This is a genomic window from Kitasatospora sp. NPDC059648, assembly GCF_042734825.1.
GTDB lineage: Bacteria > Actinomycetota > Actinomycetes > Streptomycetales > Streptomycetaceae > Kitasatospora.
In genome coordinates, this window is the sequence record NZ_JBHWDU010000023.1 from 1 (window position 1) to 56,394 (window position 56,394).

The window sequence follows — 56,394 nt, forward strand, 5'->3', positions numbered from 1 at the left end:
GTGCACGACTGGTGCACCGATCCCCGGCCGCGCCGCTCCGGCGGCGGTCCGGGTCTGCGGAGGGCGGCCCGTCAGGCCGGGTCCGCCACCTCGCGACCGGCGGCGAGGACCACCAGGCCGCCGAGGGCGGCGAGGCCCAGCAGGACGCCGGCGAAGACGGTGGCGCCGCTGGTCAGGCCCACCGCGTCGCTGAGGTATCCGGCCGAGACGGGCAGCAGGCCGGCCGGGACGTAACCGCCCACGTTGAGCGCGGCGTTGGCCTCGGCGAGGCGCTGCGGCGGGATGCCCGCGTTGAGCAGCGACAGCCCGCCGAGCTGGCCCATGCCCTGGCCGGCGCCGGCCAGCAGGGCGGCGAGGATGAGCACCGCCGCCGCCTCGGTGCGCACGGCGGCGGCCAGGGTGGCCATGCTCAGCGCGGTGGCCGCCGCGCCGGCGGTCAGGATGGTGCGGCGGCGCAGCTTCTGGACGGCGAACTGCACCCCGGTCGCGGCGAGGAACATCGCGAACGCCATGGCGCCGGCGACGATCCGGTCGGTGGTGCCGAGCAGGCCGGACAGCAGCGAGGGCCCGAGCGAGAGCACGAACGAGGTGGCGGTGATGCCGGGCGCGAACACCGCGATTCCCAGGGCGAGTTGGCGGCCGTTGCCGCGCGGGACGCCGGGCACCCGGACCCAGGGGCCCCGGCCGCGGCCCTCGGGGCGGCGCACCGGCATCCGCAGGACGACCAGCACCGCGCTGGCCAGGACCGCGGCCTCGACGACGAAGACGGTGGTGGTCGGTGCGGGCGCCAGCTCGGAGAGCACTCCGGCGAGCAGTGGGCCGAGCCCGGCGCCGAAGACCATCGCGCAGGAGGCCAGCAGGGCGGCGGTCCGCTTGCGCTCGGGGCCGGCCACGTCGGTGACCGCGGCCATCCCGGCGGAGACCACGGCGCCGACCGCGATGCCGGTGAACAGCCGCGCCACGATCAGCGCGGTGACGCCGGCGGCCGTCCCGAAGACCAGGCAGGCGGCAAGGCCGAGCGCCAGGGCGGGCAGGAGGACGGGTTTGCGGCCGAGCCGGTCGGAGGCCACGCCGGAAACCAGCAGCGAGCCGATCAGGCCGACGATGTAGAAGGCGAAGACCACGGTCAGGGTGCCCTTGGAGAAGCCGATGTCGTGCTGCCACAGCACGTACAGGGGGGTGGCGGCGTTGGAGAGCACGAAGACGGCGGTGACCGGCCAGGCGGCCAGCCAGATCCACCACAGGGGGGCGCTGGCGGTGGCCGGTGCGGTGGCCGGTGTGGTGGCCGGTGCGGTGGCGCGCTGGTCCGGGGCCGGTGCGGCGGGCTGGACGGGGGCGGTCCGGGTCGCGGGCATGACTGTTCCCTCCCGAGGTGCGCTGCGGGGCCGCAGCAGTACGAGTCGAGTCGAACTTAGCATGCAGTACGATTGGAGTCGTACTGATTGTTGATGCCGAGTCACGGCGCCTGGGCGTTGTGAAAGCCGTGGAAACGTGAGGAGTTGAGGAGATGACCAGGCCTGTGACCACGACCGGTGCGCCCGCCGTGAAGGTGCTCCCCGAGCCGTCCGACCTGCCCGCGCCGCTGCCCGAGCCAGGCGTCGACGAGCTGCGGCTGGAGACCGTCCTCGGTGCGCTCAGCGACCCGCTGCGGCTGACCATCGTCCGCAAACTGCTGCTGGAGTCCGAGGACTTCGACCACTCCTGCGGCTGGTTCGGGCTCAACCGGCCCAAGTCCTCGCTCACCCACCACTTCAAGGCGCTGCGGGAAGCGGGGATCACCCGGCAGCGCCAGTACGGGCTGGAGCGGCGCAGCCACGTGCGGGTCGAGGACCTCGATGCCCGCTTCCCCGGGCTGCTCGGCCTGGTGGCCGCCTGGACCCCGCAGGGCTGACCCGCCCCGCCGCGGGCGTCGCTTCGGGGCGCCGGTGCGGTCGCGGGGTGCCCGCGCGGCTTCGGCTGCCAGCGCGGCGTGCCTCCGGGGCGGGGTGCGGGATCATGGGTGGGTATCCCTGACCTCGTTTGCCGAAGGACCCCGACCGTGGCCCAGATCGTCCTCTTCCACTCCGCGCACGGCCTGAGCCCGGCCGTGCACGGCGCCGCCGACCGGCTGCGCGCCGCCGGGCACACCGTGCACACGCCGGACCTGTTCGAGGGCCGCACCTTCGACGACTCCGAGGCCTCCCGGGCCTACCAGGAGGAGGCCGGCGGCGGGGACGAGCTGCTGCGGCGCGCGGTGGCCGCCTCCGCCCCGCTGTCCGAGGGCGGGCTGGTGTACGCCGGGATCGGGCTCGGCGGCGCGATCGCGCAGAACCTGGCGCTGGCGGACGAGAAGGCGCGCGGACTGCTGCTCCTGCACGGCACCTCGGACCTGCGCGAGGACGCGGTGACCGGCGTCCCGGTGCAGCTGCACATGGCGGAGCCGGACCCGTACGAGCCGGAGGACTGGTTGAACGCGTGGTACCTGCGGATGCGGCGGGCGGGTGCGGAGGTCGAGGTGCACCGCTACCAGGGCGCCGGGCACCTGTTCACCGACCCGGACCTGGACGACTACGACGCGGAGGCGGCGGAGCGGGCCTGGGCGGCGGCGCTGGACTTCCTGGCGGACCTGGAGGAGTAGCGGGGGACGGCTGCGGGTCTGCGCCGGGGCCCGGCCGCCGGGTTCGGCCGGCCTCTTGCGGCCGGGCCCTCACCGCCGGGCCCTCACGGCGGGCTCGTGCGGCCGGGCCGGACCGCGGCGGGGGAGGGTCTGGCTGTAGACGACGCTGGTGGTGGTGGAGCCGAAGCCGGCCAGGGAGTCGACCAGGGTCTCCAGGTGCTCCATGGAGGTCGCGGCGATCTTGAGGGTGTAGCAGTCGTCGCCGGTGGTGCGCAGGCACTCCAGGATCTCGCGGCGCCGGGCGAGCAGCTCGTGCAGCGGCTGGTGGCGGTTGCCCGGGTACTTCAGCCGGACGACGGCGAGCACCGGGTAGCCGACCTTGGCCAGGTCGACGGTGGCGTGGTAGCCGGTGATGACGCCCAGCGACTCCAGGTTCCGCACCCGCTCGGTGGTGGCGGAGGGGCTCAGGTTGACGCGTCGGCCCAGCTCGCTGAGGGAGATCCGGGCCTCCTGCTGGAGCTGCTCGATGATCGCCCAGTCGGTCTCGTCGAGATTCACGGTCATCCGGCGACATTACCGCGAGATCCGTGGCGAACGGCGGCTTCCACCGGGAGGATCGGGTTCCGTGCGCGATGCGCCCGGGAATAGCCTCGTGGCATGCAACTTGGCGTCAACGTACCGAACTTCGGGCCCGGAACCGACCCCGGCCTGCTGCGCGACTGGGCGTGGGTGGTCGAGGGTCTCGGGTTCGACCTGCTGATGGTGTCCGACCACGTCGTCGTGACGGCGGACGTGGCCGAGCGCTACCCGGAACCCTTCTACGACCCCTTCGCGACGCTGTCCTGGCTCGCGGGAGTGAGCGACGGGCGGCTGCGGCTGGGTACGACCGTCCTGGTGCTGCCGTACCGGAACGCGCTGCTGGTGGCGCGGATGGCCAGCAGCCTGCACCGGCTCAGCGGCGGTCAGTTCGTGCTCGGCGTCGGCGTCGGCTGGGCGCGGCAGGAGTTCGAGGCGCTCGGAGTACCGTTCGGTGCGCGGGGGCGGCTGACGGACGAGTACCTGCGGGCCGTACGGGAGGCCTGGGCGAAGCAGGGCGAGGGCGCCGCCGCCCCCGTGTGGGTCGGCGGCCACAGCGCGGCGGCGATCCGACGGGCGGTGGAGTTCGGTGACGCCTGGCACCCGCTGCGGCTGCCCGTGGACCGGATGCGGGCGGTGCTGGAGAACCACGACCTGCCCGGCTTCGCGCCGCGGATCGCGCTGCGGCTGACGGACGAACCGGTGCACGACGCGGACCGGCCCGCCGGGGTCGGTGACCTGGACCAGGTCCTGGCAGACCTGCGGGAACTGCGCGGACTCGGGGCCGAGGCCGTGGTGCTGGACCCGTACCACGCCGACCCGGAGGAGACCCGCCGGCCCGAGACCGCGTGGCGGGCGCTGACGGCGGTGTCCGAGGCCTGGAGGAGGGCATCGTGATCACGCAGGCTGACGAGGCGCTGCTGCGCCGTGCGATCGGGATCGCCGCGCGGGCCGTGGAACTCGGCGACGCACCGTACGGCTCGCTGCTGGCCGGAGCGGACGGGACGGTGCTGGCCGAGGCGCACAACACCGTCCGGCGGGACGACGACATCACGGCGCACCCGGAGCTCAAGCTCGCCCGCTGGGCCGCCCGGGCGCTCGACGGGGAGGCGGCCGCGCGGACCACGCTGTACACCAGCTGCCAGCCGTGCGGCATGTGCGCGGGGGCGCTGGTCCGCTCGGGCATCGGGCGGGTGGTGTACGCGCTGGCGACCGAGCAACTGGTCGAACTCAACCCGGCTTCGGGCGCGTGGCCGGTGGTGGCGCACGACGGGCCGGCGCTGTTCGACGAGGCGAGGGGGCCGATCGAGGCGTACTACCGGGAGGGCTGAGCGCGGTCCGCCGTCACCGGATGACACCGCCGCCGCGCGGGAAGTCGACCACAGGGCCGGCTCGGTGGGCCACTGCTTGCCCTGCGGGGGCGGGAGTTGACCCTCACGTGACGTGAGGTCCTACCGTCTCGGGGCATGGAGATCGTGGTTCATGACACGGCGAGCGCGATGCTCGAACTGCTGCGGCGACCGGTCGGCGAGCGGGCCGACGCGTTGCGGGAGGTGTACCGGCCGCTGGAGGACGTGATGTCCCGGGTGATGGGGCCGGTGGACCTGGTGGCGATGCACCAGGCGATGGGAAGCGGCTTCCGGCTCGACCGGGACGACGAGCGGTACCTGCCCGCGGTGCGGCGGATGCAGGAGGAGGGGGTGTGGAGCAGGGTCGAGGAGTCGGTCCGGGCCGCGTGGCAGCGGATCGACGCCGCGGTGCCGGGCGTGCGGCACGCCGACACGGTGCACGTGGTGCTGGTGCTCGGCAACCCGGACGACGAGCACCTGACCGTCCGCAGCGGCGGCTACTTCGGGATGGGCGGGATCCCCGGGGCGATCCAGCTGGTGATGTGGCCGACCGGCACGAGCCTGGCGAAGATCGGGCACGCCGCGGCGCACGAGGTCCACCACAACGTGCGGTACGCCAACGTGGTGTGGGACCCGGCGACGGTCACCGTCGGGGAGCAGGTCGTGGCGGAGGGCCTGGCCGAGGCCTTCGTGCGGGAGCTGGCGGGGGAGGACGCCCTGGGCCCGTGGTCGACGACGCTCACCGGCCCCGAGCTGGACGGCGCGTACGAGCGGATCACGGCGGCGATCGACGTCGCGGGGATGGGGAAGCTGCCGCCGTACGTCTTCGGGGACGCGACCGCGCTGCGGATGGGGCACGAGCCGGTCGGGCTGCCGGACTTCGCCGGGTACGGGGCCGGGCTGCGGATCGCCGACGCGCACCTGGCGGCCTCGGGGCTGACCGCCGCGCAGAGCGTGGCGCTGCCGGTGGGCGAGGTCCTGGCCAACGCGGGGGTGCCGACCGGGGCGTGAGGGGGAGACGGGTCGGTCGGCGGGGCGCGCGAGGGGACGCCCCGCCGGTCGGCCCGGGCCTGAGCGCCGGAGGCGTGAGCACCGGGGCTGCAGGCCCGGGCCCGGGCGCTTCGCCAGTGCTTCACCCCCGCCGGGCCGGTGCTCGGCGGGGGTGAAGTGCCGTGGGGGTGGGGCCGGTCAGTGCGGGGAGCCGGAGGGGGTGGTGCTCGGGGCGTCGGTGGTGCTTCCGGTGGTGCTCGGGTCGGGCTTGGTGACCGGGTCGGGGATGTCGGCCATCGGCAGGGACTTCTTGGGCGTGCCGCGCAGGGCTCCGTTCATGGCGTCCCGCCAGATCGGGCCGGGGCCGTCGGCGCCGAACACCTCGGTGCGGGTGTGCCCGTTGATGCTGATGTTGCGCATCTCGACGCCGCCGGCCGGGCCGCCGAGCCAGACGGCGGTGGCCAGCTGCGGGGTGTAGCCGTTGAACCAGGCGGCCCGCTTGTGGTCCGAGGTGCCGGTCTTGCCGGCGATCTGCCGGTTGTCCTCCAGGTGGAGCGTCGCGCCGGTGCCGCCGTTCTCGGTCACGCCGTTCAGGACGGTGTTCATCTCCTGTGCCGTCGTCTCGGAGAAGGCCTTCTCGCAGCGGCCGGCCGGGACGGGGACGTCCTTGCCGTCGACGGTGGTGATCCTGTTGATGGCGATCGGGGCGCAGTGGGTGCCCTCGGCGGCGAAGGTGGCGTACACGCTCGCCATGGTCAGCGGGCTCATCTCCTCCACGCCCAGGGCCATCGCGGGGACCTCCTCCAGCGGTTTGCCGCTGGCCTTGGCGGTGATGCCGAGCTTGTTGGCCATCTGCTTGACCGCGCAGAGGCCGATCTCCTGCTCCATCTCGACGAAGTAGGTGTTGACCGACAGGGCCATCGCCTGCTTCAGCTGGTACGGGCCCTTCTCGCTCGCCGACTCGTTGGGCACCATGGTCCTGGGCCTGCCCTCGTTGCGCCAAGTGCCCTCGCAGGTCTTCATGGTCGGGTACTCCATCGTGTTCGGCGCCTTGTACTCCTGGGTCGGCGGCAGGCCCGCCTCCAGCGCCGCGGCCGCGACGACCGGCTTGAAGGTGGAGCCGGGCTGGAAGCCGTTGCCGCCGCCCATCGCGGCGTCGACGTTGAGGTTGACGACGGTCTGGTTCCTGGTCGTGTCCAGGCCGTACGGGCGGGTCTGGGCCATGGCGAGGATCTTGCCGGTGCCCGGTTCGACCATGCTGGCGGCGGCGGAGACGGTGTCGGTGACCAGCACGTTGCTGCTCACCGCGTTCTGGGCGGCGGCCTGCTTGTCCGGGTCCAGCGTGGTGTAGATGTTCAGGCCGCCGGTGTCCCACAGCTTCTTGCGGTCGTCGGCGGACTTGCCGAAGGCCGGGTCCTGCTTGACCACGTGGCGGACGTAGTCGCAGAAGAAGCCCATGCCGGCCTGGGCGGTGATGCAGCCGTTCTGCGGGTCCTTGTACTTCAGACCCAGCGGGGCGGCCTTCGCCTCCTTCGCCTGGTCGGCGGTGATGTGCTTGTTCTCCAGCATCTTGTCGATGACGGTGTCCCGGCGCTTCTGCGCGGCCTGCGGGTGCAGCTTCGGGTCGTACTGCGACGGGTTCTGGACCAGGCCGGCGAGGGTGGCGGCCTCGGCGACGGTCAGGTCCTTGTTGCTCTTGCCGAAGTAGCGCTGGGAGGCGGCCTCCACGCCGTAGGCGCCGTTCCCGTAGTACGTGATGTTGAGGTAGTTGGTGAGGATCTGGTCCTTGGTCAGGTCCTCCTCCAGCTTGATCGCGACCTTGAGCTCCTGGATCTTGCGGCCCAGGGTCTTGCGCTGGGCCTCCAGGACCGCGTCCTTGTTGTCGCCGGCCTTCTCCACGTTGACGTTCTTCACGTACTGCTGGGTGAGGGTGGAGGCGCCCTGGGCGGCGGTGCCACTCTCCGCGTTCTTGCCCAGTGCGCGGAGGACACCCTTGAGGTCGACTGCGCCGTGCTCGTAGAACCGGGCGTCCTCGATGTCGACCTGGGCGTGCCGCATGTACGGAGACATCTGGTCCGGGGCGAGGACGGTGCGGTCGCGTTCGTAGACCTTCGCGATCAGGCCGCCCTTGGCGTCGAAGATCTGGGTCGCCTGGGTGAGGGGCGGGGTCCTGAAATCGTCGGGAATGTCGTCGAAGCCCTCCGCCGTGCTCTTGGCGGTCAGTCCGATGCCACCGGCGACGGGCAGGGCGAGGCCCGCCAGCAGCACGCCGGACACCACACTCACACCCACGAACGTCGCACCGGAGCGGGCCAGCCGGAGCGGCTGCCTGCGGGGCGGGCGGGGCTCGGCGGCGGTGCCGTCGGAGGAATTCCGTATCGGAGAGGGATTCGATTTCATTTCGGAATGCTAACCGTTGGTCCTTGCGGGGCGAACGGTTTTTCGGTCGCGAGTGTCACGGGTTTGCAACAGGTGCGGAAGTGCGATTCGAAGCAGTTGGATGTATGCGAACTGAATGAATTCAGGGGAATCTGGAATTCTGCTGGATCCGCACTCGCCGAGGCCCCCGCGCCGAGTGCGTCGCCCCTCCCCTTCCGTGGCCCGACATCACGTTGATGCGGTGAGCGGGGCGAAACGTTGCACCGGGGCTGACGGCGGGCTGGGGCACGATGGGGGCGTGGCAGAGCGGAGATGCGAGTACGCACCGGCGGGGTCGCTGCCGGGGTTGTTGCAGCGCGGGCGGGGCCTGGGCGCGCTGATGGCGGCGGAGGATCCGGGGGCGGCTGCCGAGCTGGTGTACGGGTGCGTCCGCTGGGAGTGGCGTTGGGATCCGCAGGCTGATGAGCGGGACGTCTATCTCGCCCGGCTGATCCGGGATCTGGAGTTGCCGCTCGGGCCGGTGGTCGAGGTGCTGTCCGGGAGCGAGGCCGCCCGCGGGCGGGCCACCCGGGTGCTGGAGCTGTTGGCGCTCGGCGGTTCGGTGGAAGCCCGGGAGGCGCTGGGGGCGCCCGCCGCGGGAGAGCGCGAAGGGGCTGGGGAGTGTTCGGCGGCGGAGGGCCTCGTTCCGGTGCCGGTCGAGCGCGGCGGGGAGCGGGACGTCGCGGCTCTCGTCGCCGAGCTGGAGCAGGGCTGGGTGGACCGGGCCTGGTGCGGCCCGATGCGCCTGGCGCGCGAGTTGTCGCGGTTCGGTCCCGAGGCGGCGGGCGCGGTCTCGCTGCTGCGCCGGTTCTGGTTGCAGACGCCCCACTCGTCCGAGCGGCCCGCGTACCTGGAGGCGCTGGCGGCGCTGGGGTCGGCCGGAACGGCGGAGGCGTACGTCGAGTCGCTCTGGGACTGCGAGGCGGCCGCCCGTCTCCTGGGCGTCGAGCACGCCCCGGACCGGCCCGAGGTGAGGCGGCGGCTGGCGTCCCTCCGGGACGATCCGATCGAGGAGCCGGAGGTGCGGGAGGCCGCGGGGGTGCGGCTCTCGGGGGGAGAGGCGGGCTAGAGTGGACGGGTGAACGTGTGAGTGATGGTCCGGACCCCGAGAGGTGTTCCGGGCCACATCCATTTCCAGGGGAAACTCCTGTGACCCGCACGTTCGCCGGCCCACCAGAACAGCACCAGAGCCTTCGGAGGCCCCGCCTTGAGCGACCAGCCGTTCGCGCATCTGCACGTCCACACCGAGTACTCGATGCTGGACGGTGCTGCCCGGCTGAAGCAGATGTTCAAGGAGGTCGAGCGGCTGGGCCAGACCCATGTCGCGATGACCGACCACGGGAACATGTACGGCGCCGCCGAGTTCCACAAGCAGGCGACCGCCGCGGGGATCACCCCGGTGATCGGCATCGAGGCGTACGTCGCGCCCGAGTCCCGGTCGAACACCAAGCGCATCCTGTGGGGCCAGCCGCACCAGAAGAAGGACGACGTCTCGGCGTCCGGTGCGTACACCCACAAGACCATCTGGGCCCGGAACAAGGAGGGCCTGCACAACCTCTTCAAGCTGACCTCGCGCTCGTACGCCGAGGGCTGGCTGGTGAAGTGGCCCCGGATGGACAAGGAGCTGATCTCCGAGCTGTCCGGCGGCCTGATGGCCACCACCGGCTGCCCGTCGGGCGAGGTGCAGACCCGGCTGAGGCTGGGACAGTTCGACGAGGCCGTGAAGGCCGCCGCGGACTACCAGGACATCTTCGGCAAGGAGAACTACTTCCTGGAGCTGATGGACCACGGCCTCGACATCGAGAAGCGGGTCCGCGACGGACTGCTGGAGATCAGCAAGAAGCTGAACATCCCCCCGGTGGTCACCAACGACTCGCACTACACCACCGAGGCCGACGCCGCCGCCCACGACCTGCTGCTCTGCGTGCAGACCGGCAAGAACCTCTCGGACCCGGACCGCTTCCGCTTCGACGGCACCGGCTACTACATCAAGTCCGCCGCCGAGATGTACGCGCTGGACTCCTCGGACGCCTGGCAGGAGGGCTGCCGCAACAGCCAGCTGCTGGTCGCCTCCCGGGTCGACACCGAGGGCATGTTCCAGTTCAAGAACCTGATGCCCCGCTTCCCGATCCCGGAGGGCTTCGAGTCCGAGGCGGACTTCTTCAAGTCCAAGGTCTGGGAGGGCATGGACTGGCGCTTCCCGAACGGGTACGACGAGGAGCACAGGAAGCTCGCCGAGTACGAGATGGACACCATCATCCAGATGGGGTTCCCGGCGTACTTCCTCGTGGTCGCCGACTTCATCATGTGGGCCAAGAGCCAGGGCATCGCGGTGGGCCCCGGCCGTGGTTCGGCGGCCGGCTCGCTGGTCGCGTACGCGATGGGCATCACCGACCTCGACCCCATCCCGCACGGCCTGATCTTCGAGCGCTTCCTCAACCCCGAGCGCATCTCCATGCCCGACGTCGACATCGACTTCGACGAGCGCCGGCGCGGTGACGTGATCCGCTACGTGACCGAGAAGTGGGGATCCGACAAGGTCGCCATGATCGTCACGTACGGCACCATCAAGGCGAAGGCCGCCATCAAGGACTCCTCCCGGGTCCTCGGCTACCCGTACGCGATGGGCGACCGGATCACCAAGGCGATGCCGCCGGACGTCATGGGCAAGGGCATCCCGCTGTCCGGCATCACGGATCCGAGCCACCCGCGCTACAGCGAGGCGGGCGAGATCCGCGGGCTGTACGAGAACGACCCGGACGTGCGGAAGGTCATCGACACCGCGCGCGGCATCGAGGGCCTGATCCGCCAGCCCGGCGTGCACGCGGCCGGCGTCATCATGTCCGCGGAGCCGCTGACCGACCACATCCCGGTCTGGACCCGGCACACCGACGGCGTCACCATCACGCAGTTCGACTACCCCACCTGTGAGGGCCTCGGCCTTCTCAAGATGGACTTCCTCGGCCTGCGCAACCTGACGATCATGGACGACGCCGTCAAGGCGATCGAGAAGAACAAGGGCATCAAGATCAACCTTCTTGAGCTGCCCCTGGACGACAAGCCCACGTACGAACTCCTCGCCCGCGGCGACACGCTGGGTGTGTTCCAGCTCGACGGCGGGCCGATGCGCTCGCTGCTGCGGCTGATGAAGCCCGACAACTTCGAGGACATCTCCGCCGTCCTCGCGCTGTACCGACCGGGCCCGATGGGCGTCAACTCCCACACGAACTACGCGCTGCGCAAGAACGGGCAGCAGGAGATCACCCCGATCCACCCGGAGCTGGAGAAGCCCCTGGAGGAGGTGCTCCGGCCCACCTACGGCCTGATCGTCTACCAGGAGCAGGTGCAGAAGGCCGCGCAGATCCTGGCCGGCTACTCGCTCGGCCAGGCGGACCTGCTGCGCCGCGCGATGGGCAAGAAGAAGAAGGAGATCCTGGAGGCGGAGTTCGTCCCCTTCCAGAAGGGCTGCCGCGAGCGCGGCTACTCCGACGCGGCCATCCAGGCGGTGTGGGACGTCCTGGTGCCCTTCTCCGGCTACGCGTTCAACAAGGCGCACACCGCCGGGTACGGGCTGGTCTCGTACTGGACGGCGTACCTCAAGGCCAACTACCCGGCCGAGTACATGTCCGGGCTGCTCACCTCCGTCAAGGACGACAAGGACAAGTCGGCGGTCTACCTCAACGAGTGCCGCAAGATGGGCATCCAGGTGCTGCCGCCGGACGTCAACGAGTCGGACTCCGACTTCACGCCGCACGGCAGCGACACCGTCCGGTTCGGCCTGACCGCCATCCGCAACGTCGGCGGGCCGGTCGTCGAGTCGATGATCCGCACCCGGAAGGCCAAGGGGAAGTTCAGCTCCTTCCCGGACTTCCTGGAGAAGGTGGAGTCCGTGGTCTGCAACAAGCGGACCGTCGAATCGCTGATCAAGGCCGGGGCGTTCGACTCGCTCGGGCACACCCGCAAGGGCCTGAGCGCGCAGTTCGAGCCGATGATCGACAACGTCGTCGGGGTGAAGCGCAAGGAGGCCGAGGGGCAGTTCGACCTCTTCGGCGGCGACGCCACCTCGGACGAGCCCGGCTTCGGGCTGGACGTCGTCTTCTCCGAGGAGGAGTGGGAGAAGTCCTTCCTGCTCACCCAGGAGCGGGAGATGCTCGGCCTGTACGTCTCCTCGCACCCGCTGCACGGCATCGAGCACGTGCTCGCCGACAAGTCGGACTGCGCGGTCGCCGACCTCGCCGACCGGCCGGACGGCACGATCGTCACCATCGGCGGCATCATCTCCGGCCTCCAGCGGAAGATGACCAAGCAGGGCAACGCCTGGGCGATCGCCACCGTCGAGGACCTGGCGGGCTCCATCGACTGCATGTTCTTCCCGGCCAGCTACCAGCTGGTCTCCTCCCAACTGGTCGAGGACGCCGTGGTGTTCGTGCGCGGCAAGCTCGACAAGCGGGAGGACGTGCCGCGGCTGATGGGCATGGAGCTGTCCGTCCCGGACCTGTCGAACGCCCACGCCGAGGCGCCGATCACCATCAACATCCCGAGCGGGAAGGTCACCCCGCCGCTGGTCGCCCGGCTCAGCGAGGTGCTGACCCACCACAAGGGCACCACCGAGGTGCGGGTGCGGCTGGAGGGCCGCACCAAGACGACGGTGCTGCGGCTGGACCGGCACCGGGTGAAGTCGGACCCGGCCCTGTTCGGTGACCTGAAGCAGCTGCTCGGGCCGAGCTGCCTGGCCGGCTAGCGGGTGGGGAAGGGGCCCGGGGGCTGCGCGCGCCCCGGGCCCCTCGGGTGTTCAGGCGCCGCTGCCGAGGCCCGGGGGGACGGCCGTGTGCAGGGCCGAGACGAAGGCGGAGATGGCCGGGTGGGAGCCCGCCCCCGCCCGGAAGGCGGCGCGGGTGCGGCGGTACATCGGCAGGCGGGTGAGGACCACGCCGGGCGGGGGCTGGGCGGTGCCGAGGTGCGGGACCAGGGCGACGCCCTGTCCCGCCGCGACCAGGGCGAGCACGGTGGTGAAGTCGTCGATCTGGTGCCGGATCCGGGGAGCGAAGCCGACGGCCTCGCAGGCCCGTACGGCCATGGTGTGGCAGAGGGTGCCGGGCGGGGACGTGATCCACGGCGCGCCGCGCTGCTCGGCGACCGTCCCCGGGGTGCGGGCGGCCAGGTACATCGGCTCGGTGAAGACCGGGCGGGTCACCGCGAGGCCCGGTTCCGGCTCGGCCGGGACGAGGTCGTACTCGTGGACCAGCGCCACGTCCAGCTCGCCCGCGCGCAGCGCCGCGCCGACGCCCGCCGGGTCGACCTCGGTGACCATCGGCTCCAGCGCCGGGTGCCAGGCGGCCAGGCCGCCGAGCACCGCCGGGATGATCGCGCGGGCCGCCGAGGGGTAGGTGCCGATCCGCAGCGGGCCGGCCAGTCCCCGCCTGGCGTGGGCGAGTTCCGCACCCGCCTGCTCCAGCAGGGCGAGCACGGACTCGGCGTGGCGGACCAGGCCCAGCCCGGCCGGGGTGAGGGCGACCCGCCGCCCGGTGCGCTCCAGCAGCGGGACGCCGGCCTCCTTCTCCAGGACGGACAGCTGCTGGGAGACCGCCGAGGGGCTGAAGGACAGCGCCTCGGCGACGGCCGCGATGGTGCCGAGGTGGGCGAGTTCGCGCAGCAGGCGCAGGCGTCGGACGTCGAGCATCGGCTCAGCTTACGAGAAGCGTCGGAAATGTGAACTGGACCTGGGTGATCAGCGGGCCGCAGGATCAATGGCATGGAACTCAAGGGCATCTACGTCCCCCTGATCACCCCCTTCACCGCCGACGGCGGCGTCGCCCTCGACGCGCTGGAGAAGCTCGCGTACGAGGTCCTGGACGCCGGGGCGGCCGGCCTGGTCGCGCTCGGCACCACCGGCGAGCCCGCCGCACTGACCGCCGAGGAACGGGACGCGGTGGTGGACGTCACCGCGGCCGTCTGCGCGGACCGCGGGGCACAGCTGGTCGTGGGTGCCTCCGGCGGCGACACCCGGGCCGTCGGCGAGGCGCTGGCCGCGCTCGGCGAGCGGGTGCCGGGGGCGGCGGCGCTGGTCACCACGCCGGCCTTCGTCCGGGCGGGGGAGGCCGGGACGGTCGCCCACTTCGGGGCGCTGGCCGCGAGCAGCCCGCTGCCGCTGGTCGTCTACCACATCCCCTACCGCACCGGTCAGCAGCTCTCCACCGCCGCGGTGCGCGAACTGGCCGCGATCGAGGGCGTGGTGGGCGTCAAGTACGCGACCGGCGGACTGGACCAGTCGGCCGCCGAGCTGCTCGCCGACACCCCGGCCGGGTTCGCGGTGCTGACCGGTGAGGACGCGTTCCTGGCACCGATGCTGGCGCTCGGCGCGGCGGGCGGCATCCTGGCCTCCGCGCACCTCGCGACCGGCCGGTTCGTCGAGCTGTACGAGGCCTGGCGGGCCGGGGAGGTCGAGCGGGCCCGGGCGCTGGGGCACCGGCTGACCGCGCTGGCCCTGTCCGCCTTCACGGCGCCCAACCCGGCGGTGACCAAGGGCGTGCTGCACGCCCAGGGCCGGATCCCGACCCCGGACGTGCGGTTGCCGCTGCTGCCGGCCGGGGAAGCAGAGGTCGCGGCCGCGCTGGCCCTCGCAGGCGGTCTGGACCACTAAGACCGGACCCGGGGCCGTCCGGGGGCCCTCTCACAGCGTGGAACAGAAGGCCACCCGGCCCGCATGACAAGGCATGATGGGCAGAGTGCGGCGGTAGTCAGCACTATTCAGAGGAGTAGTCGGAATGAAGATCGGCATTGTCGGGGCCACCGGCCAGGTCGGCGGCGTGGTCCGCGAGATCCTGGCTGAGCGCGCTGGACTTCCTGGTGGAATCGGCCCGGTGGAGCAGCTGCGGCTGTTCGCCTCGGCCCGTTCGGCCGGGCGCACGCTGCCCTGGCAGGGCACCGAGGTCACCGTCGAGGACGCGGCCACGGCCGACTACACCGGCCTGGACATCGTGATCTTCTCGGCAGGCGGCTCCACCTCCAAGGCCCTGGCTCCCAAGGTTGCCGCGGCCGGTGCCGTCGTCATCGACAACTCCTCCGCCTGGCGCCGCGACCCCGAGGTCCCGCTGGTCGTCTCCGAGGTCAACCCGGAGGCCGTCGCCGACCGGCCCAAGGGCATCATCGCCAACCCCAACTGCACCACCATGGCCGCCATGCCCGTGCTGCGCCCGCTGCACGAGGAGGCGGGGCTCGCCGCCCTGGTCGTCTCCACCTACCAGGCCGTCTCCGGCAGCGGCGTGGCCGGGGTGGCCGAGCTGCAGGAGCAGGCCGCCAAGGTCGTGGACGGTGCCTCCGCGCTCGCCCACGACGGCTCCGCGGTCGAGTTCCCCGAGCCCAAGGTCTACCAGCGGCCGATCGCCTTCAACGTGGTGCCGCTGGCCGGCTCCGTCGTCGAGGACGGCTCCAACGAGACCGACGAGGAGCAGAAGCTGCGCCACGAGAGCCGCAAGATCCTCGGGATCCCCGCGCTCAAGGTCGCGGGCACCTGCGTGCGCGTCCCGGTCTTCTCCGGCCACTCGCTGCAGATCAACGCCCGCTTCGAGCGCCCGATCAGCCCCGAGCGGGCCGTCGAGCTGCTCACCGGCGCCCCCGGCGTCGAGCTGTCCGAGATCCCCACCCCGCTCCAGGCGGCCGGTCGGGACCCGAGCTACGTCGGCCGCATCCGGGTCGACGAGACCGTGGAGAACGGCCTGTCGCTGTTCGTCTCCAACGACAACCTGCGCAAGGGCGCCGCGCTCAACGCCGTCCAGCTGGCCGAGCTGGTCGCGAAGGAGCTCAGGGGCTGACCCGGGTCGACCCCGCGTGACGTTTGGCGGGCCCCGTCGTTGAACGGGGCCCGCCTTCGTGTCCCTTTGCGACTCGTTGGGGCGGCTGTTGCGGGACCGGGACATCCCCCGAGGTTCGGCGCTCGAACCGTGGGGAAAAGGTGACCCAACGATCGGGCGGTCACGGGGGCCCCTCACCCCACACGTTCGGACGACGGGCGGACCGCCCACCCAGACCGACCTTCGAGGGCGAGCGAAAAGAGGTGCGCAGATGGACCGCTGTGTCGTCCTGGTGGATGCCGGGTACCTGTTGGGCGCCGCCGCCAGCCTGCTCGCCGGTGACCCCTCCCGCTCCAAGGTCACCGTCAACCACACCGCGCTGATCAGCGCCCTGCGGGAACGCGCCGAGGCCGAGACCGGGTTGCCCCTGCTGCGGATCTACTGGTTCGACGCGGCCCCCGACCGCCGCCCGATGCCCGAGCACCGGCGGCTGCGCGTGCTGCCCCGGGTCACCGTACGGTTGGGCGCCCTCACCCGGGCCGAGGGGCGCTGGGTGCAGAAGGGCGTGGACGCCGCGATGCACGCCGAGCTCTCCGAACTCGCCCGCAACCGGGCCTGCGCCGACGTCGTGCTGATCACCGGCGACGGCGACCTGCTGCCCGGGATGATGACCGCCAAGGAGCACGGCGTGGCCGTGCACCTGTGGGCGCTGCAGGCCGCCGACGGTGACTTCAACCAGTCCGAGGACCTGGTCGGCGAGGCCGACGAACGGCGGGTGCTGGACCGCGAGTGGATCGAGGCGTCCTTCTCGCTGCGCGACCACTCCACCGTGTTCCCCGCCCCCGGCGCGGGCGGCGCCCGGCAGGAGATCGCCAAGATCCTCGCCGCCCCGCCCGCGTCCCTGCCCAGCGTGGTGCCCCCGGTCGTACGGCCGGCCGCCGCGGCGGTGCCCGAGGAGCCCGCCCCCGACGGGCGGCCGCAGCCGGCGGCGGCGCTGCGGGTGGTGCCCACCCCCAAGGACCTCGCCGGGCGGGTCTCGGCCGTCACCCCGATCAGTCCGGCGGCGGCCCTGAGCGGTGGCGGGCACGCCAACGGGCACGCCAACGGCCACGCGGCGGGCGGCCAGTCGGCCAACGGCCACGCCGTGGGCGGCCCGGTGCTGCGCTGGTCCTCCGACCGGGGCTGGGTCGACCGGCCCGCCCCCGAGCCCTCCGTCACCGCCGGGGACGGCCTGCCGACGCTGGCCCAGCTGACCACCGCCGAACAGCGCTGGGCCGACCGGGAGGAGGACATCACCACCATCGGTGGTGACGCCCACGAGGTCGGCCAGGTCTTCGCCCGGCGCTGGAGCGAGCGGCTCGGCGACCCCGAACGGCTCACCGTGCTCTGGCCCGACTACCCCCGCATCCCGCACCGGGTCGACGGTGAGCTGCTGCGCTACGCGGCCCGCTTCGGGCTGCTCGCGCACAAGGACGACCAGATCGACGAACACGACCGCTACGCCATCCGGGCGGGCTTCTGGAAGGAACTCGCGCTCCGGGTGCCGGGCGGCTCGATGGTGGTGGACGACTGACCGCCGGCGGCGCCGCGCCGCTCGGCCAGGGGGCCTGCGACCAGGCCCCCTTGTCCGGTTCGCCCGTGTGAGCGCGTAAAGTCTCCGGTCGTGAACGAGACGGCCGGGCCAGCACCCCAGGACACCCCGCCGTGCGTCGCCGTACGCGACCTGGTCAGGACCTACCGCAGTGGGCGCGGCGCCGCCGCCACCGAGATCCGGGCCAACGACGGGATCAGCCTGACCGTCCGGCAGGGCGAGATCTTCGGGCTGCTCGGACCGAACGGCGCCGGGAAGTCCACCCTGGTCCGCCAGCTCACCGGGTTGCTGCGGCCGGACTCCGGGACGGTCGAACTGCTCGGGCACGACATCGTCCGCCACCCCGAGCGGGCCGCCCGGCTGCTCGGCTACCTCGGGCAGGAGTCCACCGCGCTGGACGAACTGACCGTCGCCCTGGCCGCCGAGACCACCGGGCGGCTGCGCGGGCTCGGCCGCTCCGCGGCGCGTGCCGCGGCGGCTGACGTCCTCACCGAACTCGGACTGGAACCGATCGCGGCCCGGCCGCTCGCCAAGCTGTCCGGCGGCCAGCGGCGGCTCGCCTGCTTCGCGGCCACCCTGGTCGGGGACCGGCCGCTGCTCGTCCTGGACGAGCCCACCACGGGCATGGACCCGGTGGCCCGGCGGGCCGTCTGGTCGGCCGTCGACCGGCGGCGGGCCGAGCACGGCACGACGGTGCTGCTGGTCACCCACAACGTGATCGAGGCCGAGACCGTGCTCGACCGGGTCGCCGTGGTGGACGAGGGCCGGGTCATCGCCTGCGACACGCCAGGCGGGCTCAAGGCACTGGTGGACGGCGACGTCCGGCTGGACCTGGTGTGGCGGGACGAGGCGCCGGTCGGCGTGCCCGCCGTCGCCGAGCTCGCCGAACGGGCCGAGCGCACCGGGCGCCGCTGGACCGTCCGCACCACCCCGGAGCAGGCCCGCGAACTGGTCGCCGCCGTCACCACCGGCCCGGCCTTCGCCGCCCTCGACGACTTCACCCTCGCCACCCCGAGCCTTGAGGACGCCTACCTCAAGCTGGGCGGCCGCCACGGAGGACTGGCCAAGTGACGCTGCTCTCGGTGCCCCCGCAGGCCCGCCGGTCCGCCGTCTCCCCGGCACCGCTCGCCCCCGCGGCGCGGCTGCTGCCCGCGCTCGCCGCGGTGTACCGGGCGCAGCTCGCCCGGGCCAGGGTGGCACGCATCCCGCTGCTGTTCGTGGCGACCTTCCAGTCCGTCGGCATCCTGGTGATGATGCGGGGCGTGGTGGACGCCGGGCAGACCTCGGCGGCGCGGTCCGTGGTCGCCGGGTCCAGCGTGCTGGTGGTGGCGTTCGTCGCGCTGAACCTGCTGGCGCAGTACTTCGGGAAGCTGCGGGCCACCGGGGGCCTCGACCACTACGCGACCCTGCCGGTGCCGGCCGCCTCGGTGGTGCTCGGCGCGGCCGCCGCGTACGCCTCCTTCACCCTGCCCGGGACGCTCGTCACGGCGGGCATCGGCGCGGTCATGTTCGGGCTGCCGCTCGGCCAGCTGTGGGTGCTGCTCGCCGTCGTGCCGCTGGCCGGGGCCGCGCTGTCCGGGCTCGGCGCAGCCTGCGGGCTGCTGGCGCCCCGGCAGGAGATCGCGACCATGCTCGGGCAGCTCGGCATGTCGGCGGCCCTGCTGCTCGGCGTCCTGCCCGTCGACCACCTGCCGCAGCCGGTGCTGTGGCTGCGCGACCTGCTGCCCTCGACGTACGGGGTCGAGGCCTTCGCGCGGACCTTCGTGCCGCGCCCGGACTGGGGCATGGTGCTCGCCGACCTCGGGGTCTGCGCGGCGGTCGGCGTGGTGTCGCTGGCCCTGGCCACCTGGGCGTACCGGCGGGCGGTCGCGCGGTAGCGGACCGTCGGTGCCCGCTCGGGTGGGTGGGCCGTCCGGACGGCCGTCGTGAAACGATGGGGCCTGTGACCGTACCGAACACACCTCCGGAACCCGCCCGCGCCGACGCGGCGGCCGAGCCGGGCGCCGCACCCGACCCGTTCGCACCGCCGCCGGTCTCCGACGGGGAACCGCCCGCCGGCCTGCCGGCCGCCCCGCCCGCCGCGGAGCACCCGCTGCCGGCCGAGCTGCGGATCGGCTCCGGGGTCGTGCTCGCCTGCCTGCTGGTCGGACTGGTGATGGCCGGGCTGTGGGCCTGGCTCGCACCCAAGGTGCCGCTGGTCGTGGACGGGGACCGGATCCTCTACGTCGACCCCGAGGGCGAGCAGCGGGCCGGTGCCGACGCCGTGTTCGTGCTGGTCGGGCTGGGCGCGGGCATCCTCACGGCACTCGGTGCCTTCCTGCTGACCCGCAAGCGCGGCGGCGGGATCTCGGTCGCGCTGGGACTGGCGATCGGCGGACTGCTCGGCTCGATCGGCGCCTGGAAGCTCGGGCGCTGGCTCGGCCCCAGCGACAACCTGATCGGGGAGGCCCGGCGGGTCGGCAACGGCGGGCACTTCGACGCCGGCATCGACCTGGGCGCGCTGGGGGCGCTGCTGGTGTGGCCGATGGCGGCGATGGTGGTGCTGCTCGCGCTGTCGGCGGCGTTCGGGAAGCGGGAGGACGACCCGCCGCCGTACTGGGGGGTGCCGGCGGGCACGTACGGGCCTCCGGCGGAGGGGGTTCCTGCGGAGGAGGCTCCGGCCCAGTCGCCGGTCCAGGCCCAGGCCCCGGTGGACGCGGGGCCGGGCGCGGAGGAGCAGGGCAGGGGCTGAGTTCGCGGTGGGGCGCAGGGTCGGCGGTCGGGTACAGGCCGGGGCCCTCCGCCCGCTGTGCTTCCCGGTGTTCGCCCGTGCCCTCGGCGCGTCAGCGGGCGATCGGGGCGGTGTGGGCCCGGGTGAGGGTGATCAGGTCGGCGGGGGTCAGTTCCACCTCCAGGCCGCGGCGGCCCGCCGACACGTAGACGGTGGGGTGGGTGAGGGCGCTGGCGTCGACCACGGTGCGTAGGGGGCGGCGCTGGCCGAGGGGGGAGATGCCGCCGCGGACGTAGCCGCTGCTGCGTTCGGCGGCGGCCGGGTCGGCCATGGCGGCGCGCTTGCCGCCGACGGCGGCGGCCAGGGCCTTGAGGTCGAGCTGGCCGGCGACCGGGACCACGCCGACGGTGAGGGTGCCGTCCACGTCGGCGACCAGGGTCTTGAAGACGCGCTCGGCGGCCACTCCGAGGGCCTCGGCGGCCTCGCCGCCGTAGGAGGCGGCGGCCGGGTCGTGCTCGTAGGCGTGGACGGTGAAGGGGACGGCGGCGGTCTCCAGGGCGACGGTGGCCGGGGTGCCCTGGCCGCCCTTCTTCGGCTTCTTGGCCATGTGGCGGGTCCTGGGTCGGTCGGGCTTCAGTTGGGGCTGAAGGACTGGCGGGTGAGGTCGACAGCGGGCAGCGAGGGCAGCCAGCTGAGGACGGCGCTCTCGCGGCGCAGCAGGTCGAGTTCGGCGCGCAGCCGCTGGGCGGTGTCGGGGCAGGCGAGCAGCTGCTGCTTGACCGGGGTCTCGAACACCGAGGCGGCGGCGACCAGGTAGGAGAGCACCTGGGGGTCGTCGGGGAGCTGCTGACGGCCGTGGGTGCTGGCCTCGCGGGCCCCGGCCAGGCGCTTCTGGTAGACCCGGAAGGCCCGCTCGACCTCGGAGGCGAGGGCGCCGGAGCCCTCGCCGGGGCGTTCCTCGACCGGCTCGATCTCACCGGTCAGGTACGGCCCGGTGACGTCCACCGAGCGCAGCCGGAACCGGGTGGTTCCGGTGACCAGCAGCTCGTAGCGGCCGTCGGGCTGGGGCTGGGCGGAGGAGACGTCGGCGACGCAGCCGACGTGGTAAATGGCCTCCAGAGGATCCCCGGTGACGGTGCCGAGCCCGTCGAGCGGTCCGGCCGGGCCGTCCTCGGGCCGGACCGGGGCGACCTCGCGGCCGTCCTTGATGGCAAGCACGCCGAACCGGCGCGGCTCGTCCTCGGACTGTTCGAGCAGGTCGGCGACGAGACGGCGGTAGCGCTCCTCGAAGACGTTCAGGGGCAGCACGAGGCCCGGGTAGAGCACGGTGTTCAGCGGGAAGAGCGGCAGCCGTTCTGTCACGGCGGACAGCGTAGTTCCCCGGGGCCGGGCCTTGTCGCCCGGTTGACGCGACGGACGCGGTCAGCCGCGCTGGAGGAGTCTGCTGGCGCCCGCGACGACGGTGGACGCGAGCAGCCAGCCGATCACGACCAGGCCGGCGGCGATCCACTGGCCGGTGCCGCCGGGGTTCCAGGCGCCCTGGTTGAGGTCGACGATCGGCAGCAGCTGGTTGAGGGTGTAGAGCACCGCGTTCCAGTGCGGTTTCTCGTCGGCCTTGAGCGGGTCAGGCCGATGGGTCTCGAACCAGATGCTGCCGAGCGCCCAGGCCAGCAGCAGCCACAGGCCGGCGCGGCCGGGGCGGTAGCCGTAACCGACGGTGACGTCCTGGACCAGGCCCCAGATGCGGGCGGGCAGCGGCAGGGTCTCCCGGCGGCGGCGCTGCTTGGCGTAGAGCACCTCGCGGGCGTCGTCGTCTGCGCCGTCGCGGCGCAGGGCGGCGGCGAGCTGCTCGTAGGACTCCGGCTGGAACTCCACCGCGGAGCCCTCCAGCCAGGCGATCCGCTGCTGGACGGTGAACGGCCGCACCGGGCGCAGGTTCTCGTAGACGAAGCCGGTCAGGCCCAGGTGCCTGCCGCGGGGCCAGGCCTCCGGGACGTCGACCAGGTTGCCGACCCGGGCCCGGGAGAGCGAGACGGTGCCGGTGGGGCGCATCGAGCAGGTGAAGCGCAGTTCGGGGGTGTGGATGCGGCGCAGCGACAGCTCGTCGTCACCCTCCAGGTGGAATTCGCCGGAGATCAGGCAGGCGGCCTCGAAGCGGGCGTCGGACAGCCGGACCTGGCCGTGGGCGCGGAAGGGGGTGCTGGGGGAGCCGGGTTGCGGGTTCTCGCCGTACCCGGAGCCGTAGTAGCTGCGGGAGCCGAACCAGCCGTCGTCGGAGGAGCTGGTCAGGTAGAGGGTGTGGCCGACGACGATCCGCACGGCGTTCAGGCAGACGCGGTTCTGCGGGTCGGCGTGCAGCTGGGCGCCGCGCAACGACAGCCGGCCGCCTATTCGGGCCGTTCGGATGCTCAACTCGCCCCGGACCTCGATGCGTTCGGCCTCGAAGTCCTGGTGGACGGTCATCCCGTCGGCGGACAGCGCCCGGCCGAAGCGGTCGCAGCCGATCACCGCCAGGTTGAGCAGCAGGTCGGTGCCGATCTTGGCGTCGGTGAGGCGGATGCCCTCCGGGACCCGGCAGCGGGCCAGGTGGACGTCGCCGGTGGTGGACAGCCGGGACGCCTCGATCCGGGGGACCAGGCAGTCGACCATGCGGATGGTGCTGGCCTCGGCCTCCGAGATCAGGACCTTGTGCTCGAAGCGGCAGCCGTGCAGCTCGACGTACTGCCGGATCCGGCCGCCGGCCAGGTTGAGCGCGCCGGTGACCGTCACCCCGTTCATCCGCAGCGACGCGACACGCCCGGGCGCCGCGTCCGGGCCCGCCAGCAGCAGGTGGGCGAGCGCCTCGGCGCTGACCGTCCGCCCGGGCCCCCACGGGGTGTCCCCGAAGGGGTCGTCGATGTCGGATCGGCCACTGCGGCGGTCGAATACATCCCCTTGGCGGAAGGCCTCCCAGAGTTCCCGCTCGGTGTCGGTCCAGCCGTCTGGAGCGCGATCCGCCATGCTTTTCTCCGTCCCCCCGGTCGTCTCGCCTTTCGTATCACGGACTGAAATGCGGGACCACCTGTTCCGGCCACTCCTTACACTGGGTGGCGTGATCTCTCGAATCGACCTCCGCGGCTCGCTGGACGACCCGCGTGACCTGCTGCCCCGTGCCGAGTTCGACGTGGCGGCCGCCCTGGAGAAGGTGCGGCCGATCGCGGAGGACGTACGCCATCGCGGTGTCGCGGCGCTGATCGAGATCACCGAGCGCTTCGACGGCGTCCGGCTGGAGTCCACCCGTGTCCCGGCCGAGCAGCTGACCGCCGCCCTGGAGACCCTGGACCCGCGGGTGCGGGCCGCGCTGGAGGAGTCGATCCGCCGGGCCCGGGCCGTGCACGCCGACCAGCGCCGCACCGGGCACACCACCCAGGTGGTGCCGGGCGGCACGGTCACCCAGCGCTGGGTGCCGGTCGAGCGGGTCGGCCTGTACGTGCCGGGCGGGCTGGCGGTCTACCCGTCCTCCGTGGTGATGAACGTGGTGCCGGCCCAGGAGGCGGGCGTCAAGGGTATCGCGGTGACCTCGCCGCCGCAGAAGGAGTTCGGCGGCCGGGTCCACCCCACGATCCTGGCGGCCTGCGCGCTGCTCGGCGTGGACGAGGTCTACTCCGTCGGCGGCGCCCAGGCGGTGGCGATGTTCGCCCTCGGCACCGAGGAGTGCGCGCCGGTCGACATGGTCACCGGCCCGGGCAACATCTACGTGGCCGCCGCCAAGCGGCTGTTCGCCGGCCGGATCGGCATCGACTCCGAGGCCGGCCCGACCGAGATCGCCGTCCTCGCCGACGACAGCGCGCTGGCGAGCGACGTCGCCGCCGATCTGATCAGCCAGGCCGAGCACGGCCCGACCTCCGGCTCGGTGCTGGTCACCGACTCCCCGGAGCTGGCCGACGCGGTCGACGCCGAGCTGGCCGTGCAGGTCGCCAAGACCAAGCACGGCGAGCGGGTGGCCGAGGCGCTGGGCGGCCGGCAGTCCGGCATCATCCTGGTCGACGACCTCACCCAGGGCCTCGCCGTGGTCAACGCGTACGCGGCCGAGCACCTGGAGATCCAGACCCGCGACCCGCACGCCGTGGCGGCCCGCGTCGTCAACGCCGGCGCGATCTTCATCGGCCGCTGGACCCCGGTCTCGCTGGGCGACTACGCGGCCGGTTCCAACCACGTCCTGCCGACCGGCGGCTGCGCCTGCCACTCCTCCGGGCTGTCGGTGCAGACCTTCCTGCGCGGCGTCCAGGTCGTCGAGTACGACCGGGAGGCGCTGGCGGAGGTCGCCTCGCACGTGGTCACCCTGGCCGACGCCGAGGACCTCCCCGGTCACGGTGACGCCATCAAGGCTCGGTTCGATTGGACGGTTCCCGGCTCGTGACCGCTATTGACGACCTCCCGATCCGGGACGAGCTGCGCGGCCAGTCCCCTTACGGAGCACCGCAGTTGGACGTCCCCGTCCAGCTGAACACCAACGAGAACCCGTACCCGCTGCCCGAGGAGCTGGTCGCCCGGATCGCCGAGCGGGTCGCCGTGGCCGCCCGTGGGCTGAACCGCTACCCCGACCGGGACGCGGTCGAGCTGCGCGAGGGCTTGGCCGCCTACCTGACCCGCACCACCGGCCACCCGGTCGCGCGCGAGCAGGTGTGGGCCGCCAACGGCTCCAACGAAGTCCTCCAGCAGCTGCTGCAGACCTTCGGCGGCCCGGGCCGCACCGCCCTCGGCTTCGAGCCCTCGTACTCGATGCACGCGCTGATCTCCCGCGGCACCGGCACCGCCTGGATCTCCGGCCCCCGGCGCGACGACTTCACCGTCGACGTGGACGCCGCGCTCGCCGCCATCGCCGAGCACCGGCCCCACGTGGTCTTCGTCTGCTCGCCGAACAACCCGACCGGGACGGCGGTGTCGGCCGACACCGTGCTGCGGCTGTACGAGGCCGCGCAGGCCGCCCGGCCCAGCCTGGTGGTGGTGGACGAGGCCTACGTCGAGTTCTCGCACCGCCCCTCGCTGCTGCCGCTGATCGAGGGCCGCCCCAACCTGGTGGTCAGCCGCACCATGTCGAAGGCCTTCGGCGCCGCCGGGCTGCGCCTGGGCTACCTGGCCGCCGATGCGGCCGTGGTGGACGCCGTCCAGCTGGTGCGCCTGCCGTACCACCTGTCGGCCGTCACCCAGGCCACCGCGCTGGCCTGCCTGGAGCACACCGACACCCTGCTCGGGTACGTCGGCCGCCTCAAGCAGGAGCGCGACCGGCTGGTGGACGCGCTGCGCGCGATGGGTCTGGAGGTGACGGACTCGGACGCCAACTTCGTCCAGTTCGGCCGCTTCGCCGACACCCACGCCGTCTGGCGGGCCATCCTCGACCAGGGTGTCCTGGTCCGTGACAACGGCGTCCCCGGGTGGCTGCGCGTCACCGCCGGCACGCCCGCCGAGAACGACGCCTTCCTGGACGCCGTCCGAACCGCTCTCCCTCCCTCCTTGCCCGCCATCGGACAGGAGGGGCCCAGGCCCACCCCCACCCTTGACGCAGCGCGCTCCGCGCGCGCTGCCAGGCAGGAGCTGTAACCACCCCATGGCCCGCATCGGACGCGTCGAGCGCACCACCAAGGAGACCTCCGTCCTGGTCGAGATAGACCTCGACGGCACCGGAAGGACCGACATCTCCACCGGCGTCGGGTTCTACGACCACATGCTCGACCAGCTCGGCCGCCACGGTCTGTTCGACCTCACCGTCAAGACCGACGGCGACCTGCACATCGACACCCACCACACCATCGAGGACACCGCCCTCGCGCTCGGCGCCGCCTTCAAGCAGGCGCTCGGCGACAAGGTCGGCATCTACCGCTTCGGCAACTGCACGGTGCCGCTGGACGAGTCGCTCGCCCAGGTCACCGTCGACCTCTCCGGCCGGCCCTACCTGGTGCACACCGAGCCCGAGGGCATGGCGCCGATGATCGGCAGCTACGACACCACGATGACCCGGCACATCCTGGAGTCCTTCGTGGCCCAGGCCCAGGTCGCCCTGCACGTGCACGTCCCGTACGGGCGCAACGCGCACCACGTCGTGGAGTGCCAGTTCAAGGCGCTGGCCCGGGCGCTGCGCTACGCCGCCGAACGCGACCCGCGTGCGGCCGGAATCCTCCCCTCGACCAAGGGTGCGCTGTGAGCAAGTCCACGATGATCCTCCTCTTCGTCGGCCTCTTCCTGGCCGGCGGAGTGATCTCCTTCTGGAAGCAGAAGCTGCCGAAGGGCGTCATCCTGGTGCTGGCCATCGGGTCCGTGATGTGCCTGGCCTCCGGCCTCATGCGCCTGTAGACCGCCCGGCCCTGTAGAGAGACTGGACACCTGAACATGGGCAAGAACGTCGTCGTCCTCGACTACGGCTCCGGCAACCTCCGCTCCGCGCAGCGCGCCCTGGAACGGACCGGGGCGACCGTCACGGTCAGCTCCGACTACGACACCGCGATGGCCGCGGACGGCCTGCTCGTCCCCGGTGTGGGCGCCTTCGAGGCGTGCATGCGCGGGCTGAAGTCGGTCCGCGGGGACTGGATCATCGGCCGCCGGCTGTCCGGGGGCCGCCCGGTCATGGGCATCTGCGTCGGCATGCAGATCCTCTTCGAGAAGGGCGTCGAGCACGGCATCGAGACGCCCGGCTGCGACGAGTGGCCCGGCACCGTCGAGCCGCTGGACGCCCCGGTCGTCCCGCACATGGGCTGGAACACGGTGGACGCGCCCGAGGGCAGCCGGATGTTCGCCGGCCTGGACGCGGAGACCCGCTTCTACTTCGTGCACTCCTACGGGGTGCGGCACTGGGAGCTGGAGACCCACAGCGCGCGGATCAACCCCCCGCTGGTCACCTGGGCCACCCACGGGCAGCCGTTCGTCGCCGCCGTCGAGAACGGCCCGCTGTGGGCCACCCAGTTCCACCCCGAGAAGTCCGGCGACGCCGGCGCCGCCCTGCTGACCAACTGGGTCAACACCCTCTGACCGTCTGAGAGTTGCAACTGATGAGCCTGAACAGCCGCCTGGAACTGCTGCCTGCCGTCGACGTCCGGGACGGCCAGGCCGTCCGCCTGGTCAAGGGCGCCTCCGGCACCGAGACCTCCTTCGGCGAGCCGCTGGCCGCCGCCCTCGCCTGGCAGAACGCCGGTGCCGAGTGGCTGCACCTGGTCGACCTGGACGCCGCCTTCGGCACCGGCAGCAACTACGAGCTGCTGCGCGAGGTCACCGGTCAGCTGGACATCAAGGTCGAGCTGTCCGGCGGGATCCGCGACGACGAGTCGCTCGCCCGCGCGCTCGCCACCGGCTGCACCCGGGTCAACCTCGGCACCGCCGCCCTGGAAGCCCCCGAGTGGGTCGCCAAGGCCATCGCCGAGCACGGCGACAAGATCGCCGTCGGCCTGGACGTGGTCGGCACCACCCTGCGCGGCCGCGGCTGGACCCGTGACGGCGGGCAGCTCTTCGACGTGCTGGAGCGGCTGAACCAGGAGGGCTGCGCCCGTTACGTCGTCACCGACGTCAACCGCGACGGCACCCTGACCGGCCCCAACCTGCAGCTGCTGCGCGACGTCTGCGGCGCCACCGACCGCCCGGTGGTCGCCTCCGGCGGCGTCTCCTCGCTGGACGACCTGCGCGCCATCGCCACTCTCGTCGGCGAGGGTGTCGAGGGCGCCATCGTGGGCAAGGCACTCTACGAGCAGAAGTTCACCCTCGAAGAGGCCCTGGAGGCGGTTTCCGGATGACCGATGGTCGGATCGTACGCGGCCGGATCTCCGGTTTCTCCCCCTGGGAGGAGGAGTTCGGCTACTCCCGGGCGGTCGCCGCGGGCGACCACGTGCACGTGGCCGGCTCCACCGCCTGGGTGGACGGCCGGATAGAGCACGAGGGCGACCCGTACCGGCAGACCCTCGCCGCCTTCGGCGTCGGGCTCCGGGCCCTGGCCGCGTACGGTCTGACCGCGGACGACGTGGTCCGCACCCGGATGTACATCACCCACGCCCGCGACGCCGAGGAGGTGGGCCGCGCCCACCGCGAACTCTTCGTCGCCGCACGCCCGGTGGCCACCATGGTGGTGGTCGACGGGCTGATCGACTCCCGGATGATGGTCGAGGTCGAGATCGACGCGTACCGCACCGGGCTGGCAAAGACCCTGGAAGCCCCGGAAGGCAATCAGCCGTGACCCTTGCAGTACGTGTCATCCCCTGCCTGGACGTCGACGCGGGGCGGGTGGTCAAGGGCGTCAACTTCCAGAACCTGCGCGACGCCGGCGACCCGGTCGAGATGGCCAAGCTCTACGACGCCGAGGGCGCCGACGAACTGACCTTCCTCGACATCACCGCCTCCTCCGGCGACCGCGAGACCACCTACGACGTGGTCCGCCGCACCGCCGAGCAGGTGTTCATCCCGCTCACCGTCGGCGGCGGCATCCGGGCCGCCGAGGACGTGGACAAGCTGCTGCGGGCCGGTGCCGACAAGGTCGGCGTCAACACCGCGGCCATCGCCCGGCCCGAGCTGATCCGCGAGATCGCCCAGCGGTTCGGCCGGCAGGTGCTGGTGCTGTCGGTCGACGCCCGGCGCTGCCCCGAGGGCACGGAGACCGCCTCGGGCTACGAGGTCACCACCCACGGCGGGCGCCGGGGCACCGGCCTGGACGCCGTCGAGTGGGCGGGCCGCGCCGCCGACTTGGGGGCGGGCGAGATCCTGCTCAACTCGATGGACGCGGACGGCACCAAGGACGGCTACGACCTGGAGATGATCCGGGCCGTCCGCAAGGCCGTCTCGGTGCCGGTGATCGCCTCCGGCGGGGCGGGCAAGCTCGGCGACTTCGCCCCGGCCGTCGAGGCGGGCGCGGACGCGGTGCTGGCGGCCAGCGTCTTCCACTTCGGGGACCTGCGGATCGGCGAGGTCAAGAACGCGCTGCGGGAGGCCGGTCACCCGGTCCGGTGATTCGGTCGAGAACAGGGCCCGCTGCGGCAGCAGCGGGCCCTGTTCTCCTGCTCAGGACTCCTGCGGCTCGCCCTTGATCAGCGCGAACGGGGCGCCGTTCGGATCCGCCAGCCAGGCGATCCGGCCGACGTTCTCCACGTCCTCGGCCGGCATCAGCACCGAGCCGCCGGCCGCCGTCGCCCTGCCGGCCAGAGCGTCCACGTCCTCGGCGGCGAAGTACGGCGTCCAGGCGGGGGGCTGGCCCTCGCCCATGGTCGGGGCGATGCCGCCGAAGCTGCTCTGCTGCTGGTCGCCCCCGGAGGTGGAGACCACCCGGTAGCTCATGCCCGGGGACGGCTCGAAGGCCTCGACCCGCCAGTTGAACAGGCCCTTGTAGAAGGCGAAGGCGCCGTCCGGGTCGGAGGTGTGCAGCTCGGCCCAGACCAGCGCGTTCGGCTCGGAGACGGAGTCCAGCCCCCGGGTGTTCCCCGCCTGCCAGAGGGCGAACTCGGCGCCCTGCGGGTCGGTGAGCGCCGCGAACCGGCCCTCCTCCATGACGTCCGTCGGCGGGACGCGGACCGTGGCGCCGGACTGCTCGGCGGCCTTGGTGGCGGTGTCCACGTCGGGGGTCAGGAAGTAGGTGGTCCAGGCGGGCCGGGCGTCGGCGTCGAGGTTGCCGAGCGCGGCGACGCGCTTGCCGTCCTGCTGCAGGAAGCCGTAGCCGCCCGCCCCGGGGACGGGCTGGAACGTCCAGCCGAAGACCTTGCCGTAGAAGTCGGCGGTGGCGGAGACGTTCGGGCTGCCCAGGTCGATCCAGCAGGGCGAGCCGACGGGGAAGTCGGTGGTGAGCATGTGTGGTGCTCCTTCGACGGAGAGTGACCGGGGTAGTCCCGTCGGGCGCGCACACGCCCCTCCCCGGCCACCTGCGAGTCTGCACCCGGGCACTGACATCCGCACTTCTGGCCGGCTGCCCGCCGCGTGGGCGGGTCGGACAACTGCCCGTGGCCTGAGCGGGAAGTCGGCCCGGCCGACTTCCCGCTCAGGGAGCGGACTACGGCAGCGGCAGGACGTGGCGGAGGGCCTCGACGGCCTCCGGGGGGCCGTCGACGGTGAGGGCGGTGCGGGCGCCGCGACCGTAGGCGAAGAGGACGAGTTCGGCCGGTTCGCCGGTGAGGCGGACGGCGTGGGCGCCGGCGGGGCCGACGGTGACGGACCGTCCGTCGGGGCGGGCGAGGGTGAGGCGGACGGGGGAGCGGCGGCCCGCCTCGAAGCGGGCGAGGAGGGGGAGCCGGCGCCAGAGTGCCTCGGCGCGGCCCGGAGGGACGGGTTGGGCGGTCCAGTCGTCGCCGGCCCGGGCGACGTCCTCGGCGTGCACGAAGTACTCGACGGTGTTGGCCGCTTCGTCCGCACCGGGGAGGGCGAAGAGGGAGCAGACGGGGGGCCCGGCACGGAAGAGCCGGACCAGTTCCTCGTACGGCCGCTCGGCGTAGCCGTCCTGCACGCGGCGGGTCCAGCCGGCCAGGGCACCGACCCGGATGCCGGGCGCCGCGTCGGCGCGGCGCTCGCGGACCACCAGGTGGGCGGCGAGGTCCCGGGTGGTCCACCCGGCGCAGAGGGTGGGAGCGTCCGGCCCGGCGGCGGTGAGGAGTTCGGCGAGGCGGTGGCGTTCGGCGAGGGCGTGGTTCGACATGCCGTCAGCCTAGGGCCGCAGCTGCCCGGTGAGTTTGGGGCCGCCCTGTTTGTTGCCGGCGGTGAGGGTGCAGCTGTAGTCGCGCCAGCCCTGTCGGTAGTTGGCCATGGCGGGGCCGAACTGCCGGGCGTAGTAGGACTTCCCGTCGCCCTGGTGGGCCTTGGCCGTGGTTTCGGCGTCCTTGCAGCCGTCGCGCATGGCGAGGGCGATGGGGATCTCGCCGCTGAGCCCGTCGGGGAGCTTGAGGTCGGCGATGACCTCGCCGTCGTGGGGGGTGGTGCAGGAGCGCTCCTCGGCCTTGGTGATCACCGGGCTGAGCTGGGGGTGGTCGAAGCAGGTGCCCACCGGGAAGAAGGCGTACGGGGGTTGGGGCCTGGTGGGGGTCGGTGTGGGGGTCGGCGTCGGGGTGGCCGCGGGGGTGGGCGGGGGCGGGGCGGCTGCGGGCTTCGGGTCGTCCTCGGGCCAGAGCAGTACGGTGGCCACCACCGCGAGCAGCACGGCCAGGACGGCGGCGACGGCGATCACCAGGCCCCGGGTCGGACGGGAGGCGGCGGCTTCGGGCGGCTGCTGCTCGGAGGTCATGGGCTGAGGATGGCCCAGTCGGGCCCCGCCCGGCAGGCGGTTGGCGGAACTGACTCCGTACGGGACGTCCGCGAACCGGTCGTCCCGTCCGGCGGCCGCGGCCGGGCTGACACAATGGCCCCATGTCCACCACACCCGCAGCTCCAGGTACCACCGCCCTCGACCCGGCGATCGCCGCCCGCCTCAAGCGCACCGAGGACGGCCTGCTCCCGGCCGTCGCGCAGCAGTACGACACCGGTGAGGTGCTGATGCTGGGCTGGATGGACGACGAGGCGCTGCACCGCACGCTGACCACCGGCCGCTGCACCTACTGGAGCCGCAGCCGCCGCGAGTACTGGGTGAAGGGGGACACCTCCGGTCACGTCCAGGCGGTCAAGTCGGTGGCCCTGGACTGCGACGGCGACACCCTGCTGGTCAAGGTCGACCAGACCGGCGCGGCCTGCCACACCGGCGACCGCACCTGCTTCGACGCCGACGTGCTCCCGCTCGGCTGACCCAAGAACCCGCCCGAACTCCAGAAGGTGCCGCCCCGCATGGACCTCGAAGCCTTCCGCAAGCTCGCCGTCGACACCCGGGTCATCCCCGTCACCCGCAGGCTCCTCGCGGACGGCCTCACCCCGATCGGCCTCTACCGCAGCCTCGCCGAGGAACGGCCCGGCACCTTCCTGCTGGAATCCGCCGAGCAGGGCGTCTGGTCGCGCTACTCCTTCGTGGGCGTGCGCAGCGCCGCCGTGCTGACGACCGGCCCGGAGGGCGGGGCCCGCTGGCTCGGCACCCCGCCGGTGGGCATCCCCACCGACGGCGACCCGCTGGAGGTGCTGCGCGCCGCCCTGGCGGCCCTGCACACCCCGCGCCGCGCCGACGACGGCCTGCCACCGCTGACCGGCGGCCTGGTCGGCTACCTCGGGTACGACATCGTCCGCCGTCTGGAGAAGCTGCCCGACCTCAACCCGGACGACCTCCGGCTGCCCGAGCTGACCATGCTGCTCGCCACCGACCTCGCGGTGCTCGACCACCTGGACGGCACGGTGCTGCTGATCGCCAACGCCGTCAACCACAACGACCTGGCCAGCGGCGTGGACGAGGCCTACGCGGACGCGGTGGCCCGCCTGGACGCGATGGAGGCCGGCCTGCTGAAGCCGGTCGACCCGGGCCTGGCGACCTTCACCCCGGCCGGCCCCGGCGAGGTGCACTCGCCGTTCGGCGGGGCGCCGTACCGGGCCGCCGTGGAGGAGGTCAAGGAGCGGATCCGGGCCGGCGAGGCCTTCCAGGTGGTGCCCTCGCAGCGGTTCGAGGCGCCCTGCCCGGCCTCCGCGCTGGACGTCTATCGCGTTCTGCGCACCACCAACCCCAGCCCGTACATGTACCTGTTCCGCTTCCCCGGGCCGGACGGCGGCGCCGAGGGAGGCTTCGACGTGGTCGGCTCCAGCCCGGAGGCGCTCGTCAAGGTGGCCGACGGCGAGGCGATGCTGCACCCGATCGCCGGGACCCGGCACCGCGGCGCCACCCCGCACGAGGACGCGGCGCTGGCCGCCGAGCTGCTCGCCGACCCCAAGGAGCGGGCCGAGCACCTGATGCTGGTCGACCTCGGCCGCAACGACCTGGGGCGGGTCTGCGAACCGGGCAGCGTCGAGGTGGTCGACTTCATGCAGATCGAGCGCTACAGCCACGTGATGCACATCGTCTCGACGGTGACCGGCAGGGTCGCCCCGGGGCGCAGCGCCTTCGACGTGCTCACCGCCTGCTTCCCGGCCGGCACCCTCTCCGGCGCGCCCAAGCCCCGGGCGATGCGGATCATCGAGGAGCTGGAGCCGACCCGGCGCGGCCTGTACGGCGGCTGCGTGGGCTACCTGGACTTCGCCGGGGACTCGGACACCGCGATCGCGATCCGCACCGCGGTGCTGCGCGACGGCAGGGCGTACGTGCAGGCGGGCGCGGGCGTGGTCGCCGACTCGGACCCGCACGGAGAGGACACCGAGTGCCGCAACAAGGCGGCCGCCGTGCTGCGGGCCGTCGCCACCGCCAATACGCTGCGGAGGCCGGAACTGTCCTGAGGCGTGAGGAGGCGGCCGGGATGGCCGAGGTGCCGTACGACGAGCTGCGCTGGGAGGTCGTGCTCGCCGCCGCCGTGCAGATCAGGGAGGAACTCGGGGGCCGGGGGCGGGTGTTGTCCCAGGTCCTGCTCGACTTCCCGGCCGCGCACGGGCCGCTCGCCCCGGACCTGGCGGTGATCGCCCCGGACGCCGTCCACCACGTCCGGGGCCGGTACGCCGCCTCCGACGTGGAGGCGGTGCTGGAGGTGTCGCACCCGGGCCGGGACCACGCCTGGGCGCGGGCCTGCGCGGAGAGCGGAGTGCCGCTGTATGTGGTGGTCGACCCGGCGGCCGCGGCCTGTACCGTGCACACCGCGCCGGCGCCCGGCGGGGCGTACCACGAGGCCGAGCGGGTGCCCTTCGGCAACGACCTGTTCCTGCCGCTGGGCGGGCGCACGGTGGTGCTGCGGACGGACGGGTTCCCCACCCCGGGTACGGCGTAGCACGTGGCCCGGGGGATAGTGGACGGGTGACCGCTGCAGACCGGACCCCCGCCCCCACCGCTCCCGCCGCGCCCGCGGCCGGCCGCCGCACCCTCGGCGTGATGCTGCTGCTGACCGTGCTGAGTGCCGTGCTGGTGCTGACCGCGGCCGGGCGGGTCTGGGCCGAGGGCCGGGCCGGCACCCTGGACGTGTCCGTCACCGGCGGCAAGATCTCCGAACTGCCCGGTGGGCTGGCCCTGGTGGGCCTGGCCGCGGCCGTCGCGGTGTTCGCGGTGCGCGGCGTCGGGCGGCTCGCGGTCGGCGTGCTGACCCTGCTGGCCGGGCTCGGCGCGGCCGCCGCCTCGGTGGCCGGGGCCTCGGACACCGCCGCGCTGGACTCCGCCGCCTCCGGCAAGCTGGCGCTGGCCGGCTCGACCGCCACCGAGGTGTCGCACACCGCCTGGCCCTGGGTCGCCCTGGCCGGCGGGCTGCTGCTGGCCGTGGCCGGGCTGATCATCCTGCGCCACGGCCGTGGCTGGCCGGCCATGGGCAGCCGCTACGAGGCGCCGACCCGCAAGGCCCCGGCGAAGGCCGACACCCCGGGTGACCTGTGGAAGGCCCTGGACCGCGGCGAGGACCCGACCGCCGTCTGACGCCCGACCGCCCGACCGGCGGGTGTGACGCGATAGACCAGCCACCCGCTTTGGGGCGCCTGTGTGTGGCCCGGCACAATGGAACCCGTCAACCCGCCGGCGGCCCCGCAGGCCCGGCCGGGCCCCGAGAGCCTAGGAGCACCATCGATGTCAGCAGCTGCACACGGTCACAACCCCGCCGCCTGGACCGGCGTCGTCATCTCCTTCGTCGGCTTCGGCATCGCGGGTGTCGCGATGATCCTGCCGTCGCCGCTGCTGGTCTGGGCCGGTCTGGCGGTCGTCCTCGTGGGCGGCATCGTCGGCAAGGCCATGTCGATGGCGGGCATGGGCAAGCAGCCCAGCACCAACGTCTACAAGTCGGTCGAGGAGCAGACCGCGGCGCGCAAGGCGGCCATCGAGGCCCGCACGACCGTCGCCGCCTGACGACGGCCGGTACTCCCGGTACTCCCGGTACTCCCGGTACTCCCGGTACGGACCTCGGACCGCCGAGGATTCGTACACCCGAACGGCGGGCGCGCCACGCCCGCCGTTTCGTTCTGTCCGGGCCCGGCGAGGGCACAATCGGGGCGTGAACGCCGCTCCCACCGCCCCCGCCCCACCGCCCGTGCTGCGCCGGACGGGCCCGCCGCTGGCCGCGCTGGCGGCGGTGGCCGTCCCCGCCGGGTACGTCGCGGTGGTGGACCCGAACGCCCCCGGGCACTACCCCGACTGCCCCTTCCTCGCCGCCACCGGCTGGTGGTGCCCCGGCTGCGGGGGCCTGCGCTGCGTCCACGCGCTGGCCCACGGGGACCTGACCGGCGCGCTGCACGACAACGCGGTGGCCGTCCTGCTGTTCGGCGTCCTGGGGGTGCTCTGGCTGCGCTGGGGCTGGGCCGCGCTGACCCTCGGACCGCCGGTCCGGGTCTCGGTCGGGGCCCGGCGCTGGGCGCTGATCGGCCTGCTGGTGCTGGTGTTCGAGGTGGTGCGCAACCTGCCCATCGGGGCGGGGCTGGCGCCGCCGGTGCTCTGAACGACCCCGGTCGGCTCCCGGCACCGGCGGAAAGCCGGTGGAGGGCCGGTGAAGCCGCAGCTGGGAGCCGTCGCGGGGAGCGTCCCGGTCCGCGAGACGCGTACCGGGCGGATGCGCTGCGCGTCCCGGGTGCCGATACCATCGAAGTGCCGACGGGCCCCCGCCCGTCCGGCTCGCGCTGGCGAACCAGCAGAAATGATGGGGGCTCCTGAGTGAGTGTGCTCGACTCGATCATCGAAGGGGTCCGCGAGGACCTCGCCGAGCGGCAGGCCCGGGTCTCCCTGGACGAGCTCAAGGCGCTCGCGGCCAAGGCCCCGGAGGCCAAGGACGGCGTCGCCGCCCTCAAGGGCGACGGGGTCCGGGTGATCTGCGAGGTGAAGCGCTCCAGCCCGTCCAAGGGCGCGTTGGCCTCGATCGCCGACCCGGCCGCCCTGGCCCGCGACTACGCGGCCGGCGGTGCCGCCGCGATCAGCGTGCTGACCGAGCAGCGCCGCTTCGGCGGGTCGCTCGCCGACCTGGACGCGGTGCGTGCCGCGGTGGACACCCCGGTGCTGCGCAAGGACTTCATCGTCACCGCCTACCAGCTGTGGGAGGCCCGCGCCCACGGCGCCGACCTCGCGCTGCTGATCGTCGCCGCCCTGGAGCAGCCGGCCCTGGTGTCGCTGATCGAGCGCGCGGAGTCGATCGGCCTCACCCCGCTGGTCGAGGTGCACGACGAGGACGAGATCAAGCGAGCGGTGGACGCCGGGGCGCGGATCATCGGCGTCAACGCCCGCAACCTGAAGACCCTGGAGGTCGACCGCAGCACGTTCGAGAACGTGGTGCACGCCATCCCGGACGGCGTCGTCAAGGTCGCCGAGTCCGGTGTGCGCGGCCCGCTCGACGTGATCAACTACGCCAACCTCGGCGCCGACGCGGTGCTGGTCGGCGAGTCGCTGGTGACCGGCAAGGACCCGCGTGCCGCGGTCGCCGACCTGGTCGCCGCCGGCGCCCACCCCGCCGTCCGGCACAAGGACTGACGCGGCCGGATGAAGATCGCCACCCGACTCGCCCCCGGCTGCCGCCCGCGCGGCTGCCGCGCGCCCGCACGCCGGGTGCTGGGGCGTCGGGTGCGGTACGTGATCGGCTGCGAGCCGGGCCAGGTGCCGGGGCGGCGATGGCGCGGGACGTACGGCTGAACCCAGCCGATCAGACGTCACCGTCATCCATCTCCGCAAGGGAAACCACCATGTCCGAGAAGGACTACCCGCCCGGCGCCCAGGTGCCGGACGCCCGCGGCTACTTCGGCGCGTACGGCGGCCGCTTCATCCCCGAGGCGCTGGTCGCCGCGGTCGAACAGGTCGCCGAGGAGTACGAGAAGGCCAAGGCCGACCCGGCCTTCGCCGCCGAGCTCGACGGGCTGCTGAAGGACTACACCGGCCGCCCGAGCCCGCTGACCGACGTGCACCGCTTCTCCGCCGAAGCGGGCGGCGCGCGCATCCTGCTCAAGCGCGAGGACCTCAACCACACCGGCTCGCACAAGATCAACAACGTGCTGGGCCAGGCACTGCTCACCAAGCGGATGGGCAAGACCCGGATCATCGCCGAGACCGGCGCCGGCCAGCACGGGGTGGCCACCGCCACCGCCTGCGCCCTGTTCGGCTTCGACTGCACCATCTACATGGGCGAGGTCGACACCGAGCGCCAGGCGCTCAACGTCGCCCGGATGCGGATGCTCGGCGCCGAGGTGGTCGCCGTCAAGTCCGGCAGCCGCACGCTCAAGGACGCCATCAACGAGGCCTTCCGCGACTGGGTCGCCAACGTCGACTCCACCCACTACCTGTTCGGGACCGTCGCCGGGCCGCACCCCTTCCCGATGATGGTCCGCGACTTCCACCGGATCATCGGCGTCGAGGCCCGGCAGCAGGTGCTCGACCGCACCGGGCGGCTGCCCGACGCGGTCGTCGCCTGCGTGGGCGGCGGCTCCAACGCGATGGGGATCTTCCACGAGTTCATCCCCGACGCCGGAGTGCGGCTGATCGGCTGCGAGGCGGCCGGCGAGGGCGCCGACACCCCCAAGCACGCCGCCACCCTCACCAAGGGCGACCCGGGAGTGCTGCACGGCTCCCGGACGTACGTCCTCCAGGACGAGGACGGACAGACCATCGAGTCGCACTCCATCTCGGCCGGGCTCGACTACCCGGGCGTCGGCCCGGAGCACGCCTGGCTGAAGGACACCGGACGGGCCGAGTACCGGCCGGTGACGGACGACGCGGCCATGCAGGCGCTGCGCCTGCTGTCCCGCACCGAGGGCATCATCCCGGCCATCGAGAGCGCCCACGCGCTCGCCGGCGCCCTGGAGCTGGGCCGCGAGCTCGGGCCGGAGGCGGTCGTCCTGGTCTCGCTCTCCGGGCGCGGGGACAAGGACATGCACACCGCGGCCCAGTACTTCGGGCTGTACGACGAGCCGGCCGGCGACCGGGCCGAGGGGGGTAAGTGATGATGGCTTCGAAGCTCACGGCCAGCAAGCTCAGTGTCCGTCTGGCGGCCGCCGGGGCCGAGGGCCGGGCCGCGCTGATCGGCTACCTCCCGGCCGGGTTCCCCACCGTCGACAGCGGGATCCGGGCGGTCGGCGCGCTGATCGAGGGCGGCTGCGACGTCGTGGAGATCGGGCTGCCGCACTCCGACCCGGTCCTGGACGGCGCCGTCATCCAGACCGCCGACGACATCGCGCTGCGCGGCGGGGTGCGGATCAAGGACGTGCTGCGCACCGTCCAGGAGGTCGCCGCCGCGCACCCCGGGACGCCGGTGCTGGTGATGACGTACTGGAACCCGGTCGACCGCTACGGGGTGGCGCGCTTCGCGGCCGACCTCGCCGCGGCGGGCGGGGCGGGCTGCATCCTGCCAGACCTGCCGGTGGAGGAGTCCGAGGAGTGGCGCAAGGCGGCGGACGAGCACGGGCTGGACACCGTGTTCGTGGTCGCCCCCAGCAGCAAGGACGCGCGACTGGCCGAGGTCACCGCCGCGGGCAGCGGCTTCGTCTACGCGGCCGCGGTGATGGGCGTGACCGGCACCCGGTCGGCGGTCGGATCGCTGGCCGAGGACCTGGTCGCCCGCACCCGGGCCACCACGGACCTGCCGGTGTGCGTCGGACTCGGGGTCTCGAACGCGGAGCAGGCGGCGGAGGTCGCCCGGTTCGCGGACGGGGTGATCGTGGGGTCGGCGTTCGTGAAGCGGATCCTGGAGGCCGGCGACGACGAGGCGGCGGCCCTGGACGGTGTCCGGGCGCTCGCCGGCGAGCTCGCGGCCGGCGTGCGCAGGCGCTGAGGGCTCCGGCTGACGGCCCGCCACCCTCGAAGGGGTGGCGGGCCGTTCCGCTGCGCGGGCCCGGTTCCCCGCCGTCAGCTTCGGGGCGGCCCCGAACGGGTGAACCCTGAAGGCGACACGCATCAGGCGGGGTTGACCGGCGTTGACTGGAGGGACGAGTGCACGGACAACGTGTACGGGGGTAGCCGAGCGAGCGAAGGGGTGAGCGCCGGTGGCGGGTCTTCATCGGGCCGTGCTGCTGCGGGCGGCGGCTGCCGCGCTGGCCCTGGGCGCCGCCGTCGGCGCGCACACCGTCGTGGGGCAGGCGCTGGCCAAGCGGGGGGCCGAGCGGGCGGAGCGGGACGCGGTGGCCTGTGCGGAGGCGGCGCGCTGGGACGCGGCGGAGCGGGCGGCCGGGACGCAGCGCGAGGGGCGGTCGGAGCTGTTCGATCCGGGGCGGCTGCCGGGGTGCCGGTGAGGCAGGGATGTTCGATGGAATCGGACAGAACGTCACTCGTCCGGCTTAATTCCTGAATCCGGAGGAACTGCCCTTCATCCCTTACGGTTCATCAGGAAGTGAACGAGTTTCCCGACGGGGGTTCCCTGATGGCCGGCCCGGCAGTGCAGCCAGGTGACTCCGCACCCGAGTCGTCGGTGCGGCAGCCGCTGCCGGTCTGGAGCGAGTGGGTGGGCACGGCCGCGCGGCTCGGCCTGGCGGTGGTCTGGGGGTGGGCCGGGCTGGCCAAGATCGCCGATCCGGCGGAGGCCGCCCAGGCCGTCCGGGCGTACGAGATCCTTCCCGAGGGCCTGGTCAAGCCGATCGGCTACGGGCTGCCCTTCCTGGAGCTGGCGCTGGCCCTGCTGCTGGTGACCGGGATCGGGGTCCGGCTGGTGGCCGGGGTCTCCGCGCTGCTGCTGCTCACCTTCGTCTCCGGGATCGCCTCGGCCTGGGCGCGCGGCATCTCGATCGACTGCGGCTGCTTCGGCGGCGGCGGGCACGTCGACGCCTCGCAGACCGAGTACCTCCAGGAGATCCTGCGCGACACCGGGTTCCTGCTGCTGGCCGGGTGGCTGCTGTGGCGGCCCCGCACCCGGCTCTCGGCCGACGGCTGGCTGGCGAGCTGAACCGTCCGGCCCCTCCCATCCCCGCACCAGACGAAGGCTCCCCGACCGTGGATGTCAACGCAATGAGCGAGAAGAACCGAGAAGGCAAGCGCACCGCCCGCGAGCGGATGCTGGAGCAGCGGGCGGCCGAGGAGGCCACCTCCCGGCGCAGGAAGAAGCTGATCGTCGGCGGGGCCGTGTTCGCGGTGATCGTCGCCGCGGTGGCCACCGGCGTCGTGGTCCAGAACCAGCGCTCCAAGCCGGAGACCCCGACCGCCGCCCCGGCCGGGACGACCGGCGACAAGAACCTGGTGGTCCCGGTCGGCGCGAGCAATGCGCCGTCCGTCCTCACGGTGTACGAGGACCCGCGCTGTCCGGCCTGCGGCATGTTCGAGCGTGAGTTCGCGGCGACCATCGACCAGCTGGAGGACGCCGGGAAGATCTACACCAACGCCCACATCGTCTCCTTCATCGACCGGTCGCTGCCGGGCAAGGGCTCCAAGAACGGCGCCAACGCGCTGGGCTGCGCCCAGGACGCCGGGCACTTCCGGGACTTCCACGACGTGCTGTACCGCAACCAGCCGGACGAGACCAACGACGCCTTCGGCAACAAGGCGGTGCTGCTCAACCTGGCGAAGCAGGTGAACGGGCTGGACACGCCCGAGTTCCAGGCCTGCGTCAACGACAACAAGTACGGCGGGTGGGTGTCGGCGGTGCAGCAGGACTTCGACAAGTCCAGCTACAAGTCGACCCCGACCGTGCTGCTCAACGGCAAGCCGATCTACCCGAAGAACGGCGACGAGGACATCACCCCGGCGAACCTGGTGAAGTGGGTGGACGCCGCCAACCAGGGCAAGCAGCTGGGCACGGCGGGCTCGAACGGGCAGACCCCGGCGCCCACCGCCGCCGCTTCGGAGGCCAACAACCCGTCACCGACGGCGGGCTGAGCCGCCGCGCCGCCGTCGCCCCGTCCCGGCGGGAGGGGGCGACGGCCTCCGTTGTTCGGTTTCTGTGACCCCGGGGGTGCCCGAGGGGGGTGCCGGACCCTGTAGCGTCGGAACTGCCATGGATATCGCCTACATTCCCAGCCCGTCGCGGGGCGTCCTCTACCTCGGACCGATCCCGCTGCGCGCCTACGCCTTCTGCATCATCCTCGGGGTCGTCGCCGCCGTCTGGCTCGGCAGCAAGCGCTGGGTCGCCCGGGGCGGTGCCAAGCACACCGTCGGTGACATCGCCGTCTGGGCCGTGCCGTTCGGCCTGGTCGGCGGTCGGCTGTACCACGTGATCACCGACCACCAGCTGTACTTCGGCGAGGGCAAGAACCCCTGGAACGCCTTCAAGATCTGGGAGGGCGGCCTCGGGATCTGGGGCGCGGTCGCGCTGGGCGCGGTCGGCGCCTGGATCGGCTGCCGCCGCCGGGGCGTGCCGCTGCCCGCGTACGCCGACGCCATCGCCCCGGGCATCGTGCTCGCGCAGGCGATGGGCCGCTGGGGCAACTACTTCAACCAGGAGCTGTACGGGCGGGCGACCACGCTGCCGTGGGGCCTGGAGATCCACAAGACGCTGCCCGACGGCGAGGTGGTGAACGGCGTCTTCCACCCGACCTTCCTCTACGAGTCGATCTGGGACCTGGCCGTCGTGCTGCTGGTGATCTGGGCCGACCGGCGCTGGAAGCTGGGGCACGGCCGGGCCTTCGCGGTGTACGTGGCCGCGTACACGGTGGGCCGGTTCTGGACCGAGTGGCTGCGCATCGACGAGGCGCACGTCTACTTCGGCCTGCGGCTCAACGACTGGACGTCGATCGTGGTGTTCATCGGCGCCGTGACGTACTTCGTGGTCGTCGGGAAGAAGCGGCCCGGGCGCGAGGACCCGGCGAGCATCGACCCGGCGGCGCACGCCGAGGCGGAGCAGACCGAGGAGGAGCCGGCCGGGAAGAAGGCCGCCGACGAGAAGGCCGCCGGGGGCAGGGCGAAGGGCGAGGAGCCGAGCGAGACGGTGGACGGGGAGAAGCCGTCCCGGATCGTGGACGGCGACGGGGGCGGGGAAGCGGAACCGCAGCCGGCCGTCACGGCCTCCACGGTGGCCGAGAAGACCGGCAAGGACGCCGAGAACCCCGTCTGAGCAGGCACTTCCGCTGACTGAGGCTGCCCTTCGCGAGACTTGCGAAGGGCAGCCTCAGCATCGTTCGGGAAGCCTTATCTTGCTGGAAATGCCCAGGTCAGGCGGGCTACCTTCGGGGCGACGAACGAAGACGGAGGGGTAGAACCGTGACTGCGAGCACCCTGGAAGCCGAGCCGGCCCAGCACCCGCGGATACCCGCGGCCGACCACCACCGGGACGTCAACGGCGGCTGGCTGCGGCCCGCGGTGTTCGGCGCGGTGGACGGCCTGGTGTCCAACTTCGCGCTGATGACCGGCGTGGTCGGCGGGGCGGCGTCCAACGGCACGGTGATCCTCACCGGGCTGGCGGGCCTGGCGGCCGGCGCCTGCTCGATGGCGGCGGGGGAGTACACCTCGGTGGCCTCGCAGCGGGAGCTGGTGCAGGCCGAGATCGAGGCCGAGCGGCTGGAGCTGAGCCGCAACCCGCACGGCGAGCTCGCCGAGCTGGCGCAGCTGTACGTCTCGCGCGGGGTCGAGCCGGAGCTCGCCCACGAGGTGGCCCGGCAGCTGTCCCGGGACCCCGAGCTGGCGCTGGAGATCCACGCGCGGGAGGAGCTGGGGATCGACCCCACGGACCTGCCCTCGCCGCTGGTCGCGGCCGGCTCGTCCTTCCTGTGCTTCGCGCTCGGTGCGCTGCTGCCGCTGCTGCCGTACCTGCTGGGGGCCGCGTCGCTGCTGCCCGCGGTGGTGCTCGCGGCGCTCGGCCTGTTCGGCTGCGGCGCCGTGGTGGCCCGGGTGACGGCCCGCAGCTGGTGGTTCAGCGGGCTGCGGCAGCTGGTGCTGGGCGGGGCCGCGGCCGGTGTGACGTACCTGCTCGGCGTGCTGATCGGCGGGCACGTCGGGTAGTCGGTGGTCCGCGGACGGCCGCCGGACGGCCGACGGAACTGCATGGTTATGCCGCGCAGTGCGTGACGTTTCACACATGGACGTGGCGCGCTGCCCGGCATCGTCTCATCATCCGGCGCTCGCAGCCGCGGATTCGCATCCGCCGGGCCCCCTCCCGGAATGGATTCCCAGGCGTCCATGATCGGCCTTTGTGGCGATCCGGTTTCGCCCCTGTTTCGGGCCGAGGGTCGTTGGGCACAATCGTCGGGACGTGCACTGTGGCACGTCCTCTTCTTCCAGTCCCCTGACCTGCGCGTCCGTCCCGGCATGTGGACGGGATATTCCGCTTCTCGGGATCCTGGGCAACCATGTAACTTGCACGACACCGCACCATCGCATCAGGGCCAACGTCGTCCCTACTTGCACCAACTTGCCGAAAGACGACGACGGGAGAGCCGATGCTGTCTGCATCCATGCACTCCGCCAACGAGCCCCAGGCCGGCGCCGCCCGCCAGCCGTACGCGCTCGTGCCGGATGCGCGACCTGCTGCTCAGGGCCTGTACGACCCGCGAAACGAGCACGACGCCTGTGGCGTCGGTTTCGTCGCCACGCTGACCGGCATCGCCGACCACACGATCGTCGAGCAGGCGCTGAACGTCCTGCGCAACCTGGAGCACCGCGGCGCCACCGGCGCCGAGCCGGACTCCGGCGACGGCGCGGGCATCCTGACCCAGATCCCGGACGCCTTCCTGCGCGGCAAGGTCTCCTTCGAGCTCCCGGCCGCCGGCTCCTACGCCGTCGGGATCGCCTTCCTGCCCGACGAGGACGGCGCCGCTGCCGCCGCCGTCGCACAGATCGAGGCGATCGCCGCGGAAGAGGACCTGACCGTCCTCGGCTGGCGCGACGTGCCGGTCACCCCGGACCTGCTCGGCGCCACCGCGCGCAGCGTGATGCCCCGGTTCCGGCAGCTCTTCCTCGCGAAGGACGGACTGGCCGGCATCGAGCTGGACCGCATCGCCTTCGTCGTCCGCAAGCGGGCCGAGCGCGAGGCCGGCGTGTACTTCCCGTCGCTCTCCGCCCGCACCATCGTCTACAAGGGCATGCTGACCACCGGCCAGCTGGAGCCCTTCTTCCCCGACCTGTCGGACCGCACCTACGCGTCCGCCATCGGCCTGGTGCACTCGCGGTTCTCCACCAACACCTTCCCGAGCTGGCCGCTCGCCCACCCGTACCGCTTCGTCGCGCACAACGGCGAGATCAACACGGTCAAGGGCAACCGCAACTGGATGCGCGCCCGGGAGTCCCAGCTCGCGACCGACCTCATCCCCGCCAACCGCAACGGGCAGGGTCTGGAGCGGATCTTCCCGATCTGCACCCCGGACCACTCCGACTCCGCCTCCTTCGACGAGGTCCTGGAGCTGCTCCACCTCGGCGGCCGCTCGCTGCCGCACTCGGTGCTGATGATGATCCCGGAGGCGTGGGAGAACCACGCCACCATGGACCCGGCCCGCCGTGCGTTCTACCAGTACCACTCCAACCTGATGGAGCCCTGGGACGGCCCGGCCTGCGTCACCTTCACCGACGGCACCCGGATCGGCGCCGTGCTCGACCGCAACGGCCTGCGCCCGGCCCGCTACTGGGTCACCGAGGACGGCCTGGTCGTGCTCTCCTCCGAGGTCGGCGTCCTCGACATCGACCAGCAGAAGGTCGTCCAGAAGGGCCGCCTGCAGCCCGGCAAGATGTTCCTGGTCTGCCTCAACGAGAACCGGATCGTCCCGGACGAGGAGATCAAGGCCGCCCTGGCCGCCGAGCACCCCTACGAGGAGTGGGTCACCGCCGGGCAGATCCAGCTCGCCAAGCTCCCCGAGCGCGAGCACATCGCCCACACCCACGCCTCCGTCACCCGCCGCCAGCAGACCTTCGGCTACACCGAGGAGGAGCTGCGCGTCATCCTCGCGCCGATGGCCCGCACCGGCGCCGAGGCCCTCGGCTCGATGGGCACCGACTCGCCGATCGCCGCCCTGAGCGAGAAGCCGCGCCTGCTGTTCGACTACTTCGTTCAGCTCTTCGCGCAGGTCACCAACCCGCCGCTGGACGCCATCCGCGAGGAGCTCGTCACCTCGCTGCTGTCCAACCTCGGCCCCGAGGGCAACCTGCTGACCGCCGAGGCCGCCTCCTGCCGCTCGGTCGGCATCACCTTCCCGGTGATCGACAACGACGAGCTGGCCAAGCTCGTCCACATCAACGCCGACGGCGACCAGCCGGGGCTGAAGGCCGTCACCCTGTCCGGCCTCTACAAGGTCGCCAGCGGCGGCGAGGGCCTGGCCGCGCGCCTGGCCGCGATCGCCGCCGAGGCCGACGCCGCGATCGCCGACGGCGCCCGGATCATCGTGCTCTCCGACCGGCACTCCGACGCCGAGCACGCCCCGATCCCCTCGCTGCTGCTCACCTCCGCCATCCACCACCACCTGATCCGCACCAAGCAGCGCACCCAGGTGTCGCTGCTGGTCGAGGCCGGTGACGTCCGTGAGGTGCACCACGTCGCCCTGCTGATCGGCTACGGCGCCGGCGCGGTCAACCCGTACCTGGCGATGGAGTCGGTCGAGGACCTCGTCGCGCAGGGCACGTTCTTGAACCAGGGGGGCGTCGACGGCATCGAGCCCGAGAAGGCGATCAAGAACCTGATCAAGGCACTCGGCAAGGGCGTCCTCAAGGTGATGTCCAAGATGGGCATCTCCACCGTCGCCTCCTACCGCGGCGCCCAGGTCTTCGAGGCCATCGGCCTCTCCCAGGAGCTGGTCGACGGCTACTTCGCCGGCACCACCACCAAGCTCGGCGGCATAGGCCTGGAGGAGATCGCCCGCGAGACCGCCGCCCGGCACGCCAAGGCGTACCCGGCCTCCGGCATCCCGGCCGCCCACCGCGCCCTGGAGATCGGCGGCGAGTACCAGTGGCGCCGCGAGGGCGAGCCGCACCTGTTCGACCCGGACACCGTCTTCCGGCTGCAGCACTCCACCCGCAACCGCCGGTACGACATCTTCAAGCAGTACACCGACCGGGTGAACGAGCAGTCCGAGCGCCTGATGACGCTGCGCGGCCTGTTCCAGCTGGACGGCCTCGGCCGCGAGCCGATCCCGGTCGAGGAGGTCGAGCCGGTCTCCGAGATCGTCAAGCGGTTCTCCACCGGCGCCATGTCGTACGGCTCGATCTCCCGCGAGGCCCACGAGACCCTCGCCATCGCGATGAACCGCCTCGGCGGCAAGTCCAACACCGGTGAGGGCGGCGAGGACCCGGACCGCCTGTACGACCCCGAGCGCCGCTCGGCGATCAAGCAGGTCGCCTCGGGCCGGTTCGGCGTCACCTCCGAGTACCTGGTCAACGCCGACGACATCCAGATCAAGATGGCCCAGGGCGCCAAGCCCGGCGAGGGCGGCCAGCTGCCCGGCCACAAGGTGTACCCGTGGGTCGCCCGGACCCGGCACTCCACCCCGGGCGTCGGCCTGATCTCCCCGCCGCCGCACCACGACATCTACTCGATCGAGGACCTGGCCCAGCTGATCCACGACCTCAAGAACGCCAACCCGGCCGCCCGCATCCACGTGAAGCTGGTGTCCGAGGTCGGCGTCGGGACGGTCGCGGCCGGCGTGTCCAAGGCGCACGCCGACGTCGTCCTGGTCTCCGGACACGACGGCGGTACCGGCGCCTCGCCGCTCACCTCGCTCAAGCACGCGGGCGGCCCCTGGGAGCTCGGCCTCGCCGAGACCCAGCAGACCCTGCTGCTCAACGGGCTGCGCGACCGCATCGTGGTCCAGACCGACGGCCAGCTGAAGACCGGCCGCGACGTGGTCATCGCCGCGCTGCTCGGCGCCGAGGAGTTCGGCTTCGCCACCGCCCCGCTGGTCGTCTCCGGCTGCATCATGATGCGCGTCTGCCACCTGGACACCTGCCCGGTCGGCGTCGCCACCCAGAACCCGCTGCTGCGCGAGCGCTTCTCCGGCAAGCCCGAGTTCGTCGTCAACTTCTTCGAGTTCATCGCCGAGGAGGTCCGGGAGATCCTGGCCTCGCTGGGCTTCCGCTCGATCGAGGAGGCCGTCGGCCGCGCCGAGCACATCGACGCCCGGGCCGCGATCGACCACTGGAAGGCCGCCGGGCTCGACCTGGCTCCGCTGTTCCACGTGCCCGAACTGCCCGAGGGCGCCGCCCGCCACCGCACCACCGACCAGGACCACGCCCTGGACAAGGCCCTCGACAACCAGCTGATCGAGCTGGCCCAGGACGCCCTGGAGCGTGGCGAGTCGGTCCGGCTCTCGCTGCCGATCCGCAACGTCAACCGCACCGTCGGCACCATGCTCGGCCACGAGGTCACCAAGCGGTACCGCGGCGAGGGCCTGCCGGAGGGGACGATCGACGTCACCTTCACCGGCTCGGCCGGACAGTCCTTCGGCGCCTTCCTGCCCAAGGGGATCACCCTGCGGCTGGAGGGCGACGCCAACGACTACGTCGGCAAGGGCCTCTCCGGCGGCGTGGTCGTGGTGCGCCCGGCGCGCGAGGCCGCGGCCATCGGCAACGACGCCCAGAACCACGTGATCGCCGGGAACACCATCGGCTACGGCGCCACCTCCGGCCGGATCCACCTGCGCGGCAAGGCCGGCGAGCGCTTCGCCGTCCGCAACTCCGGCGCGACGCTCGTCGTCGAGGGCGTCGGCGACCACGGCCTGGAGTACATGACCGGCGGCCGGGTCGTCATCCTCGGCGAGACCGGACGCAACCTCGCGGCCGGCATGTCCGGCGGCATCGCGTACGTCCTGGACCTGCGCCCCGCCAACGTCAACGACGGCATGGTGGGCATCGAGGCCCCCGCCGCCGCCGACCGCGACTGGCTGCGCGAGACCGTGCAGCAGCACTACGAGGAGACCGGCTCCACCGTCGCCGCCGAGCTCCTGGCCGACTGGGGCAGCGGGGTCTCCCGCTTCTCCAAGATCATGCCGACCGACTACAAGGCAGTGCTCGCCGCCAAGGACGCCGCTGAGCGCGATGGCCTCTCCGAGGCCGAGACCACTCGCAAGATGATGGAGGCGGCACATGGCTGACCCCAAGGGCTTCCTGACCACGCCCAAGCAGCTGGCCGAGCGCCGGCCCGTGGACGTTCGCATCCGGGACTGGAACGAGGTCTACGTCGAGCGCAGCCTCCTGCCGATCATCACCAAGCAGGCCGGCCGCTGCATGGACTGCGGCATCCCGTTCTGCCACAACGGCTGCCCGCTCGGGAACCTCATCCCCGAGTGGAACGACCTCGCCTACCGCGACGACTTCACCGGCGCCATCGAGCGGCTGCACGCCACCAACAACTTCCCGGAGTTCACCGGGCGGCTGTGCCCGGCGCCCTGCGAGTCGGCCTGCGTGCTCGGCATCAACCAGGACGCGGTGACCATCAAGAACGTCGAGGTCACCATCATCGACAAGGCCTGGGACCGCGGCGGGGTCACCCCGCAGGTGCCCGAGCGGCTCTCCGGCAAGACCGTCGCCGTCGTCGGCTCCGGCCCGGCCGGCCTGGCCGCCGCCCAGCAGCTCACCCGGGCCGGCCACACCGTGGTGGTGTACGAACGCGCCGACCGCATCGGCGGACTGCTGCGCTACGGCATCCCCGAGTTCAAGATGGAGAAGCGCCACATCAACCGCCGCATCGAGCAGATGCGCGCGGAGGGCACCCGGTTCCGCACCGGCGTGCACGTCGGCGAGGACATCACCGGGCAGCAGCTGCGCGAGCGCTTCGACGCCGTCGTGGTCGCCGCCGGCGCCACCACCGCCCGCGACCTGCCGGTGCCCGGACGCGAGCTCAAGGGCGTCCACCAGGCCATGGAGTACCTGCCGCTGGCCAACAAGGTGCAGGAGGGCGACCTCGTCGACTCGCCGATCAGCGCCAAGGGCAAGCACGTGGTCGTGATCGGCGGCGGCGACACCGGCGCGGACTGCGTCGGCACCGCCCACCGCCAGGGCGCCCTGTCGGTCACCCAGCTGGAGATCATGCCGCGCCCCAGCGAGGAGCGGCCCGGGCACCAGCCGTGGCCCACCATGCCGATGACCTACAAGGTCACCTCCGCGCACGAGGAGGGCGGCGAGCGGGTCTACTCCGTCAGCACCACCCACCTCAGCGGCGACGAGGACGGCAACGTCCAGGAACTGCACCTCGTCGAGGTCGAGTTCAAGGACGGCCGGTTCGAGCCCGTGCCCGGCACCGAGCGGGCCATCCCGGCGCAGCTGGTCACCCTGGCCATGGGCTTCACCGGGACGGACGTGAAGAACGGGCTGGTCGAGCAGCTGGGAGTGGACCTCGACGCGCGCGGTAACATTGCCCGCGACGGCCGGTTCGCCACCAATGTCGATGGCGTGTACGTCTGCGGAGACGCCGGCCGAGGCCAGTCGCTGATCGTCTGGGCCATCGCGGAAGGCCGTTCGGCCGCCGCCGCGGTGGACAAGTACCTGGGCGGCAAGACCCCGCTTCCCGCCCCGATCCGGCCCACGGACCGCCCGCTGGTGGTCTGACGGGCCCTGACGGTCCGACCGGCCCCACCCCGAACCCCCGGCGCCGCATCGCCGGGAGCTCAACCCGCTGCCCCCGCCAGCGTCGCCGGGCCAACGCGGTCTCCTGGCGCCTGCCCTCTTCCCCGACCAGTTGGAGGGCGGGCGCCGTCGCGTACCCGCACCCGTACCCGTACCCGCGCGTTCCCCCGCGCTTCCCGGGACCTTCCCGCGCTCTTCCCGTGCGCTCGGGACGCGTTCCCAGGCGCTTCTCACCTGCGCTCTCACCCGCCTCTTACCGGCGCTCCCACCTGCGCCTTCGCACCCGCCCCGCGAACCGCCTCACAGCTTCCTCCCAGCCTTCGCACAGCGGCCGGAACGCGCCCCGGGACGGACTGTTGTTCGTCGGTGCCAGGTGGCAGACTGCCGCCGACGGCCGGGGGGCTGCGCGAGTGCGGAGGTTGACTTCGATGGGCACGACTCAGGCAGGCGGAGGCGCCACCGTACGGCGCCTGCTGCTCGGCAGCCAGCTGCGCAAGCTCCGCGAGTCCAGAGGCGTCAGCCGCGAGGAGGCCGGGTACTCGATCCGCGCCTCCGAGTCCAAGATCAGCCGGATGGAACTCGGCCGGGTCGGCTTCAAGGAGCGCGACGTCGCCGACCTCCTCACCCTCTACGGCGTCGACGCCGAACAGGAACGGGCCAACGTGCTCGGACTCGTCCGGGAGGCCAACGCCACCTCCTGGTGGCACGACTACGGCGACGTGCTGCCCGCCTGGTTCCAGAACTACCTCGGCCTGGAGGAAGCCGCCGCCGAGATCCGCAGCTACGAGGTCCAGTTCGTCCACGGGCTGCTGCAGACTGCAGACTACGCCCGCGCCGTCATCGCCGCCGGCTGCCACGGCCTCCAGGACGAGGAGATCGAACGCCGGGTCGAGGTCCGCCGCAAGCGCCAGGACCTGCTCACCGCCGAACACCCGCCCGAGCTGCTCGCCGTCCTCGACGAGGCCGCGCTGCGCCGTCCCTGGGGCGGTCCGGAGCTGATGCGCGGCCAGCTCGACCGGCTGCTCGAACTCGCCGAACTGCCCAACGTGCGGCTGCAGGTGCGCCCGCTCGGCGGCCCCGCGCTGAGCGCCGAGAGCGGCGCGTTCAGCGTGCTGGGCTTCAGCGAGGCCGAACTCTCCGACGTGGTCTACCTGGAGCAGTTCACCACCGCGCTCTACCTGGACAAGCCCGCCGAGGTCGCCTCCTACCGGCAGGCGATGGACGGGCTGCTCGCCGAGAGCCTGGCGCCCGGCGCGACCCGCGACCTTCTGCACTCCGTACGCCAAGAGCTTTGACACGTCAGTACGATGAGGTCCCATCAGGTCGGGCACGAGAGGGATCAGATGTCGTACTTCTCCGAGTTGGCGCTGCAGTACATCGACGGCGAATGGTGCGGCGGCAGCGGCTCCTGGGACATCGTCGACGTCGACCCGTACACCGGTGACAAACTGGCCACCATCACCGTGGCCACCGTCGCCGAGGTCGACCGGGCCTACCGCGCCGCCGAGCGTGCCCAGCGCGGCTGGGCCGCCACCAACCCGTACCAGCGCCGGCTGGTCTTCGAGCACGCGCTGCGGCTGGTCGAGGAGCGCGAGGACGAGATCGTCCGGGCGATCATGGCGGAGCTCGGCGGCACCGCTCTCAAGGCCGGCTTCGAGCTGTCCCTGGTCAAGGACATGCTGCGGGAGTGCCTGCACCTGTCGGTGGCCTCCGAGGGGCGGCTGCTGCCCTCCACCGCGCCCGGCAAGGAGAACCGCCTGCACCGGCTGCCGGTCGGCGTGGTCGGCGTGATCAGCCCGTTCAACTTCCCCCTGTTCCTGGCCCTCAAGGCCGTCGCCCCGGCGCTCGCGCTCGGCAACGGCGTGGTGCTCAAGCCGCACCAGGAGACCCCGGTCGTCGGCGGCAGCCTGATCGCCAAGCTCTTCGAGGACGCGGGCCTTCCGCCCGGCCTGCTGAACGTGGTCATCACCGACATCGCGGAGATCGGCGACAGCTTCCTGGAGCACCCGGTGCCCAAGGTGATCTCCTTCACCGGCTCCGACCATGTCGGCCGGCACGTCGCCACCGTCGCCGCCGCCCACTTCAAGCGGACGGTGCTGGAGCTCGGCGGCAACAGCGCGCTGATCGTGCTGGACGACGCCGACCTCGACTACGCCGTGGACGCCGCCGTGTTCAGCCGCTTCGTCCACCAGGGCCAGGTCTGCATGGCCGCCAACCGGGTGCTGGTCGACCGCAGCGTGCTCGCCGAGTTCACCCACAAGTTCGTCGCCAAGACCGCCTCGCTGACCGTCGGCGACCCCCGGGACCCGGCCACCCACATCGGCCCGTTGATCAACTCCGTCCAGGCCGACGCGATCAACGCCCAGGTCGACCAGGCGATCGCGGCCGGCGCCACCGCGCTGCTGCGCGGGAACACGACCGGCAGCCTCATGGCGCCCACCGTGCTCACCGACCTGGCCGAGGACGCGCCCATCCTTCGGCGCGAACTCTTCGGCCCGGTGGCGCTGCTGGTGCCCTTCGACGGCGAGGACGAGGCCGTCCGGATCGCCAACGACACGCCCTTCGGGCTCAGCGGCGCGGTGCACACCGCGGACGTCGAGCGCGGGGTGCGGGTCGCCCAGCGGATCGAGACCGGCATGGTCCACGTCAACGGCGGGACCATCGCGGACGAGCCCGGAGTGCCGTTCGGCGGGGAGAAGGACTCCGGGGTCGGCCGGCTCAACGGGGAGTCCACGGTGGACGCCTTCACCACGGTGAAGTGGATCTCGGTGCAGCACGGCCGGGCGCCGTTCCCGTTCTAGAGCCCTCGGCGGTCTACGCGGCGCGGGCCTCCCGGCGGTAGCCGCCGGGGGCCCGGCCGAACTCCCGCTTGAAGGCCTTCGCGAAGGCGTACTCCGAGCCGTACCCGGTCTGCGCGGCCACCGCCGTCAGCGGCGCCTCCGACTCGCGCAGCAGCCGGGCGGCGGTGGTCATCCGCCAGCGGGTCAGGTACGCCATCGGCGGCTCGCCCACCATCGAGGTGAAGCGGCGGGCGAACGCGGCCCGGGACAGGCCCGCCCGGTCCGCCAGGGACTCCACCGTCCAGGCGGTCGCCGGGGCCTCGTGGATGGCTGTCAGGGCGGGCGCCACCGCGCTGTCCCGCAGGGCGGCCGCCCAGCCGGCGGCGGCCGCGGGGGGCTGGTCCTCGAACCAGGCCCGCAGGACGTACAGCAGCAGCGAGTCGATCAGGGCCGGGACGATCCCGGTCGAGCCGATCCGCGGGTTCTCCAGCTCGGCGCCCAACAGCTGCACCGCGGCGGCCAGTTCGGGGTGGCGGCCGTGCCGGGTCGGCAGGTGGATGACGGCCGGCAGCTGGCGGACCATCGGGTGCGGGCGGCCCTGGTCCAGGTGGTAGCTGCCGCACAGCAGGCTGGTGCGGGCGCCGTCGCCGCCGATGCTCAGGGTGCCGATCGGCGAGTCGTGGTCGATCCGGCAGGCCCGGGCGTCCACGGGCGGGGTGTCCGGGCTGTCGGCCAGCACGTGGCCGCGGCCGTCCCGCAGGAAGATGACGTCCCCGGGGCTGAGCGGGACGGGCTCACCGCCGGTGGCCGGGTCGGCGGGGACCATCCAGCAGGTGCCGTACAGCACCACGTGGAAGCCCGCCCCGGCCACCGGGGGCAGCCGAAGGGCCCAGGGCGCGCGGCCCTCGGTGCGCACCGACGCGGGGTGCGCCGTGCGCATCGAGGCCAGCGCCTCGGTCAGGATGTCCATCGTCCGCCCCCGGGGTTGTCGTCACTCAACGGTCAGCACGACCTTGCCCTGGACGGTACCGGAGGCGACCAGCTCGTGGGCCCGGGCGGCCTCGGCGAGCGGGAACGCCTCGGCGATGTGCGGGCGGATCCGGCCCTCGTCGACCAGGGCGGCGATCGCCTCCAGGGAGGTGTAGTCGGGCTCCACGAAGATGCCGGCGAACCGGCGGCCGGCCGCCTCGATCGCGGCGGCGAGCTCCCGGTCCCAGTGCTCCATGATGCTGACCAGGGTGCCGCCCGGCTTGAGCACCTTCAGGGCGCGGGTGTTCTCGGAGGAGGAGTCGAAGACCACGTCGACGTCCCGGACCGCCTCGGTGTAGTCGGTGGTCCGGTAGTCGATCACCTCGTCGGCGCCGATCTCCTTGAGGAAGGCGTGCTTGGGCTCGCTGGCCAGGGCGATCACGTACGCGCCGCGGGCCTTGGCGATCTGCACGGCGAGGTGGCCGACGCCGCCGGCCGCACGGTGGATCAGCACCCGGTCGCCCTCGCCGACCTCCGCCGCGTCCACCAGGCCCTGCCAGGCGGTCAGCGCGGCCAGCGGCAGTGCGGCGGCCTGGGTGTGGTCCAGGGTGGCGGGCTTGCGGGCCAGCTGGCGGGACGGCGCGGTGACGTACTCGGCGTAGGCGCCGGCCGAGCGCGGGAAGAACGGCATCCCGTACACCTCGTCGCCCACCCGGAACCGGCCACCGGCCGGGGCCTCCTCGACCACGCCGGAGACGTCCCAGCCCACCGTGAACGGCGGCTCGCCCAGCAGCGGGAACGCCCCGGCCCGCACCGCCACGTCCACCGGGTTCACCCCGGCGGCCTTCACGCGCACCAGCACCTCGCCGCCCACCGGCACGGGGCGCTCCACCTCGGCGAGCTCCATGGCCTCGGGGCCGCCGAACTCCTTCTGCGTGATCGCGCGCATCGAACTCTCCCTCATCCGGTTCAACACCGGCCCCCCGTGGGGCCGTTCTCGGTGTGCTCAACAGTAGGGAGATCGGAAGAGCGGATGAATATCCTCAAGTCTTCGCCGGATGTCCGATCGTCTCGCGGGGTGAGCGGATCAGGCTGAGTAGCGGACGAGGCGGTCGGTGGCGAGTTCGAAGTCGAAGGGGGCCGGGATCGGCACGCGGTCGCCGAACTTGCCGTGCCACTGCTGGTGGTAGCCGCCGGCGGACGGCTCGGAGTAGAGCGTGACGTCGCCCTCGCGCGGGTCGATCAGCAGGTTGCGCTGATGGATCGCGGACGGTCCGGCCGTCATGATGATCTCGTCGCCGGAGATCTCGATCTTCCATCCGGCTGGCGGCGTCAGACTCCGGGCGTACGCGAGCAGTTGGGCGTAGCGGTCGGGAGTCCGGAACTCGCTCACGGCTCCATTCTCCCACTGAGAACGGCACGAAGGCCGTCTGCGCGGGGGCAGACGGCCTTCGTGGAAAGGTGCGACTAGAACACCGGCTGGCCGGCACGGACGAGGCGCCAGGAGTCGGTGAAGAAGTCGGCGGGGTCGATGACGCCCTTGGCCTTGACCCAGGCGATCATGGTGTTGCGGATCTCGTCGGAGTTCGACCAGACCGCCTTGGCGGTGGCGACGTGCGGGAAGTTGCCGCCGCCGTTGGCGCGGTAGTTGTTGACCGCGAGGACGAACTGGGCGTTCGGGTCGATCGGCTTGCCCTGGAAGCTGAGGTTGACGATCCGGCTGCCCTTGGGCTGGGCGATGTCGATGTCGTAGCTCAGGCCGTAGACCGAGTCGTAGTTGTAGTCCGGGGTGTCCTCGGCGTTGGTCAGGGTGTCCTTGTTGACCGGGGCGCCCGCGGCGAGCTGGTTGTAGTACTTGGCCGAGAACTCCAGGTAGTCCTTGAGCTGGGCGCCCGTCAGGATGCGGGCCTCCAGGGTGTTCTCGTAGATGTACAGGCCGGCCGCGTCGCGCAGCTTGACCTGGCCGGACGGGATCAGCGCGGTGCGGTTGAACGGGGCGGCCTGGGCCACGACCGGGAGGTTGGCGTACTGCCCGCCCGCCAGCGCGGCCTTCACGGCGTCGGCCTGGACCCTGCCGATCAGGTCGATGATCGGGGTGGCCTTGAACCGGGCGTCGGCGATGGACAGCTCGATCTTGCTGGTGCCGATGTTCTGGTTGACGTACGCCACGACCTTCTTGTGCTGGCCGACGATGGCGTTGCTGATCTCCGGGTTCTCCGGCACGGTGTTGGAGTTCAGCACCCGGGCGGAGACCGAGGCGACCTTCCAGTGGCCGTCGGCGAACTCGACCTCGAAGTCGAAGCAGCTCAGGCGCTGGCCCCAGCACAGCGGCTCGGAGAGCACGACCGTCTTGCCGGTCTTCTTGTTGACGATGAGGCGCTGGGCGACCTCCTTGTGGGTGTGGCCCACCAGCACCGCGTCGATGTCCGGGACGGTCGCGGCCATCTCGCCGGAGGCGTCCTCGGGCCAGGGGAGCTGGTCGCCGTAGGTGGTGGCCTCGTCGATGCCGGAGTGGGCGGAGACCACGATGACGTCCGCGCCCGCGGCCTTCATCCGGGGCACGTACTTGGCGGCGGTCTCCACGATGCCCGGGAAGACCATCTTGCCGGCGACGTTGGCCTTGTCCCAGATCGCGATGCCCGGGTTGGTGAGGCCGAGGATGCCGACCTTGATCGGGGTGTCCTCGTCCAGCCACACCTCCTTGATCACGTACGGCTTGAAGGCGGGCCTCTCGTTCTTCGCGTGCAGCGCGTTGGCGCCCAGCAGCGGGAACTCCAGCTGGTCCTCGAAGGCCTTCACGGTGGGGATGCCGTAGTTGAACTCGTGGTTGCCGAGCGCGGCGGCGTCGTAGCCCATGAGGTTCATGGCGACGGCCATCGGGTGGTCCGGCACGTTGTCGCCGTCGGTGGCGATCGGCTCGATCCGCGCGTAGTAGTAGGTCAGCTGGGTGCCCTGGATGATGTCGCCCGAGTCGATGAGCAGGCAGCGGTCCCAGCCCTTCTCCTCGCGGACCTGGTTGGCCAGGGTGGAGATCTTGGCGAGGCCGACCGCGTTGTGGGCCTTGTCGACGTACTCGGCGTCGGTGAAGTAGTCCCAGTTGAGCACCCGGCCGTGGAGGTCGGTGGTGCCCATGACGGTGAAGGCCTGGCGGCGGGGCTTGCGCTTGTTGCCCTTGGCGGCCGCCGTGTCCGGCTCGGCGGCCGCGGCGGCGGGGGCGGCGGCGACGACGGCTCCGCCGGCCAGGGCGGCGCCGGCGGCGGTGGCGGCGGACCGGGTGACGAAGTCACGGCGGTTCAGGGACA

Annotated in this window: 54 protein-coding genes (1 of these 54 only partly in view); 40 read left to right on the top strand and 14 right to left on the bottom strand. The window is 72.6% G+C overall.

Annotated elements, in window-relative coordinates; translation table 11 throughout:
• Nucleotides 1-71: 71 nt before the first annotated feature.
• The gene (locus tag ACFV1W_RS16310; protein ID WP_380417060.1) at nt 72-1,355 is read right to left on the bottom strand and encodes an MFS transporter; all 1,284 of its coding nucleotides are present in this window, start codon (nt 1,353-1,355) and stop codon (nt 72-74) included.
• A gap of 152 nt (nt 1,356-1,507) precedes the next feature.
• On the opposite strand from ACFV1W_RS16310, the gene ACFV1W_RS16315 reads away from it, so the two are divergent.
• Both ACFV1W_RS16315 and ACFV1W_RS16320 read left to right on the top strand, forming a co-directional pair.
• On the top strand, nt 1,508-1,891 hold the full coding sequence (locus ACFV1W_RS16315; RefSeq protein ID WP_380417063.1) for an ArsR/SmtB family transcription factor: 384 nt from the start codon (nt 1,508-1,510) through the stop codon (nt 1,889-1,891).
• A gap of 147 nt (nt 1,892-2,038) precedes the next feature.
• On the top strand, nt 2,039-2,617 hold the full coding sequence (locus ACFV1W_RS16320; protein WP_380417065.1) for a dienelactone hydrolase family protein: 579 nt from the start codon (nt 2,039-2,041) through the stop codon (nt 2,615-2,617).
• Between the two features lie 69 nt (nt 2,618-2,686).
• Here the strand turns inward: ACFV1W_RS16320 and ACFV1W_RS16325 are convergent, their stop codons facing one another.
• Nucleotides 2,687-3,160, bottom strand: a complete 474-nt coding sequence (locus ACFV1W_RS16325; RefSeq protein WP_380417068.1) for an Lrp/AsnC family transcriptional regulator — start codon at nt 3,158-3,160, stop codon at nt 2,687-2,689.
• A gap of 93 nt (nt 3,161-3,253) precedes the next feature.
• Between ACFV1W_RS16325 and ACFV1W_RS16330 the strand changes: the two genes are divergently transcribed.
• The 3 genes from ACFV1W_RS16330 to ACFV1W_RS16340 all read left to right on the top strand — a co-directional run bounded on the left by ACFV1W_RS16330 (nt 3,254) and on the right by ACFV1W_RS16340 (nt 5,532).
• Nucleotides 3,254-4,069: an LLM class flavin-dependent oxidoreductase gene (locus ACFV1W_RS16330; protein ID WP_380417070.1), complete on the top strand. Its 816-nt coding sequence runs from the start codon at nt 3,254-3,256 to the stop codon at nt 4,067-4,069.
• Nucleotides 4,066-4,503 (top strand): nucleoside deaminase, encoded by a 438-nt coding sequence (locus ACFV1W_RS16335; RefSeq protein ID WP_380417073.1) that lies wholly within the window; start codon nt 4,066-4,068, stop codon nt 4,501-4,503. The genes ACFV1W_RS16330 and ACFV1W_RS16335 overlap by 4 nt, the downstream gene beginning before the upstream one ends.
• Nucleotides 4,504-4,638: 135 nt before the next feature.
• Nucleotides 4,639-5,532: a DUF2268 domain-containing protein gene (locus tag ACFV1W_RS16340; protein WP_380417075.1), complete on the top strand. Its 894-nt coding sequence runs from the start codon at nt 4,639-4,641 to the stop codon at nt 5,530-5,532.
• A gap of 177 nt (nt 5,533-5,709) precedes the next feature.
• Here ACFV1W_RS16340 and ACFV1W_RS16345 read toward each other — a convergent pair whose 3' ends face one another.
• A complete protein-coding gene (locus tag ACFV1W_RS16345; protein WP_380417077.1) occupies nt 5,710-7,911 on the bottom strand; it encodes a transglycosylase domain-containing protein in 2,202 nt (733 codons plus the stop codon).
• Nucleotides 7,912-8,188: 277 nt separating this feature from the next.
• On the opposite strand from ACFV1W_RS16345, the gene ACFV1W_RS16350 reads away from it, so the two are divergent.
• Together ACFV1W_RS16350 and dnaE are read left to right on the top strand one after the other, a co-directional pair.
• Complete coding sequence (locus ACFV1W_RS16350) at nt 8,189-8,998, top strand: hypothetical protein (RefSeq protein WP_380417079.1); 810 nt, start codon at nt 8,189-8,191, stop codon at nt 8,996-8,998.
• Nucleotides 8,999-9,136: 138 nt separating this feature from the next.
• Entirely contained in the window at nt 9,137-12,670 is a 3,534-nt protein-coding gene (dnaE, locus tag ACFV1W_RS16355) for a DNA polymerase III subunit alpha (protein ID WP_380417082.1), read from the top strand.
• 51 nt (nt 12,671-12,721) lie between these two features.
• Here dnaE and ACFV1W_RS16360 read toward each other — a convergent pair whose 3' ends face one another.
• Nucleotides 12,722-13,609, bottom strand: coding sequence for a LysR family transcriptional regulator (locus ACFV1W_RS16360; RefSeq protein WP_380417084.1), 888 nt, complete (start codon nt 13,607-13,609; stop codon nt 12,722-12,724).
• A 72-nt stretch (nt 13,610-13,681) separates the two neighbouring features.
• Between ACFV1W_RS16360 and ACFV1W_RS16365 the strand changes: the two genes are divergently transcribed.
• From ACFV1W_RS16365 to ACFV1W_RS16390, 6 genes are all read left to right on the top strand, one after another.
• Nucleotides 13,682-14,569 (top strand): dihydrodipicolinate synthase family protein, encoded by an 888-nt coding sequence (locus ACFV1W_RS16365; RefSeq protein ID WP_380417086.1) that lies wholly within the window; start codon nt 13,682-13,684, stop codon nt 14,567-14,569.
• A gap of 124 nt (nt 14,570-14,693) precedes the next feature.
• On the top strand, nt 14,694-15,740 hold the full coding sequence (locus tag ACFV1W_RS16370; protein ID WP_380417088.1) for an aspartate-semialdehyde dehydrogenase: 1,047 nt from the start codon (nt 14,694-14,696) through the stop codon (nt 15,738-15,740).
• A 250-nt stretch (nt 15,741-15,990) separates the two neighbouring features.
• On the top strand, nt 15,991-17,292 hold the full coding sequence (locus ACFV1W_RS16375; protein ID WP_380417091.1) for an NYN domain-containing protein: 1,302 nt from the start codon (nt 15,991-15,993) through the stop codon (nt 17,290-17,292).
• Between the two features lie 90 nt (nt 17,293-17,382).
• The gene (locus ACFV1W_RS16380) at nt 17,383-18,381 is read left to right on the top strand and encodes an ABC transporter ATP-binding protein (RefSeq protein ID WP_380417094.1); all 999 of its coding nucleotides are present in this window, start codon (nt 17,383-17,385) and stop codon (nt 18,379-18,381) included.
• Entirely contained in the window at nt 18,378-19,187 is an 810-nt protein-coding gene (locus ACFV1W_RS16385) for an ABC transporter permease (RefSeq protein WP_380417097.1), read from the top strand. The genes ACFV1W_RS16380 and ACFV1W_RS16385 overlap by 4 nt, the downstream gene beginning before the upstream one ends.
• Nucleotides 19,188-19,252: 65 nt before the next feature.
• Nucleotides 19,253-20,041: a hypothetical protein gene (locus ACFV1W_RS16390; protein WP_380417099.1), complete on the top strand. Its 789-nt coding sequence runs from the start codon at nt 19,253-19,255 to the stop codon at nt 20,039-20,041.
• A gap of 91 nt (nt 20,042-20,132) precedes the next feature.
• Here the strand turns inward: ACFV1W_RS16390 and ybaK are convergent, their stop codons facing one another.
• The 3 genes from ybaK to ACFV1W_RS16405 are packed head-to-tail and all read right to left on the bottom strand — an operon-like array spanning nt 20,133 to nt 23,020.
• A complete protein-coding gene (gene ybaK, locus ACFV1W_RS16395; protein ID WP_380417101.1) occupies nt 20,133-20,627 on the bottom strand; it encodes a Cys-tRNA(Pro) deacylase in 495 nt (164 codons plus the stop codon).
• Between the two features lie 26 nt (nt 20,628-20,653).
• On the bottom strand, nt 20,654-21,382 hold the full coding sequence (locus ACFV1W_RS16400) for an LON peptidase substrate-binding domain-containing protein (protein WP_380417102.1): 729 nt from the start codon (nt 21,380-21,382) through the stop codon (nt 20,654-20,656).
• Between the two features lie 60 nt (nt 21,383-21,442).
• Nucleotides 21,443-23,020 (bottom strand): oxidoreductase, encoded by a 1,578-nt coding sequence (locus tag ACFV1W_RS16405; protein ID WP_380417103.1) that lies wholly within the window; start codon nt 23,018-23,020, stop codon nt 21,443-21,445.
• A gap of 91 nt (nt 23,021-23,111) precedes the next feature.
• Between ACFV1W_RS16405 and hisD the strand changes: the two genes are divergently transcribed.
• From hisD to hisF, 8 genes are read left to right on the top strand one after another with little or no spacing between them, the layout of a single operon-like run.
• Complete coding sequence (hisD, locus tag ACFV1W_RS16410; RefSeq protein WP_380417104.1) at nt 23,112-24,419, top strand: histidinol dehydrogenase; 1,308 nt, start codon at nt 23,112-23,114, stop codon at nt 24,417-24,419.
• Nucleotides 24,416-25,600: a histidinol-phosphate transaminase gene (locus ACFV1W_RS16415; protein ID WP_380417106.1), complete on the top strand. Its 1,185-nt coding sequence runs from the start codon at nt 24,416-24,418 to the stop codon at nt 25,598-25,600. The genes hisD and ACFV1W_RS16415 overlap by 4 nt, the downstream gene beginning before the upstream one ends.
• A gap of 7 nt (nt 25,601-25,607) precedes the next feature.
• The gene (gene hisB / locus ACFV1W_RS16420; RefSeq protein WP_380417108.1) at nt 25,608-26,201 is read left to right on the top strand and encodes an imidazoleglycerol-phosphate dehydratase HisB; all 594 of its coding nucleotides are present in this window, start codon (nt 25,608-25,610) and stop codon (nt 26,199-26,201) included.
• On the top strand, nt 26,198-26,350 hold the full coding sequence (locus tag ACFV1W_RS16425) for a hypothetical protein (RefSeq protein ID WP_380417226.1): 153 nt from the start codon (nt 26,198-26,200) through the stop codon (nt 26,348-26,350). Before hisB ends, ACFV1W_RS16425 begins: the two co-directional genes overlap by 4 nt.
• Before the next feature lie 36 nt (nt 26,351-26,386).
• Complete coding sequence (hisH, locus tag ACFV1W_RS16430) at nt 26,387-27,022, top strand: imidazole glycerol phosphate synthase subunit HisH (protein ID WP_380417109.1); 636 nt, start codon at nt 26,387-26,389, stop codon at nt 27,020-27,022.
• 20 nt (nt 27,023-27,042) lie between these two features.
• On the top strand, nt 27,043-27,777 hold the full coding sequence (gene priA, locus ACFV1W_RS16435; protein ID WP_030280439.1) for a bifunctional 1-(5-phosphoribosyl)-5-((5-phosphoribosylamino)methylideneamino)imidazole-4-carboxamide isomerase/phosphoribosylanthranilate isomerase PriA: 735 nt from the start codon (nt 27,043-27,045) through the stop codon (nt 27,775-27,777).
• Nucleotides 27,774-28,214 (top strand): RidA family protein, encoded by a 441-nt coding sequence (locus tag ACFV1W_RS16440; protein WP_380417111.1) that lies wholly within the window; start codon nt 27,774-27,776, stop codon nt 28,212-28,214. Before priA ends, ACFV1W_RS16440 begins: the two co-directional genes overlap by 4 nt.
• On the top strand, nt 28,211-28,981 hold the full coding sequence (hisF, locus tag ACFV1W_RS16445) for an imidazole glycerol phosphate synthase subunit HisF (RefSeq protein ID WP_380417113.1): 771 nt from the start codon (nt 28,211-28,213) through the stop codon (nt 28,979-28,981). The genes ACFV1W_RS16440 and hisF overlap by 4 nt, the downstream gene beginning before the upstream one ends.
• A gap of 51 nt (nt 28,982-29,032) precedes the next feature.
• Here the strand turns inward: hisF and ACFV1W_RS16450 are convergent, their stop codons facing one another.
• The 3 genes from ACFV1W_RS16450 to ACFV1W_RS16460 form a co-directional block, all read right to left on the bottom strand.
• On the bottom strand, nt 29,033-29,812 hold the full coding sequence (locus tag ACFV1W_RS16450; protein ID WP_380417114.1) for a VOC family protein: 780 nt from the start codon (nt 29,810-29,812) through the stop codon (nt 29,033-29,035).
• Between the two features lie 199 nt (nt 29,813-30,011).
• Nucleotides 30,012-30,650 carry a TIGR03085 family metal-binding protein gene (locus ACFV1W_RS16455; RefSeq protein WP_380417116.1) on the bottom strand — a complete coding sequence of 213 codons (639 nt, stop codon included), beginning with the start codon at nt 30,648-30,650 and terminating at the stop codon, nt 30,012-30,014.
• A gap of 9 nt (nt 30,651-30,659) precedes the next feature.
• Nucleotides 30,660-31,232, bottom strand: coding sequence for a hypothetical protein (locus ACFV1W_RS16460; RefSeq protein ID WP_380417118.1), 573 nt, complete (start codon nt 31,230-31,232; stop codon nt 30,660-30,662).
• 122 nt (nt 31,233-31,354) lie between these two features.
• Here ACFV1W_RS16460 and hisI point away from each other — a divergent pair, with 122 nt between their 5' ends.
• The 19 genes from hisI (at nt 31,355) to ACFV1W_RS16555 (ending at nt 52,144) form a co-directional block, all read left to right on the top strand.
• Complete coding sequence (hisI, locus tag ACFV1W_RS16465) at nt 31,355-31,726, top strand: phosphoribosyl-AMP cyclohydrolase (protein ID WP_380417119.1); 372 nt, start codon at nt 31,355-31,357, stop codon at nt 31,724-31,726.
• Between the two features lie 39 nt (nt 31,727-31,765).
• Nucleotides 31,766-33,286, top strand: a complete 1,521-nt coding sequence (locus ACFV1W_RS16470; protein ID WP_380417121.1) for an anthranilate synthase component I — start codon at nt 31,766-31,768, stop codon at nt 33,284-33,286.
• A gap of 20 nt (nt 33,287-33,306) precedes the next feature.
• Entirely contained in the window at nt 33,307-33,768 is a 462-nt protein-coding gene (locus tag ACFV1W_RS16475) for a Uma2 family endonuclease (RefSeq protein WP_380417123.1), read from the top strand.
• Nucleotides 33,769-33,794: 26 nt separating this feature from the next.
• Nucleotides 33,795-34,400, top strand: coding sequence for a TIGR02234 family membrane protein (locus tag ACFV1W_RS16480; protein ID WP_380417125.1), 606 nt, complete (start codon nt 33,795-33,797; stop codon nt 34,398-34,400).
• Nucleotides 34,401-34,547: 147 nt separating this feature from the next.
• Nucleotides 34,548-34,823, top strand: a complete 276-nt coding sequence (locus ACFV1W_RS16485) for an HGxxPAAW family protein (RefSeq protein ID WP_380417127.1) — start codon at nt 34,548-34,550, stop codon at nt 34,821-34,823.
• A gap of 145 nt (nt 34,824-34,968) precedes the next feature.
• Complete coding sequence (locus ACFV1W_RS16490) at nt 34,969-35,409, top strand: DUF2752 domain-containing protein (RefSeq protein ID WP_380417129.1); 441 nt, start codon at nt 34,969-34,971, stop codon at nt 35,407-35,409.
• Between the two features lie 212 nt (nt 35,410-35,621).
• Entirely contained in the window at nt 35,622-36,428 is an 807-nt protein-coding gene (trpC, locus tag ACFV1W_RS16495; protein ID WP_030281917.1) for an indole-3-glycerol phosphate synthase TrpC, read from the top strand.
• Between the two features lie 9 nt (nt 36,429-36,437).
• The gene (trpM, locus tag ACFV1W_RS16500; protein ID WP_380417131.1) at nt 36,438-36,587 is read left to right on the top strand and encodes a tryptophan biosynthesis modulator TrpM; all 150 of its coding nucleotides are present in this window, start codon (nt 36,438-36,440) and stop codon (nt 36,585-36,587) included.
• A 50-nt stretch (nt 36,588-36,637) separates the two neighbouring features.
• On the top strand, nt 36,638-37,888 hold the full coding sequence (gene trpB, locus ACFV1W_RS16505) for a tryptophan synthase subunit beta (RefSeq protein WP_380417133.1): 1,251 nt from the start codon (nt 36,638-36,640) through the stop codon (nt 37,886-37,888).
• Nucleotides 37,888-38,715 (top strand): tryptophan synthase subunit alpha, encoded by an 828-nt coding sequence (trpA, locus tag ACFV1W_RS16510; RefSeq protein WP_380417135.1) that lies wholly within the window; start codon nt 37,888-37,890, stop codon nt 38,713-38,715. The genes trpB and trpA overlap by 1 nt, the downstream gene beginning before the upstream one ends.
• Nucleotides 38,716-38,926: 211 nt before the next feature.
• Nucleotides 38,927-39,172: a hypothetical protein gene (locus ACFV1W_RS16515; RefSeq protein WP_380417137.1), complete on the top strand. Its 246-nt coding sequence runs from the start codon at nt 38,927-38,929 to the stop codon at nt 39,170-39,172.
• A gap of 98 nt (nt 39,173-39,270) precedes the next feature.
• Nucleotides 39,271-39,819, top strand: a complete 549-nt coding sequence (locus ACFV1W_RS16520; protein ID WP_380417139.1) for a MauE/DoxX family redox-associated membrane protein — start codon at nt 39,271-39,273, stop codon at nt 39,817-39,819.
• Between the two features lie 62 nt (nt 39,820-39,881).
• Nucleotides 39,882-40,745: a DsbA family protein gene (locus ACFV1W_RS16525; RefSeq protein WP_380417141.1), complete on the top strand. Its 864-nt coding sequence runs from the start codon at nt 39,882-39,884 to the stop codon at nt 40,743-40,745.
• 118 nt (nt 40,746-40,863) lie between these two features.
• Nucleotides 40,864-41,919 carry a prolipoprotein diacylglyceryl transferase gene (gene lgt, locus ACFV1W_RS16530; RefSeq protein WP_380417142.1) on the top strand — a complete coding sequence of 352 codons (1,056 nt, stop codon included), beginning with the start codon at nt 40,864-40,866 and terminating at the stop codon, nt 41,917-41,919.
• Between the two features lie 161 nt (nt 41,920-42,080).
• Entirely contained in the window at nt 42,081-42,803 is a 723-nt protein-coding gene (locus ACFV1W_RS16535) for a VIT1/CCC1 transporter family protein (RefSeq protein WP_380417221.1), read from the top strand.
• A 452-nt stretch (nt 42,804-43,255) separates the two neighbouring features.
• Nucleotides 43,256-47,872 (top strand): glutamate synthase large subunit, encoded by a 4,617-nt coding sequence (gene gltB, locus ACFV1W_RS16540; protein WP_380417223.1) that lies wholly within the window; start codon nt 43,256-43,258, stop codon nt 47,870-47,872.
• Entirely contained in the window at nt 47,865-49,325 is a 1,461-nt protein-coding gene (locus ACFV1W_RS16545; RefSeq protein WP_380417144.1) for a glutamate synthase subunit beta, read from the top strand. Before gltB ends, ACFV1W_RS16545 begins: the two co-directional genes overlap by 8 nt.
• 446 nt (nt 49,326-49,771) lie before the next feature.
• The gene (locus ACFV1W_RS16550; protein WP_380417145.1) at nt 49,772-50,638 is read left to right on the top strand and encodes a helix-turn-helix domain-containing protein; all 867 of its coding nucleotides are present in this window, start codon (nt 49,772-49,774) and stop codon (nt 50,636-50,638) included.
• A 48-nt stretch (nt 50,639-50,686) separates the two neighbouring features.
• A complete protein-coding gene (locus ACFV1W_RS16555) occupies nt 50,687-52,144 on the top strand; it encodes an aldehyde dehydrogenase family protein (RefSeq protein WP_380417146.1) in 1,458 nt (485 codons plus the stop codon).
• Nucleotides 52,145-52,157: 13 nt separating this feature from the next.
• Here ACFV1W_RS16555 and ACFV1W_RS16560 read toward each other — a convergent pair whose 3' ends face one another.
• The 4 genes from ACFV1W_RS16560 to ACFV1W_RS16575 form a co-directional block, all read right to left on the bottom strand.
• Complete coding sequence (locus ACFV1W_RS16560; RefSeq protein WP_380417147.1) at nt 52,158-53,093, bottom strand: AraC family transcriptional regulator; 936 nt, start codon at nt 53,091-53,093, stop codon at nt 52,158-52,160.
• 21 nt (nt 53,094-53,114) lie between these two features.
• A complete protein-coding gene (locus ACFV1W_RS16565; RefSeq protein WP_380417149.1) occupies nt 53,115-54,041 on the bottom strand; it encodes an NADP-dependent oxidoreductase in 927 nt (308 codons plus the stop codon).
• A 138-nt stretch (nt 54,042-54,179) separates the two neighbouring features.
• Nucleotides 54,180-54,485, bottom strand: a complete 306-nt coding sequence (locus ACFV1W_RS16570) for a hypothetical protein (RefSeq protein WP_380417150.1) — start codon at nt 54,483-54,485, stop codon at nt 54,180-54,182.
• A gap of 74 nt (nt 54,486-54,559) precedes the next feature.
• Nucleotides 54,560-56,394, bottom strand: the 3' portion of a protein-coding gene (locus tag ACFV1W_RS16575; protein ID WP_380417152.1) for a bifunctional metallophosphatase/5'-nucleotidase. The gene runs 1 nt beyond the window's last position; 1,835 of the gene's 1,836 nt are visible here — the last part of the coding sequence; only part of the start codon is in view: it crosses the right edge, with 2 bases visible at nt 56,393-56,394; its stop codon occupies nt 54,560-54,562.

Coding starts and splice junctions, on each gene's coding strand:
- hisI (WP_380417119.1), top strand. CDS start 31,355: ATGTCCACCACACCCGCAGCTCCAGGTACCACCGCCCTCGACCCGGCG.
- ACFV1W_RS16340 (WP_380417075.1), top strand. CDS start 4,639: ATGGAGATCGTGGTTCATGACACGGCGAGCGCGATGCTCGAACTGCTG.
- ACFV1W_RS16455 (WP_380417116.1), bottom strand. CDS start 30,650: ATGTCGAACCACGCCCTCGCCGAACGCCACCGCCTCGCCGAACTCCTC.
- trpM (WP_380417131.1), top strand. CDS start 36,438: ATGAAGATCGCCACCCGACTCGCCCCCGGCTGCCGCCCGCGCGGCTGC.
- hisH (WP_380417109.1), top strand. CDS start 26,387: ATGGGCAAGAACGTCGTCGTCCTCGACTACGGCTCCGGCAACCTCCGC.
- lgt (WP_380417142.1), top strand. CDS start 40,864: ATGGATATCGCCTACATTCCCAGCCCGTCGCGGGGCGTCCTCTACCTC.
- ACFV1W_RS16485 (WP_380417127.1), top strand. CDS start 34,548: ATGTCAGCAGCTGCACACGGTCACAACCCCGCCGCCTGGACCGGCGTC.
- ACFV1W_RS16450 (WP_380417114.1), bottom strand. CDS start 29,812: ATGCTCACCACCGACTTCCCCGTCGGCTCGCCCTGCTGGATCGACCTG.
- trpB (WP_380417133.1), top strand. CDS start 36,638: ATGTCCGAGAAGGACTACCCGCCCGGCGCCCAGGTGCCGGACGCCCGC.
- trpA (WP_380417135.1), top strand. CDS start 37,888: ATGATGGCTTCGAAGCTCACGGCCAGCAAGCTCAGTGTCCGTCTGGCG.
- ACFV1W_RS16345 (WP_380417077.1), bottom strand. CDS start 7,911: ATGAAATCGAATCCCTCTCCGATACGGAATTCCTCCGACGGCACCGCC.
- gltB (WP_380417223.1), top strand. CDS start 43,256: ATGCACTCCGCCAACGAGCCCCAGGCCGGCGCCGCCCGCCAGCCGTAC.
- priA (WP_030280439.1), top strand. CDS start 27,043: ATGAGCCTGAACAGCCGCCTGGAACTGCTGCCTGCCGTCGACGTCCGG.
- ACFV1W_RS16375 (WP_380417091.1), top strand. CDS start 15,991: ATGGACCGCTGTGTCGTCCTGGTGGATGCCGGGTACCTGTTGGGCGCC.
- ACFV1W_RS16565 (WP_380417149.1), bottom strand. CDS start 54,041: ATGCGCGCGATCACGCAGAAGGAGTTCGGCGGCCCCGAGGCCATGGAG.
- ACFV1W_RS16405 (WP_380417103.1), bottom strand. CDS start 23,020: ATGGCGGATCGCGCTCCAGACGGCTGGACCGACACCGAGCGGGAACTC.
- ACFV1W_RS16325 (WP_380417068.1), bottom strand. CDS start 3,160: ATGACCGTGAATCTCGACGAGACCGACTGGGCGATCATCGAGCAGCTC.
- ACFV1W_RS16370 (WP_380417088.1), top strand. CDS start 14,694: ATGAAGATCGGCATTGTCGGGGCCACCGGCCAGGTCGGCGGCGTGGTC.
- ACFV1W_RS16555 (WP_380417146.1), top strand. CDS start 50,687: ATGTCGTACTTCTCCGAGTTGGCGCTGCAGTACATCGACGGCGAATGG.
- hisB (WP_380417108.1), top strand. CDS start 25,608: ATGGCCCGCATCGGACGCGTCGAGCGCACCACCAAGGAGACCTCCGTC.
- ACFV1W_RS16360 (WP_380417084.1), bottom strand. CDS start 13,609: ATGCTCGACGTCCGACGCCTGCGCCTGCTGCGCGAACTCGCCCACCTC.
- ACFV1W_RS16365 (WP_380417086.1), top strand. CDS start 13,682: ATGGAACTCAAGGGCATCTACGTCCCCCTGATCACCCCCTTCACCGCC.
- ACFV1W_RS16475 (WP_380417123.1), top strand. CDS start 33,307: ATGGCCGAGGTGCCGTACGACGAGCTGCGCTGGGAGGTCGTGCTCGCC.
- ACFV1W_RS16460 (WP_380417118.1), bottom strand. CDS start 31,232: ATGACCTCCGAGCAGCAGCCGCCCGAAGCCGCCGCCTCCCGTCCGACC.
- ACFV1W_RS16525 (WP_380417141.1), top strand. CDS start 39,882: ATGAGCGAGAAGAACCGAGAAGGCAAGCGCACCGCCCGCGAGCGGATG.
- ACFV1W_RS16550 (WP_380417145.1), top strand. CDS start 49,772: ATGGGCACGACTCAGGCAGGCGGAGGCGCCACCGTACGGCGCCTGCTG.
- ACFV1W_RS16545 (WP_380417144.1), top strand. CDS start 47,865: ATGGCTGACCCCAAGGGCTTCCTGACCACGCCCAAGCAGCTGGCCGAG.
- ACFV1W_RS16330 (WP_380417070.1), top strand. CDS start 3,254: ATGCAACTTGGCGTCAACGTACCGAACTTCGGGCCCGGAACCGACCCC.
- ybaK (WP_380417101.1), bottom strand. CDS start 20,627: ATGGCCAAGAAGCCGAAGAAGGGCGGCCAGGGCACCCCGGCCACCGTC.
- ACFV1W_RS16310 (WP_380417060.1), bottom strand. CDS start 1,355: ATGCCCGCGACCCGGACCGCCCCCGTCCAGCCCGCCGCACCGGCCCCG.
- ACFV1W_RS16315 (WP_380417063.1), top strand. CDS start 1,508: ATGACCAGGCCTGTGACCACGACCGGTGCGCCCGCCGTGAAGGTGCTC.
- ACFV1W_RS16440 (WP_380417111.1), top strand. CDS start 27,774: ATGACCGATGGTCGGATCGTACGCGGCCGGATCTCCGGTTTCTCCCCC.
- ACFV1W_RS16470 (WP_380417121.1), top strand. CDS start 31,766: ATGGACCTCGAAGCCTTCCGCAAGCTCGCCGTCGACACCCGGGTCATC.
- ACFV1W_RS16560 (WP_380417147.1), bottom strand. CDS start 53,093: ATGGACATCCTGACCGAGGCGCTGGCCTCGATGCGCACGGCGCACCCC.